Raw genomic sequence first — 57,671 nt, forward strand, 5'->3', positions numbered from 1 at the left:
GTTAGTTGTAAGCTATACACTATTTAATATTTCATATTCAAACTCAGTATTAAGCAAGAATCAAACAGAAAAAATCCATAAAATGTCTTCTATGCAAGAAGCATTTACCAACAGTATAGCAAATAGTTCTTTTGATTATTCAGAAAATCTAATACTTCCTGAAATTGCAGAATATAGAGATATAGAAAGTGGTAAATATTTTTATGAAACTACAAATAGTGACTTAAATGAAGCCAGCTTACAAGTAAAACCTTTTATTTTAGCAGGTGATGGATATACGACAAGAGCGTTAGACTACTATATAAAACTAACTATAAATAATTACGAGAAAAACGTAAATATTAGAGTAATTAGTAACAAATATATAAGCCAAGATAATGTTATAGACCGATCTTCAATTTCACTAAATATTCCAGCTGTAGATTATCATGCTCTATCACAAATACAGCTTAATTCAAATGATACTCTTACTAATGCAGATGTTGGGTACATAGGAGATTTATCTATTAACAATGATAATGAACTTACTTTTACAAATACTGATGGATCAAAACATTACCTTAATTTACCATCAAATTTCACTGGCATATTTAATTTATCACAAGGATGGTTGTTAAATAACGGAGTTTGGGAAGTATCAATTGGAGTATATAATATAAACTCTTCCCAAGGTTGTATTATAAAATCTTCTTTAGACGATTTTATTGCTGATATATCTGCTTTAGAATGTGTACCTATTGAGGAAGATACTGACATAGATTATGAAGGAGCTAGATATCCAAACCCAGCAGGGTTACCTATTTGTGTTGAAAATGATAGGTACCGTCAAGGAGATATATGCCAAGAAGATGGAATTTTGTTTATAGCTAATAAAAATAATGCGCGAGCGCTACCTTTTCAAAGAAGTAATGATTGGAGAGTGTATTATCCTGACTCTGATTGGATAGCACCATATACGCAAGGTGCTAGATATAGTGATGGTGATTTAGTAGCATACGATAGTATTGTTTTTAGGAGTACACAAAACAATCAGAATAGAAATCCTTTTAGAGATAATGACTGGCGTGTTAATGGTATTTACGCATGGAATGAGCAAGTTAGATACTTATCAGGTGATATTGTGACCTTTAATGGAGATTTCTATCAAGCAAAACGTACTAATAAAGGTAATTCAGATTCTCCAACAGATACTAGAGATTGGACAAATATTGGTAGTACACTAGAACAAAGTAATATAAATCAGTTACCTCAACAGGCTCAGGCTAATGTCTCGGCAGGAACAACAGTCAATGACTATCAGCCAATTAATATAGTGTTCCCATATAGAGATGAAAGTCCTAGTCAGGCACAGCTAAATTGTGAAGGTGAATATCCGCCAATAAATACTAATACATTTAGCCAATGTATTGATGGTCAAGTATATAATACAGGTGATACTTGCTATGAAAATAATATGTTATTCACAGCACAGTATTATACGACTGATTCACCGTTTAATAGACCTAATGCATGGAGATTAGATATTCCAACACAAGCTGATACGGGTCTAGATTGGGTTGTACCATATGGTAATAATGTAATGTATGCAGATAATGTTACCAAAGTTATTTATGATGGTAGGAGATTTACTAATAGTTATTGGATTAATGAAGGTACAACACCATATGAAAATGATTCTTGGATAGTCGATGGTATTTATGGGTGGCACGAAGATATTCAATATAGAGTAAATGAGGTTGTAATTAGAGATGGCAACTTCTATAGAGCTAATGGTTGGAGTAAGAATAGTGATCCTTTAACTAACAGTACAAATTTTTGGGATGATTGGGAAAATCTTGGATCAACTTATAATAACCAGACTGCTGAAGAAGCTTTAAATTCTTGTGGTGCTTCTAACATCAATAATGTGGTTGTACAGTTTAATTTGGGGGATAATCTTTTTAGAGATAGAAATGGTAATGGTGATTATTTAACAACAGATATGCAAAATTTACCGAATGGTTTTGGACTCTATGGCGATAGTAATCCTACGACTGTTAGTTATACGTTATCAGGTAGTCTTTTTGATGCTGCTAGCTTAATATATGTTACAGATGAGAATGGTTGGGTTGCTTTATATAATCCAGATGCTCAAGGAGAGACATTAGTTCGTGACTGGGGTGATAAGAATGCAACTATTTTTATAAATACTGATTATGGCAACATTCCTTCAGGAGATTATGATTTAACTATAGATTTAGAATATTCTCTTAACGGACAAACTTACCAAGGATCTAGCTCATATAGTATAACAATATAGTAATAGATGATTACTGGAATTATAATTTGAATATTGTGTTATAATAAAGTGTATCTATTGTTAAATTAGAAAGGAAAATTAAAAATGAAAATTAAATATTTAACACTAGTTTCTATAGTGGTGGTATCTTGCTTGAGTTTTAGTAGTTTGTATGCAGCAACAAATAGCTACTATAGTAATACTGATAGAAATCAGAGTAAGAAAGTCGTTTTAGATGAGAATTATTTAAAGAATAAAGGAAAAACATCATCGATTAATAATGTTGATAATTCAACAGCCCCTCCACATATGTAAATTAGAAATATTTAATAGATTAAATATCATACACCTTTCTAACTACGCATATACAACTTCGTGAGCTACCAACTTTTTATACTACATCGAGCATAAACTTATCTGAATGCAAAGCAGCTGGTGGAATACTATATCAAGAGTATGGTAGTTTAAAATGTGGTACTCAAAGTGATTTAGATCAAGCAACTATCAATAATCAAAAATATATTGATGCTGTAGAATTAGTCAATAGTCCTAGTGGCTCTTGGGGAGGAGTATGAGGATCATCCCCAAGAAGATGTGATTGGGCATATATAAGCCTAACAGGTAATCCTGGAGATCGTTACGGTGGATTTGTAAGTGCAAGATGTCCTCATCCTAATGGTGTTCATGATACAACCTATATGTACTTAGAAAGATGTGATCCAACAAAAGGATTACATAATAATCATGCGCACTTGGTCTGTTCATGTAAATCAGGATATACTAGAAAATGGGTAGGATCTTATACGCATGCATGTATCAAATAAATATAATTTTCCAAAAACATCTAAATTACTATTTATTTTCTATCTATAAGAATTTGTTATAGAGCTTATAACCATATACTATTTGACTAGACTTTTTCATTTACATACAATCACTTATAGACCTTAATTTTATTTTAAACATAGGATTTGGTTTAATTTAGAGAATATAAGAAAAATCTTGTATTAATAGTTAACTTTATAGTAAGGAAATCACCATGCTAAAAAAAATTGTAACGGCATTAGGAATGTCAGGTATGCTATTAGCAACCAGTAGTGCTATTGCTGATGACAAAAGTACAGAAGTGGCTACGCCTCAAAGTGTAGATTTATCTCCACTACGCAATTTGAATAAACTCGATAGTCCAATGGGAAAAAATTACAACTATCATCAGTCTTTTAAAAAGCTAGATACAGAACAGCTTAAGAAAGATATGCAAAATCTATTAACCCAATCTCAAGACTGGTGGCCAGCTGATTTTGGTAATTATGGGCCATTTTTTATTAGACTATCTTGGCATGATGCGGGTACTTACAGAGTAGTAGATGGTCGTGGTGGTGCTAATCGTGGTCAGCAAAGATTTTCTCCTCTAAATAGCTGGCCTGATAATGTTAACCTTGATAAAGCAAGACAGCTTTTATGGCCAATCAAGCAGAAATATGGTGATGCTGTATCATGGTCAGATCTAATTGTTCTAGCTGGTACAGTTTCTCTAGAATCTATGGGTATGCAGCCGATTGGTTTTGCCTTTGGTAGAGAAGATGATTGGCAAGGTGATGATACAAACTGGGGGGTATCTCCTGAAGAGCTAATGTCTAGCAATGTCAAAAATGGCAAACTTGCTCCAGCTTATGCTGCTACGCAAATGGGTCTGATATATGTAAACCCAGAGGGGCCAGATGGTAAACCGGATATCAAAGGTGCTGCTAGCGATATTCGTCAAGCATTTGGTGGTATGGGCATGACAGATAAAGAAACTGTAGCTCTTATTGCTGGTGGACATTCATTCGGTAAAACTCATGGTGCAGTTCCTGAAAAAGATATCAAAAAGGATATTGGTCCTGCTCCAGATAAATCTCCTATTGAACAGCAAGGTCTTGGCTGGCATAACAGTTATGGTACAGGTAATGGTGATGACACCATGGGTAGTGGTCTTGAAGGTTCTTGGACTTCTACACCGACTTTCTGGAACCATGACTTCCTACATAACTTGTATAATCTAAATTGGGAAAAAACTCATAGTCCTGCTGGAGCTCACCAATGGACTCCTACAGATGCTAAGCCAGAAAATATGGTTCCTGATGCTCATAAGCCAGGAGTAAAACATAAGCCTATTATGTTTACAACAGACTTAGCACTAAAAGAAGATCCAATATTTAATAAATATGCTGAAGAATTCTATAAGAATCCTGAAGAATTCAAAGAGGAGTTTGCTAAGGCGTGGTTTAAACTGACTCATAGAGATATGGGTCCAAAATCTAGATATATAGGTCCTTGGATTCCTGAACAAAACTTTATATGGCAAGATCCTGTACCAGTTGCTGACTACAAGCAAGTATCAGCTCAAGATATCGCTCAACTTAAGCAAGATATCATAAACTCTGGATTAACTAATCAACAACTTATAAGAACTGCTTGGGATTCAGCTTCTACTTATCGTAAAACCGACTATAGAGGTGGATCAAATGGTGCAAGAATTGCTTTAGCTCCTGAAAAAGATTGGCAAATGAATGAACCTGCTAAACTTGAAGTTGTTCTTGCTAAGCTTAAAGAGATTCAAACCAACTTTAACAATAGCAAAACTGATGGCACTAAAGTATCATTAGCTGACTTAATAGTACTAGGTGGTAATGTAGGTGTTGAACAAGCAGCTAAAAAGGCTGGCTATAGTATAGAGATACCATTTGTACCAGGTAGAACAGATGCTACCCAAGCTCAAACTGACATTGCTTCTTTCAACTATCTAAAAACAAAAGCTGATGGCTTTGTAAACTATAGTGACGGTAGTCTAGCATCTAATAAACTACCTCAGGCATTAGTTGAAAAAGCAAGTATGCTTAATTTAAATATCCCTGAAATGACGGTATTAGTTGGTGGTATGCGTGCACTAAATGTAAACTACGATGACTCTCAAGAAGGTGTATTTACCAAAACTCCAGGTCAGTTAAATAATAACTTCTTTGTAAACTTACTTGATATGTCTACAAAATGGGAAAAATCTGACACAAACAATGGTGAGTATATCGGTATAGATAGAAAAACTGGTGCACAAAAGTGGACTGCTTCTTCTGTAGATCTAATCTTTGGTTCAAATTCTGAACTTAAAGCTGTGGCTCAAGTTTATGCTGAAAATGGTAATGAGCAAAAGTTTGTAAACGACTTTGCGAAAGCTTGGCATAAAGTTATGATGCTTGGCAGGTTTGATGTTCAAGAATAATTATTCTTAATCTCTTTATCTTTCTTACTACTAAAATATTGCATATCTAATCATTTACTCTAATATTTAATATATAATCACAAATTATATTCGAGTATATATGGCATTAAATCTTTATCATGAAAATGATTATCTAAGACAAAATAACGATATTGCTAAGAAAGAAAACTTTTCACCTTTTCGTAGAGATTATGCACGGGTTGTTCATTCTTCATCATTTAGAAGACTTCAAGCAAAAACACAAATTTTCCCTAGTTTTGAAAATGACTTTTTTAGAAATAGGCTTACTCACTCTCTAGAGGTAGCGCAAATAGCCAAATCTATAGCCGTTAAACTTAACGCAGAACATGGACTAAATTTAGATTATGATCTAATTGAAACAGCAGCACTCTGTCATGATATTGGCCACCCTCCTTTTGGTCATAACGGTGAGGTTGCTTTAAATAAAAAAATGCGTAATTTTGGCGGCTTTGAAAGTAATGCTCAAACGCTACGACTAATATCACATACAGCCAAAAAAGATATTGATCAAAAGCAAACTTTTGGTTTAAATCTAACATATAGAACTCTTGCAGCAACTATAAAATATGATCAGCTTATTCCACCAATTAGTGATCTAGGTAAGCTTACAAAAGGCTACTATAATGAAGAATCAAGACTAGTTGAAGATATTAAACAAAAACTCCTTGAGCCTTATGGTATAACAACTGTAGAAAACTTCAAAACTATAGAATGTTATATTATGGATGTAGCAGATGATATTGCTTATTCAACTTATGATATCGAAGATGCTCTTAAAGGCGGATTTATAGATCCACTATCTATGGCAAGTATTGATAATAAGCTTCTAGATAAAATCTATAATGCAATGCCTAACGATTTAGAGATAACCAAGGATGAAATCCAAACTATCCTCAAAGATATATTTTCAGATTATATTGATTTCAATGCAGATAGCACGGAGATATACAAGATATCAAAAAATATTGCTAATAATAGCTTGTTACGTACAAAACTAACCTCAAAACTAGTCAATAGTTGCATTCAAAATATTGAACTAGACTTAAACCTAGAAGTTCCTATTATTTCAAAGGTATATTTAAATAATAAAATTAGAAAACAAGTCGAAGTACTTAAAAAATATATTTTATTTAAAATAATAAAATCACCTAAACTTAATGTCTTAAGATATCGTGGTCGAGAGATAATTTCAGAGATTTTTGATATTTTGATTAGCTCAACTCCGGATGAAAGCCTACTACCAGATGATATTGGTGCTATATTCTATAACACCCATAGCTCTCATGGTAAAGCTAGAATAATAAGCGATTACATATCATCTATGACCGATAGATATATAATAGAACTATATAATCAATTCAAATCAGACCCTTCAGCAATGATTTTTAAGCCTTTCTCATAAACCAACTAGCCGTAGCAATCCCAAAAAATGATACAGCTCCAGCAAATACAACTAAATACACCGGTACTAAAAGGCTATTAGTTGTAGCTATAAGTGATATTGTCAAAGCAGGTATACCTGCAGAAAATATCAGATATCCCAAATTATAGGCAATACCATAACCACGACATCTATACTCTAATCTAAAAAAATTTGTAATAATCACATTGTATGTTGAAGCAAAAAATCCCATTATAATTGACAAAATAATAAAACATGCAAAAACATCAGTTCCGGCAATCATATTTTTATAGAAGATTGGGGTTACTGCTATACTTATCAAAATCAATAGCGCCATCATCTTAGACTTAGATACATAATCACTAATAAAACCACCTAACAAACAACTAACCGCCATAATTATAGAACCAGTTAGAAGTAAACTAGAAATATCATAATTTGACTCTACATACATTTGTTTATACGCAGGTAAAAACATATATAGCTGAGTAGTTAACATAGCAATACAAGCAACTAAGGCTATACCAACAATTACTTTCACAATAAACATAGAGTTTTCAGAGCGAGGTTTATCTAACATTTCAGTAACTTTAGGAATATCTACAATATTTTTTCTCAAGAAAAATAATATAAATGTAAAACAAGCACCTATAAAAAATCCAATCCGCCAACCGTAATTTTCTATAAAGCTTTGGCTAGTAAAATGATTTAATATAAACAGTACAAGTGATGTCATCATAATCCCAATACTCAAACAACAAAACACTATACTTGTCATAAAGCCTTGTCTTTGAGGGTAGTTCTCGACAATATATACTACTGATACTGGTATCTCAGCACCTACTGCTAATGATTGTACACAGCGTAATCCAACAAACGAAATAGTAGCTAAAACACCAATACTTTCTATCGTGGGTAAAAAAGCCAATGCTAGAGTCGCAAAAAATAGTAAGAACATATTAAGCCTCAAGACAAATGCTCTACCCTTCTTATCAGCGATATATCCAAATCCCCAAGCACCAATAGGACGCACAAGATATCCAACGATATAAACTAAAAAAACCAATAAAGTATTACTTATAGAACTACTTTTATCAAAAAACTTACTACCAATAGCTACAGCAAATACAGAATATATTGCAAAATCATAGAACTCAAAAGCAGCACCTAATGATGAAAATAGTAATCTATTATAGTTTTTCATTAATTTTCTAATATCTAAGTTTGAAGATTTTAGTATATATTAGTGAAATAATAACGATAATCAAATATTAATTAGCATAAGCAGTAGATAGCTCCATCAACTCTAAAGTTACACTATAACTGTCTAGATTAACTTCAGAATTTAATAATTGGCGAATTTTAGCTTTCAATTGTTGTGAGATTTCTTCTAAATGCTCAGGCTTTCTTCCTTTTAGAACTTTAATATGCACATGGATTACATCTAAGCTATCATCTCCTGCTACACTACTAAAACTGTACCTATAAACTCTACTTTTAAAGGTTTCTAATCTAGTTGGTAACTTCTCTACCAAAAATTGCTGCGCTAAATTTATTACCTTCTTTGCTAATTCTGTATCAAATTGTTGAGGTACTTCTAAGATTATATGCGGCATTTAAACTCCTTTTTTAATATACTGACCTAGTGGTGGCATCAAAAATACTGTTCTAGCTATATAGAATAATATTAGCGCAATCCATAAACCATAATTTTCATAGGGTTGTAATAAAAAAACAAAAGCAATATACACTCCTGCTGATAAAATCATCGCATTTCTCATTGCTACAGCCTTTAGGAGACCTACAAACACACCATCTATCCAAAAACTAAAACTTGCAAATAACGGCATAAGAAACGAAAAAATAATATATTTATTTATCTGGATCTTAACATCTACAATATCGGTAAAGATTGATATTATATAACCACTAAAAGAAAAATAAACCAAAGATAAAACCAGAGTTAGTATCATACTTTGCACAAATGTTTTGTAAATAGTTTCTCTCAATAGGCTAGTATTTTTATCAACGTACGCTTGAGCAACTAACGACTCAGTTGTATTAGCAAAAGCATCTAGAAACATCGCAAAAAACATACCTATTTCTACAAGTATAGTATTTGCTGCTAGAATAGTTTTTCCGTAATTCGAAGAAAATATATAAAAAGAATTAAATGCTAATAATAAACATAAAGAACGCACAAAAATATTTATATTAAGTTGAAGAAAAGGCATATAACTACGCAAATTTAAGAGCTTATAATCCACCAACTTTTTGATACTAAAACTACCTAATTTATAGAAATATCTAAATATTTTTGTACTCAGATAAATACTACAACTAGCAGAGGCTATAACTAAAGAAATCGCTACACCAACAACATTGTAATTTAAAATAACCACCAAGAGCGTGCTCAACCCTATTGCTACACTCATGTAGATAATAGAACTATAAAGTACTACTCTAGGATTTCCAACACCAATAAAGAAACCAATAAAAATATAATTTAGTAATGAAAAAAGCAAAATATAAATAGCAACATTATAAAAGTTTGCTAGTAACATTTTTATATCAAATGAAGTATTTACTATTTTTAATACAGCAATCAGAATCACACTTTTAAGACTAAAAACAATTATTGATATTAGTAATGCTATTAACACGGCCTTTATGACTATTTCTAGCATCTTTTCAAGATTATTTAATGACTGAGCTATCAACCCTGTCAAACTCATTCTAAAAAATGAAAACATGAAACAAATAACATTTATTATTGAAACTCCTAAGCCTATTGCAGCAAGATAATTGCTGTCACTGAGATGACCAATTAATGCAGTATTGACAATACCAACCATTGGTAAAACCAAATTAGATAATATAAGAGGTAAAGATAATAAAAATATTTTTTTGTGCATCTAAAGAATCAAAAATCTAATTATGAACAAAATTATAACATTTAAAAATATATAACAATTCCATTAGTTATACATATTTTAGCTATTAGTTTTTACAGCCAGCTATTAGTTTTTGATAATTAACAATTTATGACAATATGTTATATTGTGTCGCAATCAATAATACATAACCAGCTTTAAAGAAAAATTAATATTTATTTATGCAAATCATAATAAACATCAGGAAAAATATTTTTTCCTTGATTAGCTTTACTTGGTAAGCATAAAATTGAGGTGTAGGCAATACGCTTACAGTTATTAATACTTGTATAAGGAGAATTCCATTATGAAAAACAAACTTAAACTAACACCTACAATGATTTGTGCTTTGATGGGCATAGGCTCATTCTCAGTAGCAAATGCTACTGACGCTTGGTCAACATCTAAACTTTCGTCTTATGTGGCTGGATCTCAAGTAACTGATAGTGGCAAAACATATCAGTGTAAAGAATGGCCAGCTTCTGGTTGGTGTCAAATTGCTGCTTATCAGCCTAGTGGCACATATGGTTCTGACGCTTGGAATGTTATTAGTGACAACACTGACAACACTGACAACACTGACAACACTGACAACACTGACAACACTGACAACACTGACAACACTGATAACACTGACAACACTGACAACACTGACAACACTGATAACACTGATAACACTGATAACACTGATAACACTGACAACACTGACAACACTGATAATACTTCTAGTTCTTCTGATTGGAGCTCTACGCAAATATATACTAAAGGTGATTCTGTTACTTATAATGGTGAATCATATACAGCTAAATGGTGGACTCAAGGTGAAACTCCTAACAAAGATTCTAAATGGGGAGTTTGGGAATATAATGGTGAAGCAGCTCAAGGACAAGGAACTGTTTCTATAGTATTACCAGCTAAGCCTGACTTTGTAAGCACTAGTACTCTCGCAGATGTTCAAATTCTAAAAAATGGTACTAAAATAGCCGAATTAAATAATGCTCAGTGGGGGTCAACTACTAAACTTGATGTCACTGTCGGTGATAGCGCTAATCTTACTATTAGTGTAACTGCTCTTGATGGAGCTATCGGCTCAGCTTCTCCTGCATCATTTACTTTAGCTAAAGGTGCATCTCAAACAGTTTCTGTAGAATATACAAAATCTAGTACTACTGGTGAAGGATCTATTAGCATTAATCCTCAAGCTGATGTTAGTGGAAACCCTACTACTTCTTATACTCTTACAGATGCTAATGGTAATGTTGTTTCTTCTGGAAGTCTTGAAATTAATAAAGCTATTACATTAGATAATATACCTTCTTCTGAAGACGGTATCGTTTATACTCTTACTGTAGATAGCTTTATTAGTAATGGATATAGTTATACTCCTTCTGAAACATATTCAATAGGAGTATATAATTATAATACTTCAAATGCTGATGTTACATTCACTAAACAAGCTATACCTACAGAAAATGTTGCTATTACTGTTAGTGGATTACCTGATGGTAAATCAACTACTTTAACTCTATCTAATAGTAGTGGTGATACTAAAGAAGTTACTATAAATAGCAACTCTACAGTATCTGCTGAAATCCCTAAAGATAATACTCTATGGACTGTAGCTGTAGCATCTCTTACTGGATACAAAATATCTACATCTCCTTCTTCTTTTACTACAAATCAAGATAGTCAGAGTATTAGTGTAACTATAGCAGAGAACTCTTCTAATACAAATTGGCCAGATAGAGCCGTCGTAGGCTATGTTAGAGGTTATGATGCAGAATGGTATAGTCAACCTGAAACTACTAATGAAATGATTCAGGCGGCTATGACTCATGGATATAATGTAATTGTATATGCTTTTGCCGGTCAAGATTCTGATGGTACGGTAACTCTACCAAAATGGACTGATGAAATGAAATCAAGAATACCTGCTCAACTGAATATCATTCATAATAATGGAGGTATTGCCTTATTATCAATAGGTGGTGCAGAAAATTATTTTGATCCTGATATGAGTGGAGATAATGCTACCACAACTGGTCAAGCAATGGGTAAATTCTTAGCAGATAATGGTTATGATGGTCTTGATGTCGACGTAGAACATCCAAACGCTTCTACTTCAGAAGCAACAAACTTTATCAAATATCTTGATGCTGCTAGGACAGAATTCAAATCTATCACAGATAAAGATATGTATTTAGCTGCAGCACCTCAAGTCAATGGATGGTATGGAACAGGTCAATGGGCGAGTGGAAGTGCTAAATTTGCTGAAGCAATGTATACTCAAGACTTTATGAATGAAGCTAAGTTTAATGCTGTATTTATCCAAACATATAATCAGTATGGTGGAGCTAATTTTGGTGGATTAAAAGGTTTTGATGTTGGCTTCTTAAGTATGACTTTTGACCTATTAAGTCCTGAAACTCGTGCTGATATGACTGGTTTAACTGCTGATTCATTCTATGTTCCAGAAGGTACCAAGATAATTCTTGGCGTACCTGACTTTAGAGATCCTTCAGTATCAGATTCAGAGTATCAACAAGGATCTTGTTTAGCAGATGCTAAATGTTCTGGTGCGGGCTTATATGATCCTGTAGATATATCTAAAGATATAACAAATGGTGGTCTTGGCAATTATAGTCAATATGGTGGTCTAATGACATGGATCCTTAACTCAGATTCTTATCAAGGTTGGACTTGGGTTGATGGTGTAAAAGGCGTAGCCTACAATTAATCACTAATCAAATTCTTAAAAAGAAACTTTATCATTAGTTTCTTCATATCTAATTAATCATTTTGAATCTAATACTTTGATTTATATCTAAAATAATCTATATCTCATAGAAGTTAAATAGGTCTAAAGAATTATCGTTTTATTATTGTAAATAAAGATTCTATCATTAAGAACTAAACTCAAAGCTGTTGATAAAACATTTTTTTCAACATCATGTCCAGCATCTCGCATATCTTGCCATGAGTAATTATGATCAACTCTAATTATATCCTGAGCTATAATTGGCCCTTCATCTAAATCATCTGTGACAAAATGACTAGTTGCACCAATTATTTTCACCCCTCTTTCATAAGCCTGCTTGTAAGGATTAGCTCCAATAAATGCTGGTAAAAATGAATGATGAATATTAAGTAGCTTACCTTGAAACTGTTCAACAAAACTCGGAGATAATATTCTCATATACTTCGCAAGTACAATCACATCATAATCATAAGTTTTTACGATATCTTGGACTTTTTTCTCATGCTCTTCTCGAGAAATCCCCTCATGAGAAACATACTCAAATGGTATATCAAACTTCTCAACCAAATTCTTAAGATTATCATAGTTTGATATCACTGCGATAATATTCGCATCTAGTTTTCCTTCTGCGTGCTTTATTAGCAAATCTCCTAAGCAATGCATTTCTTTTGTGGCCAAGATAACTATATTTTTTTTAGAAGAATCTACTAATTTAATCTCTGAATTATTAGGTAAAGTACTCTCTAAATCAACCAACATTTGCTCAATGTTTACTTCTCCAGAAAACTCCGTACGCATAAAAAACTTATTATGCTGTTTATCAACGAACTCTGAGTTCCTCTCAACATTAAGATTATTCTCATAGATAATTTTTGAGACTTTATAAACCAAGCCTTTTTGATCATCCGTCTCAATCAATAATCGATACTTTTGCATTATATATTTTTAAAAGAAATTAATAATAACCATAAACTATAATACATAATTATTATTTTAGTTAGATTTTTAAATATTTTTTTGATTTATTTAGTTCCAAATATCTTATCCCCAGCATCCCCAAGACCTGGAATTATATATTTTTTCTCATTTAGATGACTATCTATAGATGCTGTGTATAACTCAACATCTGGATGAGCATTCGCTAATGCTTCTATACCTTCTGGCGCAGATACCAGAGTAATAATTTTGATATCTTTTGATCCCGCTTTTTTTAATAATGTAACAGTCTCAATCATAGACCCACCTGTCGCCAACATTGGATCTACTATTAGTGCCACTCTCTCATCAAGCTTATCACAAAGTTTAGCAAAATAAGCCACTGGTTTAGCAGTTTCTTCATCTCGATACATACCAACCATACTAACTTTTGCAGCGGGTACATGCTCAAACACTCCATCCATCATACCAAGTCCAGCACGAAGTATAGGTACAACAGTCAACTTTTTACCTTTAATTTGATCAACTTCAATATTTTCACCTTGCCAACCTAGAATTTGTGTTTTTTCAATTTCAAACCCTGCTGTGACTTCATAAGTTAATAAGCTAGTTATTTCCTTAGTTAATCTTCTAAACTCTTGTGTGCTAATCACCGATGCGCGCATAAGACCTAATTTATGTTTAACCATAGGATGTTTGACTTCGACGACTTTCATAACTTTCTCAAAGTAAAATAATTTGCTTAATTATATAGGTTATCAATATATAATACTCTACTTTTTAGAGATTTATATTCTCATTAACTTTATAATGTTAAGATATTATTTATTTTATTCCACTTATACTAATAAAAACTAATATCTAAATAGAATCATAGCATTTTAAAACTATCTATAGTCAACCCCATTATGTATATCCCAGCTATTAGTTTTTACTGTCAGCTGTTAGTTTTTGATAATTAATTATTTATGACAATATGTTATATTTTGTCTCAGTAAAAATTTAGCAGGATTTTTAAAGAAAAATTAATATTTATTTATGCAAATCATAATAAACATCAGGAAAAATATTTTTTCCTTGATTAGCTTTACTTGGTAAGCATAAAATTGAGGTGTAGGCAATACGCTTACAGTTATTAATACTTGTATAAGGAGAATTCCATTATGAAAAACAAACTTAAACTAACACCTACAATGATTTGTGCTTTGATGGGCATAGGCTCATTCTCAGTAGCAAATGCTACTGACGCTTGGTCAACATCTAAACTTTCGTCTTATGTGGCTGGATCTCAAGTAACTGATAGTGGCAAAACATATCAGTGTAAAGAATGGCCAGCTTCTGGTTGGTGTCAAATTGCTGCTTATCAGCCTAGTGGCACATATGGTTCTGACGCTTGGAATGTTATTAGTGACAACACTGACAACACTGACAACACTGACAACACTGACAACACTGACAACACTGACAACACTGATAACACTGACAACACTGACAACACTGACAACACTGACAACACTGATAACACTGATAACACTGATAACACTGACAACACTGACAACACTGATAATACTTCTAGTTCTTCTGATTGGAGCTCTACGCAAATATATACTAAAGGTGATTCTGTTACTTATAATGGTGAATCATATACAGCTAAATGGTGGACTCAAGGTGAAACTCCTAACAAAGATTCTAAATGGGGAGTTTGGGAATATAATGGTGAAGCAGCTCAAGGACAAGGAACTGTTTCTATAGTATTACCAGCTAAGCCTGACTTTGTAAGCACTAGTACTCTCGCAGATGTTCAAATTCTAAAAAATGGTACTAAAATAGCCGAATTAAATAATGCTCAGTGGGGGTCAACTACTAAACTTGATGTCACTGTCGGTGATAGCGCTAATCTTACTATTAGTGTAACTGCTCTTGATGGAGCTATCGGCTCAGCTTCTCCTGCATCATTTACTTTAGCTAAAGGTGCATCTCAAACAGTTTCTGTAGAATATACAAAATCTAGTACTACTGGTGAAGGATCTATTAGCATTAATCCTCAAGCTGATGTTAGTGGAAACCCTACTACTTCTTATACTCTTACAGATGCTAATGGTAATGTTGTTTCTTCTGGAAGTCTTGAAATTAATAAAGCTATTACATTAGATAATATACCTTCTTCTGAAGACGGTATCGTTTATACTCTTACTGTAGATAGCTTTATTAGTAATGGATATAGTTATACTCCTTCTGAAACATATTCAATAGGAGTATATAATTATAATACTTCAAATGCTGATGTTACATTCACTAAACAAGCTATACCTACAGAAAATGTTGCTATTACTGTTAGTGGATTACCTGATGGTAAATCAACTACTTTAACTCTATCTAATAGTAGTGGTGATACTAAAGAAGTTACTATAAATAGCAACTCTACAGTATCTGCTGAAATCCCTAAAGATAATACTCTATGGACTGTAGCTGTAGCATCTCTTACTGGATACAAAATATCTACATCTCCTTCTTCTTTTACTACAAATCAAGATAGTCAGAGTATTAGTGTAACTTTCGAACAGCAGGCTCCTATTGAAGATGGTAAAAAAGTTATTGGTTACTGGGAAAACTGGAAACCAGGTTTAATTAGTGGATCTTACTCTGGTAGTGCTGAAGATGTAGCTCCTTACACTCATGTATTATACTCTTTCTTAACATTGGACTCTTCTCCAAACCCTGATAATCCAGCAAACAAACAATGGAGTACTGGACATTTAAATGAAAGCATGGCTGGTGCCGACGTCCTAAGTGTAATGGGAGTCTATGAAAATTCATGGGATAATAGCTCTAATTGGCAAAGAGTTCGTATAGACTCTCTTATAGACCTGACACATGCGAATGGTGGTAAATTCATATGGGCAATTGGTGGTTGGTCTGATTTACAGCAAACTATTAGTGATAGCCAAATAGATGCTTTCGTTAATCAAATTGTTGAATTATTAAAACTTGGTGGTGATGGTGTAGATTTTGACTGGGAACATTTAAGTCAATTAGCTGATGGCTCTGTAAATCCAAATAAAGATCAACAGTTAGCAACATTAGCCAAAACTCTTAAAACATTAAGAGAAAAGTTAGATGCAGAAGGAATGAGTGACAAGCAAATTGGTTATACAACTAGATTTAATGCATTCTTTGAAAGCAGTAAAGCTCATGGTTTTTCAAATGATTTTAATTCTGATGGAGAAGGTATTGCTATTGAAAAATGGTTAGAGGAAAATGGTTCATCATTAGATAAGGTTGTTAATTGGGTAAATATTATGGCTTATGATGTTGGGCCTACTGATATGCCTAATGGTCAAACTTGGACAGCTAATGTATATGAAGATGTTTTATCTAGCTTTGCTAAATATGTAAATCCTAGCTTAATCGTTCTTGGATTTGAACCTGGTGGGCAAGCTGCTGGAGGAGAATGGGAAGGTCTTACTTTAGATAAAGAGATGATTGATTATGTGTCTGATAATGGTTTTGGTGGATCTATGTTCTGGGCTATAAACCAAGTAGCAATGGGTACAGCTTCTACTTACTATCAGAATACTGTTACTGGAACAAATGTTCATGATTTAGCGAACTACTCTCAAGAAGCTTTTGCTGAAGAAGAATAATTCTATAATTTCTTATCTTTATCTTTATCTTTATCTTTATCTTTATCTTTATCTTTATCTTTATCTTTATCTTTATCTTTATCTTTATCTTTATCTTTATCTTTATCTTTATCTTTATCTTTATCTTTATCTTTATCTTTATCTTTATCTTTATCTGAGAAAATCATTCTATGTATTTTTTTTGTTATAATACAAACTGAATATATAAAGGAGAGTTTTCATGAATAATAATTTCTATACTAATGTAAATAATAAAATACTAGAAATAAAAGAAGCAGGCACATATAAAAGCGAAAGAATAATAGCTACTCCACAAGAACCTGTAATTAATCTAGAAAATGGTGAAACACTAATTAACTTCTGTGCAAACAACTATCTTGGCTTTGCAAATAATCCAGAAATAGTTTCTTATGCAAAAAACCATATTGAAGAATGTGGTTATGGTATGGCATCAGTTAGGTTTATCTGTGGTACAAACTCTGTGCATAAGCAACTAGAAAAAGAACTAAGTGAGTTCTTTGAGTTTGAAGATACAATCCTATATCCATCATGTTTTGATGCCAATGCAGGACTTTTTGAGACACTTCTTACTAAAGAAGATGCTATTATAAGTGATTCACTTAATCATGCTAGTATTATTGATGGTGTTAGATTGTGCAAAGCGATGCGTTTTAGATATAACAATAATGATATGCAAGACCTTGAAGCAAAACTTATAGAAGCTGATCAAGCTGGAGCAAGGTTTAAAATGATTGCTACAGATGGCGTCTTCTCAATGGATGGTATTATTGCTGATCTAAAATCTATTTGTGACTTAGCCGATAAATATAATGCCATTGTTATGGTTGATGATTCTCACGCTTCAGGGTTTGTAGGTAAAAATGGTAAAGGTTCAATTGAACATTGTGATGTTATGGGTAGAGTTGATATCCTAACTGGTACTCTAGGCAAAGGATTAGGTGGCGCTTCTGGTGGCTACATTTGTGCTAAAAAAGAAGTAGTAGATTTACTTAAAAATCTTTCTAGACCATATCTTTTCTCAAATGCTTTAGCACCTATAATAGCTAAAACATCTATTAAAGCTTTAGAGATAACTAAAAATTCAAATGAATTAAGAGAGCAATTACAGGCAAATCAACAGAGATTTAGATCAAAAATGACTGCTGCAGGCTTTGATTTAATACCAGGAGAACACCCTATTATTCCTGTCATGATATACGATGAGAAAAAAGCAGCTGAATTTGCAGATAAGCTACTAGATTATGGCATATATGTAATTGCTTTTTCATATCCAGTGGTACCTAAGGGTAAAGCCAGAATTAGAACACAAATGTCTGCTGCTCATACTTTTGAGCAAATTGACAAAGCTGTTGATGGCTTTACAAAAGCTGCTAAAGAATTAGGTATTATATAGTTAATAGGAATCAAACTATGAAAGCACTTGCTAAATTAAAAAAAGAACCTGGTATTTGGATGATTGATGATGCTCCTATGCCAGAATATGGCTACAATGATGTTTTAATTAAAATTAAAAAAACAGCAATTTGTGGCACTGATTTACATATTTATAATTGGGATAAATGGTCTCAAGCTATCATACCTGTACCAATGATTACTGGACATGAGTTTGCTGGCGAAGTTGTAGCCAAAGGAAATGGTGTTACAAGTGTAGATGTTGGCGATAGAGTATCTGGTGAAGGTCATCTTGTATGTGGACAATGTCGTAATTGTAGGGCAGGTAAGCGCCACCTTTGTAGAAAAACCATTGGAATAGGTGTAAATGTACAGGGAACTTTTGCTGAATATTTAGTAATGCCATCTGTAAATGTTTTTAAGATTCCTGATTCTATCAGTGATGATATAGCTAGTACATTCGATCCTATGGGTAATGCTATTCATACAGCACTTTCATTTAACCTAACTGGTGAGGATGTGCTTATAGCTGGAGCTGGTCCTATTGGACTTATGGCAGTCAAGATAGCAAGATTCTGTGGTGCTCGTAGAATAGTTATCACGGATATTAATGAATACCGTCTTCAGATGGCTAGAGACCTCGGAGCTACTGTTGCAGTAAATGTATCAGAGTTTCAAAATCAACAACAATTGACAGCACAAATGCGTAAAGTCATGTCAGAAATTGGCATGACAGAAGGGTTTGATGTAGGTTTAGAAATGTCTGGGATTAACTCAGCAATATCTATGATGCTTGATGTTATGAATCATGGTGGCAAGCTGTCACTTTTAGGCATATCAGCTGGAGATATCTCTGTTGACTGGGGAACTATTTTGTTCAAAGGTCTTACTCTTAAAGGTATTTATGGCAGAGAGATGTTTGAAACATGGTATCTAATGACTAGTATGCTTCAAGCAGGTATGGATATGGAACCAATCATCACACACAGACTTCATATCAATGATTTTCAAAAAGGATTTGAAATAATGAAAAGTGGTCAATGTGGCAAAGTAATACTGGATTGGAGTAGCTAAATGGAAAATTCAAATCACACAAATACAACTAAAGTTGATATACAGTGGATTTTTACACTATTTGGTACTGCTATCGGAGCTGGATTACTATATCTTCCTGTTCAAGCTGGGCATAGTGGGTTATGGGCACTTGTAACAGTTCTTATTTTTGCGTTACCATTGACTTATTATTCACATAAGAATATGGCGAATATAGTTTTATATACAGATAATGGTGGCATCACAGATGTTTTCACACATAATCTTGGTAAGCTATTTGGGCTAATTTGTGTAGTCCTATATTTTTTTGCTATATTTTTAAATATGCCGATGTACTCAATTGGTTTAAATAATGAACTAAGTAACTTCTTATTAAACTATCATATTGTTAACACCAATCTTTCGACTAATACATGGTTTAGCTTTAGTATTCTTGCTGGACTATTAATTATTGTTTCTTTAGGGATCAATTTAATCCTTAAATTTATGCAACTAATAGTAATATTTCTAATAATATTAGTAATTACACTGTCACTATATATAATTCCATATTGGAACTTTGAGTTTATAACTGATAGTCATTTTGACACTATTAGTTATATCACAGGTGTATTAATGGTCTTGCCAATTTTGATATTATCAATGAATCATTCACCGGTTATTTCTAGTCTAGTAATATTCTATCGTGATTATGTAAAAGTAGAACGTTTGCAAGAGAAGTACAAAGTATATAAAATCCTTCAGATTAATGCATTGATTCTTTTTATATTTGTACTATTATTCGTAACATCTTGCTTACTCAGCACCACAATACATGACCTTGATAGAGCGAATATGAATAACCTCTCAATAGTAACTCTAATACAAGAACAACATCCAGGGACATTACTAAACATTCTAGCTCCTATGATAGTTTTTACAGCTATTATAAGCTCATTTATCGGTTGCTATATTGGCTCTAAAGAAGCATTAAAATATTTATTCAAATACTTTTTTAGAAATATCTATAAGATCAATATCACAGAAGCAGTCATAAATAGAATTTGTGTCGGTTTAATATTTATGATTTTATGGATATGTACAATCTGTAATTTCAAGATACTTAACATTATAGGAATATTAGTCGCTCCTACCGTAGCTTTCTTATTGTACGTATTGCCCGTGATAATAATCTACAAAAACATACAATACAAAAACTACAGACGTGTAGTACTTGATTCTATTTTATTTATAATGGGATTAGTGATAATATTTGGATATGTAATAGGTTTACTACTAAAATAGATAACTAGCTAATCTGCCAGTTAGCAAACTCCAAATCATCTTGGGTTGTGATTTTAATATTCTTTCTAGAGCCTTCAACGACTATTGGGTTTATACCATACAGCTCCAAAGCCGATGCTTCGTCTGTTATTTTATCTATGAGATTATTTGTATAACAAAAATCAAATGCTTTTTCTAACTGACCAAGTCTTGATAGTTGTGGAGTCTGTGCAAGCCAAATATCTTGTCGATCAATAGTCTTAGCTATAATCATCTTTATAGCTACCTTTTTAACCGTCTCAAATGCTCTAATAGCCAAGATACCAGCTTGAGTATGAGAGTCTTGAGTTTGATTATAAAGCGCTATGACATCTTCTATATTCACACAAGGTCTAGCCGCATCATGTACAAATATCCAATCATCACTTTTACGATCACCGATAAATTTAAGCGCATTATAAACACTATGAAACCTTGTAGCACCACCTACACAGTATTGAACTTTTGGATGATCAAAATACTCAGAAGTATTCCAAAGATTATCGCTATCACTAATCGCCACAATAACTTTGTCAAAGAAAGAATCTTCCACAAATTTTTCTAAAGTATTATCAAGTATAGTTTTACCATTAATGAGTTTGTAATATTGCTTAGGAATATCCAACTCCATCCTTGAGCCTATACCAGCAGCTGGAATTATTACATACTTATTTGACACTATAAAAAATCTCTCCCTGCTTTATCAACCCCATATTTTCACGAGCCAAACTCTCAAGCACTTCACTATTTTTACGCAGCGAAACTACTTCTGAATACAGTTGAGCATTGGTCTGAGATTTATGCTTGATTTCTTTTGTCTGTGTAGCAATTGATTTTTTTAAAATCTCATACTTTAATAAGCCTGTATTACTAAACCAAAGTTGATATTGTAATAAGGCAATTAATAATAAAACTATTGAAATAAAAATATAAAAAAAAGAATTAGATTTTATACTCATGAAACTATTATTCTTCTACTTGAACCACAACTTTTTCAGTTTCACTTTCTTCTACAACAATTTCTTGAACTTCATGATCAGCTTCTTCTGAACTAAAGACAAATGCCTTAACACCTGGATAGATAGCATTTTCACCTAGCTCTTCTTCAATTCTAATTAGTTGATTGTATTTAGCTATACGATCAGATCTAGATAAAGAACCTGTTTTAATTTGTCCTGAACATGTTGCTACTGCCAAGTCCGCAATGATAGTATCAGATGTCTCACCAGAGCGATGAGATACTACACATGTATAACCCGCTTGACCAGCCATTGCCATCGCTTCGAAAGTCTCAGTTAAAGTACCTATTTGATTTAGCTTAATCAAAATTGAATTAGCGACACCTTGTTCGATACCTTTAGCTAGGATACTTGGATTAGTAACAAATAAATCATCTCCAACTAACTGTACTTTATTACCAAGCTTCTCAGTCATTAGTTTCCAACCAGCCCAATCTTCTTCTGCCATACCATCTTCGATAGATACGATAGGATATTTTTCTACCCATTTAGCATAGTATTCAACCATTTCTTCAGAGTTTAGAGACTTCCCTTCAGATGCTAGCTCATATTTACCATCTTTGTAATACTCACTACTTGCTGGATCTAAAGCTATAAATACATGTTTGCCTGGCTCATATCCAGCTTCCTTAACAGCTTTCAAAATCGCTTCGATAGCTGCTTCATTAGATGGCAAATCTGGAGCATAACCACCTTCATCACCAACACCAGCGACACTGTAACCGTCTGCTATTAGCACCTTCTTAAGTGTATGAAAAACCTCTGTACCACATCTTAACGCTTCAGAGAATGTCTCAAAACCAGCAGGAACAATCATAAATTCTTGCATATCAACATTATTATCTGCATGTGACCCGCCATTAATAACATTCATCATCGGAACTGGCATTAAATACTCTTTAACATCCATTAAGTAACGGTAGAAAGGTTTTCTCAACTGAGATGCTGCAGCTCTAGCAGTTGCCAATGAAACACCTAGAATAGCATTAGCTCCAAGATTACCCTTATTCTCTGAACCATCAAGCTCTATCATAGTCTTGTCTATTAATCTTTGATCTAACGCATCCAAACCTTTAACAGCTTGAGCAATTTTTGTATTAACATTCTCAACTGCCTTGTAGACACTTTTACCCAAGAAAAGAGATTTATTACCATCTCTTAATTCCAATGCTTCTCTAATACCTGTAGAAGCTCCTGAAGGAACAGCAGCACGACCAAAAGCACCACTTTCTAAAATCACATCCACCTCAACAGTAGGATTACCACGCGAATCTAATATTTGTCTAGCAAAAACTTGCTTGATTTGTGATGACATAACTATAATCTCCTTTAGATAAATTAAGTCTTATTATGAATTTAAAAAAATCCTATCAATTATAAGCTAGCAATGTATGCTTTGCAATTTAATATACTTAGATTATTTTTCTGAAACTATCTCCTGAGCCTCACTAAAGTTAAGACTCTCTGGCGTAACTATGGTGAATGAAGAAGTATCTACCGCTGACTTTCTTACAAAAATTCTATATATTGAATACACACATAGAATAGCACTAAGTATTGCTGTTATGATAAAAAATCCAAATGGCCCAAATACAGACATAACACTAGATATTATAATAGGACTAGCAACGGATCCTATACCATAAGCAATTGTTAAAACCCCTATTGCTCCTAGCACCTCATTTTCCTCCAAAAAGTCACTAGCATGTGATATTGACAATGGATATATCACAAAAGCGCAACCACCAAACACAAATATCACTATTGCAAATATTAAATAAGATGTGTGGAATAGAGCTATAAGTGAAGATGCTATAAATATACCGGCACCTGCTAATAATATTACTTTTCGTCTATCGATAAGATCTGAGATTTTACCCATAGGAACTTGTAGTAACATTCCTCCAAGAATAGTTGTCATCATTAACACGGAAACCATATCATGATCAATATTTACTCTAACCATAAATATTGGTAACAAAGTATAGATAGAACCTAAAAGGGATCCACCTATAACACTAGCAGCCATAGCAAGAGGTACTTTCTTGATAATTTTTATTGGTGAACAAACCTCCTCAGAATGTGGTACCGGAGCGACTGTTTTTGTGAATGCCATCAAAACAATTGCAATACTACAAAGCGACGATATAAAGCAATAAGCCAATAGTCCACTGCTAAAATGAACATTTATCATTAACTGTGATAATGCTTGAGTCCCATAATATACAAATAGATATATCGAAAATACTAAACCTCGATTTTTTTTCTCTGCAGATAAAATACACCAACTCTCTATAACGATAAATAATGCTGCAAGAGAATACCCACATACAAATCTAAAAAACACCCAAACAGGTACGCTTTTATTAACACCTACAATCAATGTACTAATTGCCATAAGAGACGCAAATAAAACAAAAGCACGAATATATCCGACTCTAACTATCGTAAATTGAGAGAAATATGATCCTGCTGTCATTCCAAAAAAATAGGCTGCTGATATTATACCTATCATTAAGTTAGAACGACCGAGGCTATTTAGCTCTATTGATGAGTAAGTTGTGAAGAAACCATTGCCAAATGATAGTACACACATTGCAACTATAGGAGTAAGAATAAGAAATAGAGTTTGTCTAACAGTCATTGCTCTACCCTCCGTAAGATATATAATCAATACAGCAGATTATATAGAAATGGACTAAGTAAGTTAAGCTAATTATAGGAAAGTTTTTATAAGAAATTCTATATGTCTTTTTTAAGCTTTAGCCAGTTTATATAACCATATATTGCATTAAATAAATATATCAACCACATTGCCAAAAATGCAACGCCATCCCCTGAACCAGAAAAGTACTGTTGCACCCATATAACTGTTGAGAGAGTATTAATAACTATCCATAATACCCACTGCTCAATATATGCTTTAACCATCAAAATAATTGCTACAACTGATACCACACCAGTTAGAGAGTCAGCAACTAGGCCTATCTGTTGGTCAAAATATCCTTTTAGAATGAAAAAACCATACAAAAATGCAGCAATCACAATTCCACTAATAAGATAAATCCTATATTTGTTAGATAGCGTTTTTGTGATGATATCACTATTTTCTGTTATATTCTGCGGCTTAGTCCAAGTATATAAACCATAAAATTGCATTGGAAAAAAGAAAAATGCAAAAAGTAAAAACTGTCCATAAATACCCTGAGTATAACAAATGTAAGCATAAGTAAGATTATTTACAAACGCAAAAAAATAATTAAGTATCTTACCTTTAGCAACTAACAATAAATTTAACATACCAGTGACTGTAGCTATAACAGTAAGCACTAAATAATCATCTGTAGTCAAAATACTTATGACAGCTAGAATACTTACAGAAGCTATAAGCCAAACTATCTCAAAAATATTCCAATCATTAAAAATTTGCGTCAAACTTATATTTCTAAAGCCTTTAAAATAAGCAGACAATTGCGAAAAAAACTCACTTAGAACACGAGTCATATTAATATAATCCTAATTAGATTAACCAGCAACTAACTCCATAGCACCATAAATTCCTGCTTGATCCCCGAGCTTTGCAAGTTTAAATTCACATTCTGCATAAATGTCAGCAAATGAGTTTCTCATAGCAGCTCGTTTAATTTGTGGCAAATATTGCTCACCAATAGCTTCCATAACTCCTCCACCTAATACTACCATCGAAGGATTTATCATATTAATAGCACTACCCAAACCAGCACCCAAATATTCCATTGCTTCGCTAAGAATATCATTTGCAATTTCATCATTCGCTTCGATTGCCTTTTTGATATGACTACTCTTAAGCTTTCCACCATTTTCAGTTACTAATTCAATAAGAGTACTTTTGATCTTCTTTTTTGCTAAGTTTTCAATCTTTTTCTCTATACCTACTTTACCAGCATATGCCTCTAAGCAACCTTGAGATCCACATCCTGGACAGTATGCTCCACCTTGTTTTATGATTGTGTGACCTAACTCAGCAGCTAAACCGCTATTACCACCATAGAGTTTACCATTTAGAACTAGTCCACCACCGATACCAGTACCAACAAAAGCTCCAACTATGTCATCACAACCAACACCTGCTCCATATTTTGCTTCCCCTAAAATACCAACATTAACATCGTTATCTACTTCAGACTTAATCTTGTACCTATCTTCAACAACTTCTTTCAGATTAACACCATTAAGGTTTATGTTAACACTTCTACGAACAACAGATGTTCTTTTATCTATAAGCCCTGCTACACCAATACCTATACCATCAAGCTTCTTGTCTGAAGGAATTTCTGCGATTAACTTATCGATAACTTTAAATAATTGACCTATGACAATACTTGTTTCTTCTTTTGCTTTTGATTTAACTTTTGCCGTAGCTACTACTTTTTTACTTTCATCAAACAGTCCAGCAGCCATATTTGAACCGCCAATATCTACACCTATTAACATTACCAATTTCCTTCCAATCTATTAACTGCTATATCCATAGCTCCATAAACACCTGAGTTATCACCCAAAGTTGCGATTTTTAATTCACAAGCATCCAACATTGTCTTAAAAGCATATTTTGAGCATGAGTAATAGATAGCATCTAAATACTCACTCCCAATTGCTTCCATAACGCCACCACCAAACAATACAAGTGATGGATTCAAAAGATTTATATAATTAGCTACTGCAATACCTAAATTCGTCATTGCTAAGTTAACTATGTCTTCTGCTACAGGATCTTTGGCAGCTAATGCTTTTTTTAGGTGAGATCCTTTCAGTTTACCATTATTTTCCAGAACCAAGTCTATAAGCAAGCTTTTAATACCCTTTTTATGTAGGTTTAGAATCCTATTTTCCATACCTACCTTACCTGCATATGTCTCTACGCAACCCTGTGAACCACAACTTTGACAATAAGTGCCTTCAGTATTAATAGTAACATGGCCAACAGCTCCAGCACCGCCGGTAACACCATATAGGAACTGATTATTTATAACTAGGCCACCACCAATCCCTGTGCCTGCAAATATACCAACGATATTTTCATGTCCCTTACCAACTCCATATTTCCACTCGCCGATGACACCTACATTTACATCATTTTCGACAAAAACAGGTACATTATCAAATTTTTGACTAACTCTTTTAGCTATATTTATACCGTTGAGATTAATATTTGCACTAAAGTTTAAAATACCATTTTTCGAATCAACAAAACCTGCTATACCAATACCTATAGCTTTTATTTTATCTCTTGTTGAATCATCAATTAATTTGTTAATAACTTTAAAAATTTGACCCAAAATCGTATCAGAATCACTTTTACCTTTTGATTTTACCTTGGCTGTCTTAAGTAGATTTTTATGTTCATCAAAAATTCCTGCAGAAATATTACTACCACCGATATCTAAACCTATGTACATAATTATACCTTCTCAAAAACAGCTATTGACTCAACATGCATAGTATGAGGAAACATATCCATGACTCCGGCACTAACTAGCTTATAGCCTTTGTCATTTACTAAAATTCCAGCATCTCTGGCTAAAGTAGCCGTATCACATGACACATAAACAATACGCTCAACATCAAATTTTTCAATATTGCTACAAACTTCTTGAGCCCCAGCTCTCGGTGGATCTAAAAGCATTTTGTTATATTCAAAATTATTAAACCACTCTTTATCTTCGAAACTTTCAAAAAGATTAGTCGCATAAAATTTAACATTATTAATACTATTACTAATAGCTGTTTCTTTAGCTCTACTAACCATTGTCTGCTCACCTTCTACGCCAATTACTGTTTTTGCATACTGAGAAATTGGCAACGTAAAGTTTCCTAAACCACAAAACAAATCAATAATAGAATCATTTTCTGATATTTCTAAAAGATCAATAGCTCTTTTAATCATCTTTCTATTAATATCATTATTAACTTGAGTAAAATCATTAGGCTCAAAACCGATATTTATCCCAGTAACTGGTTGATAGCTTAACTTCTTGGGCTCAACATCTTCTTGTGGATATAGCCTAAAGATAGTATCAGGACCTTTTGATTGCAGATATATCCAGTAGCCATTTTCCAAACCAAAAGCTTTTAGCTTTTCGAGATCTTCATTCACGAATGGTTCAAGGTGACGCACGATAAGCGCTGGTCTAGCATCATCAATTGCAATCTCTAATTGAGCTATATGCTGATATATAGAAAGTGTCTCTATGAAAGAGGCAATTTTCGTTAATTTCTCTCCCACAAGAGGATTTAAGACTATACATTTATCTATATCAGCCAAAAATCTGCCATTACGTTCTCTAAAGCCTACTAAAATTTTGCCCTTTTTATTGACATATCTAACACCTAAACGTGCTTTATTACGATACCCTTCGGTTTTAGCTGTACATAATGGTCCTAAAACATTCTGAGGCTCTACACCCTGACCAATATATTTTAGCTGATTTAGCAAAGTTTGCTGCTTGTGCTCAATCTGAGCATCTGTAGACATATGTTGCAAACTACACCCACCGCACATTTCAAAATGTTCACATGGAGGGTTAACTCTATTAGATGATTTTTTAATATACTCAACTACCTTTGCTTCATCGAATTTTGCTTTTGTGAATGTATACTCAAACTTAACTACTTCACCAGGCAGTGTAAATGGAATAAAAGTTGTTTTACCATTAATCTTTGCTATTCCTCTACCATCATGGCTGAGAGCTATAATTTCACCTTCAAAAATACCCTCTTGAGGTTTCTTATATCTTCTAGATCTTCCCATAAAAAATTTTATCAAATCATATTACGACAATTGTATTTAATTAAACTCACAAATACAACTCAAGGAATTACTTCAAATCCATAGCTTTTCCATCATATGCAGCGACATGACCTGGAGCAAACTTATATACACCTGCTGCCGAGTGAGAAAAAATCATATCAACCTTACCACTATTTGATAATCCAGATATTTTCTGAGGATAAATAGCAAAGTTAACCTTTCCTAATGATGATGATAATAATTTAATCTGGCCGGCCTCTGGTTTTGTATCCAACGGTTTAGTTGGACCATATACTCCACCAATATTTGCATAGACATCATATTTAACACCCTGTTGCAGTTTTTCTGGTACGAATATAAACATATTAGAACCCTTCATGGTCTCTGCACCAAACCCAGCAGCAAACCATCCACTACCGCCTTCTTGCCAGTCACTATTTTTACTCATATCAACACTCAAAACAGCACATATATGATCTTCATATTGTGAATATTCAAAGGTCATGTCTCTCATATTAATAGTTTGATATTTCAAATCAGCTGGGCACACTGTAGTACCCGAATCATCTGCATAAAACAATGAACAAATACTCAAAGATAAAAACAACGAACTCAATAATATTCTTTTCACATTAACTCCTAACTACATTATCTATGTAAATTCTAGCACACAAAAACATAATAATCTTAAAGATAATGTATATGAAAAAATATTAGACATAAAAAAAGCGACTAATGTCGCTTTTTGGAGTCGTGGTGGGTGCTGAGGGGTTCGAACCCCCGACCCTCGCCTTGTAAGGGCGATGCTCTCCCAGCTGAGCTAAGCACCCGATAACTGAGAATTATACAGCCTTATAAAAACAAGTCAAGCTTTTTATATAGATTTTATTAGCCTTCTATTTCATTTCTTAAGATTTGTTCTGGAGATATTTCAGATTCTGCTATTTCTCTCAATGCTACCACAGTAGCCTTTTCTCTTTTTTCATTATCTACAGACTCTGAATAACCTTTTTTAAGTATATTATTCGCTCTCATCGAAGCTAAAACTACTAAATCAAACCTTGTTTCTACCTTATCTAAGCAATCTTCAACCGTTACTCTAGCCATTTTTTACTCCATTTTTCTTCAATAATTGTTTTACTTTGTTATATATTATATCAATCACAGTTTTATTTTGAGCTCCATCAGGAACTATAATATCAGCTTTTCTCTTTGATGGCTCAATAAATTTTATATGCATAGGTCTAACTGTTTCTAAATACTGACTTATAACACTTTCAACACTTCGGCCTCTTTCATTTTGGTCACGCATAAGCCTTCTAATGAAACACAGATCAGATGGTGTATCCATATATACTTTGAAATCCATCATTTTTAGTAGCTTACGATCATTAAATAACATAATGCCTTCAAGTATAATGACACTTACACCACCAGCGATCTCTTCTGATTTTTCTTTGACTCTTGAGTGAGTTGTATAGTCATAGTAAGGAATATGGATATCTTTACCCTCAACCAAATCAGCTAAATCTTTCCTTAAGAGTTTGTGATCAAAAGCATCTGGATGATCATAATTAATTTTATTAGCTTCTTCAAAGCCAACCATCTCTCCCCAATTTTTATAATATCTGTCTTCAGAAATTACTGCTATTTGGTTTAGATGTTTTGATTTTAATTTTTTTATAATTTCATTTGAAAATAAAGTTTTACCGGAGCCAGATCCACCAACAATACCGATTATAAAAACATCGCCTTTACCAGCCATTATTTTTTACCTTATAATTCTATTTTTGGTTGACTTTTAACTAAATGATCCAGTTCTTTTAATAAGCTTAAAAACTCTTTTATTTTATACATCGGGAATGAATTTGGACCATCACTTAATGCTTCTTCTGGCTTTGGATGAGTCTCCATAAAAAGACCATCAATACCGACTGCCATAGCAGCCTTTGATAGAACAGGTACAAATTCTCGTTGACCACCTGATGAGCTACCTTGTCCACCTGGTAATTGCACTGAATGAGTAGCATCAAACACTACGGGGCAACCTGTATCTTTCATTATCTCAAGAGAGCGCATGTCTGAAACCAAATTATTGTAGCCAAAGCTTACACCTCTTTCACAAACCATGATCTGCTCATTACCGGTAGATTTTGCCTTAGTAACAACATGTTGCATGTCCCAAGGAGCTAGAAATTGACCTTTTTTGATATTCACAGGTTTGCCTTGCTTACATACATCTAGTATAAAATTTGTCTGACGACACAAAAAAGCTGGCGTCTGCATCACATCAACAACTTCTGCTACTTCAGCAAAAGGAGTATCTTCGTGGACATCTGTAACAACTGGTACATTATAGGTTTTTTTAACTTTAGATAAAATCTCAAGACCCTTATCAACACCAAGCCCCCTAAAACTGTTAATAGAAGAACGATTCGCCTTATCAAAAGATGACTTATATACAAAATTAATGCCTAAATCATTAGTGATCTCAGCTAGATACCCAGCAGTATCCATAGCCATTTGTTCTGATTCAATCACACACGGCCCAGACATCAAGAAAAATGGCTTACCATTTCCTACTTCAAAATTAGCAATTTTCATAAAACATTTCTACTTTAAATAAGTTTGATTACGATTAAATATTATACAGAAAAAGATGAACCACAACCACATGTTGTTTTCGCATTTGGATTTCTTATCACAAAATAAGCTCCTTCAACATCATCTTTATAGTCAACATCAGCCCCAACTAAATACTGAAAGCTCATAGAATCAACAAGAAGGCGAACACCATTTTTCGTAACAACCATATCATCTTCTTTTATCTCATTATCAAATGCGAAAGCATATTGAAATCCTGAACATCCACCACCAGTTATATAAACTCTAAGACTAAGAGAGTTATCTCCTTCTTCTTCAATTAGCTCTTTAACCTTTAAAGATGCCGATTCTGTAAAGTTGATTGGATCAACACTTTGAACTACTTCACTCATAAAATTACCTCGCTACAAGAGAAAGTTTAACTCTACCACCTCTGTCTATATTTTGAACCAAGACTTCTAAGCCCTGACCCTCAACTAATGAATTAGTTTTCATACCAGCTTGTTCAATTTCTGAGAATGGTAAATATCCATCTTGACTACCAAGAAGATTAACAAATGCGCCAGAGTCTAAAAGCTTAACAATCTTACCCTTGTAAATTTGCCCTTCTTCAACTTCAGCAACAATTTCTTCAACTATAGATTTAGCTAGATCTAATGATTTTTTATCTTTAGCAAATATTTTAACCTCACCAGAGTCACTAGTATCAATTTGAGCTCCAGTTTTTTCTACGATACCTTTTACAACAGATCCACCTCGGCCAACAACATCTTTTATCTTAGCTGGGTTTATATTCATGACATGAATTTGTGGAGCAACATCAGAAACAGATTCTTTGTGCTCTCTTATTACTTCATTCATAATCCCTAAGATATGCAACCTACCTGTTCTAGCTTGCTCAAGTGCTTGCTCAAGAATCTCTCTAGAGATGCCTTTGATTTTGATATCCATCTGAAGTGCTGTAACACCATATCTAGTACCAGCAACTTTGAAATCCATATCTCCCAAATGATCTTCATCACCTAATATGTCTGATAAAACTGCATACTTTGCTCCGTCTTTGATAAGACCCATAGCAATACCTGCAACTGGCTCAGCTATTGGTACACCTGCGTCCATCATAGATAAAGATGAGCCACAAACAGTTGCCATGGAACTAGAGCCATTTGACTCCAATATTTCCGATACTATCCTTACGACGTATGGATAAGCAGTTTCATTTGGAAAAACCGCTTGTGTTGCACGTTTAGCTAGATTTGCATGACCAACTTCACGACGCTTCGGAGCCATACCCACCATACCACACTCCCCTACAGAGTATGGAGGAAAGTTATAATGAAGCATGTATCGTGATTTTTCCATACCATCTAAAGATTCTACAAGCTGGGCATCTCTATCGCTACCGAGAGTTGTAACCACTAAAGCCTGTGTCTCACCTCTAGTAAATAGAGCTGAACCATGCACGCCTGGCAATACACCAACTTTAACATTGATAGGTCGTATTGTTTCCGTACATCTTCCATCAATCCTTGGCTTACCATCTAAAATATTTGATCTAACAAGATCCTTTTCAATATCATGGAAAGCTTCTAAAATTTCTTTTTCAGTATATTCATTACCATCAACATCACTCGAGAATATATGCTCTAAAACATTTTTTCTTACTTCATTAAGCTTAATATTTCTCTCTTGCTTAGATGCTATTGTATATGCGTTTTTGATTTCACCAAAGAAATGTGACTTAATCTGAGATTTTAACAACTTATTTATCTCATAAATCGTATATTCTATACGTGGCTTTGAAGCTACTTTAGCAAGTTTATTAATAGAGCTAATAATAGTTCTAAGATGCTTGTGTGCATATAGGATACCACCGAGCATCACAGATTCTGGCAAACTATTAGCTTCTGACTCCACCATTAGTATTGCATCATCAGTACCAGAAACTACTAAATCAAGATCAGACTCTTTTAAATCTGCTTTATTAGGATTAAGAATATACTTACCATTAGTATAACCAACTCTTACACCAGCAATAATATCATCATAAGGCGCTCCTGATATTGCTAAAGAAGCAGATGCTCCTATTAGTGCCAACATATCTGGTGAAAATGTCCCATCATAAGATAAAACTGTAGCTACAATTTGAATCTCATTAAAAAATCCATCAGGAAATGATGGTCTTATAGATCTGTCTATTAATCTAGAAATAAGAATCTGTTCTTCAGAAGGTCTTCCCTCTCTTCTTAAGAAGCCTCCAGGTATCTTACCTGCTGCGTATGTTTTCTCTAAATAGTGTACCGACAATGGAAAGAAATCAGCACCTGCTGATACTGATTTTTTAACTACTGTAGTTACCAATACAACATTATTACCACAACTTACAGTCACAGACCCATCTGCTTGACGAGCCATACCACCTGTTTCTAGAACTATTTCTTTGTTACCTAGTTCAAAGACTTCTCTAAATATTTTCACAGTTTAACCTTATATAATTATTTGATTTAATGACGTAAGAACGATTAGAATGAAATTATTATCTACGTAAGTTTAATTTCTTGATTAGAGCACGGTATCTTTCTACATCTTTACCATGTAAATAGTCTAATAATTTACGACGTTGACTTACTAACCTTAAAAGACCTCTTCTTGAGTGATTATCTTTTTTGTGAGTTGCAAAGTGTCCTTGCAAGTCGTTAATTCTAGCAGTTAAAAGAGCAACTTGTACTTCAGGTGAACCAGTATCGCCTTCAGACTGCTGATTTTCTTTAATAATATTTTGCTTATCTTGAGTTGTTAACATAACATTTCTCCATTTGTTTTCTATTAGTTAATGTGTACGACAAACCGCACAAAGGAACAGTTTACCGGTTAAAGATTATATACCATTAAAACAAAAAAGACAAAAGATTTAGTTACCAATCTTATCAGGCCTAATGCCCAATATTTGCAAGCTATTAAGTGCCACATCAGCAAAAACTGGAGCGGCTACAGAACCTCCTCCGTACTTATCACCTTTAGGATCTTTTATTGTAACAACAATAGCCAACTGTGGATCACTAGCTGGCACGACACCAACGAAGCTTGCCAAATATTTCGCACCATACGTCCCTCCTGACAGCATCCTAGCCGTACCTGTTTTACCTGCAACATGGTATAAAGGAATTTGCGCTTTTGCTCCTGTCCCACCAACCCCTTCAACAACAGATTGCATCATACTAACCATTTCTTCAGAAACTTTTTTAGATGCTACCGGCCTAGAGTCAATTTCTTCTCCAGCTCTTCTTTTAAGAATTGTTGGCTTAACATACTTACCATCATTGGCAATTGCTGAGACTCCAGCAACTAGCTGAAGATCTGTTGCATTCATACCATACCCAAAAGATAAGGTTGCTAGCTGAAAATCTCCCCACTTATCTTTAGCTGGGACAAATCCATCACGCTCACCAGGTAGTTGTATACCTGTTTTATCACCAAATCCGAAGTTTCTAAGTGATGGTTCAAGTATTGTAGGATCAGTTAGGTTCAATATCATCTTTGATATACCAACGTTACTAGATTTCATAAGAATATATCTTAGATCTTCTTCACCATAATCCCTTTCATCTCTCACAGTATTTTTACCAATACGATAATAGCCTGGGTGCGAATTGATAATAGGTTGCTCTGGTGTCACATTATCACCATAAATAAGCGCAGTAGCCGCTGCAAAGACTTTCATTACCGAACCCAACTCATACACATCAGTAGTAGCTCGATTTCTGCGTCTATCAGGATAAGCATCTGCCATACTATTAGGATTATACGAAGGATAATTAGCCATAGCTAATATCTCACCTGTATGAATATTTTCAATAATAACTGAACCTGCTTCAGAATTCGTCTTGATCACGCCTTTTTTCAGATACTTATATGCAATGTACTGTAGTCTAGAGTCAATACTTATTTGAAGATTATGACCATTTTTAGGCATTATAAAGTTATCTTCAACTTTTGCAACACCACCATGTAAATCTTTCTTATACTCGAAATATCCATCTTGCCCTGTCAAAAACTTATTAAATTCCAGCTCTAGACCTTCTTGACCTTTACCATCAACATTAGTAAAACCAACAATATGGGACGCAACCTCAGCCATTGGATAATATCTCTTAAATTCACGTATCACATGAATACCTGTAATATCCAAATCTTTAACTTTTTGTGATAAATATGGCTGAACTTTTCTCTCAATATAGACGAAGCCACTCCTTCCTTCTCTGACTTTAACTTGTCTTTCTATCTTTTCTCTTTTTTCTTTAGATAGTTTTAAAATACTCATAACCTCTTTCAATTCAGAGCTATCTGCACTGACATAGTAAGGGTCAACCCAAATGGTATCAACCGGAGTACTTATAGCCAAAGGATTACCATTTCTATCAAGAATTATGCCTCTATATGATTTTATATCTATACTTCTATCACTTCGATTATCACCTTCTTGCTTAAGTTTAGGATACTGAATTGTTTCCATATAAATCAATTTGGCAAATAGGACTATAAAACTTAACAATAGCAATAGAATGACCACTAAGTGCCTTAATTTTGGTCTATAGCTATTCATTTGCAGAGCTCTCCTCTTGATTACTCAATGTACCTATACTCTTTCTAGTTGGTAAAGACATCTTTTCTTTTTCAGCAAATTTTTCTACAGCCGTAGGTGTTGCTAACGAACTGTACTCCAATACAATTTGACTCCACTGCTCATCTAATTGGGTCTGCTCAACAATTAGATCTTTACGCTCATTTAACAGAAGTTTAAACTCAAAACGTGTCACAATCAAAGCAAATGCTGTAAGCAATAACACAAATAAAAGTACAAATGCAATAGCCACCGTTTTCTTAAAAAAACTATTTTTTAACGACTCAAATAATCTTATCCGTATTTGACGGTTTGTTAGCATCATATCTTTTCAACAATCCTTAAGATAGCACTTCTAGAGCGAACATTTTGACTAAGCTCATCTTGATTTGCTTTAGCTTTTTTTGTAATCCATTTCATTTTTACTCCACTGGTATCTTGTGGAAGCAACTTTGAAATCCTATTTAACTCTTGTTTTGGATTAATAAGAGAAGTGAAATTTTGTTTAACTATACGATCCTCTAATGAGTGGAAAGAAATAGTAGCAATTCTTCCACCTTTTTTAACAACATCTAGAATATTTCCTAAAAGGAACTCTAAATCCTTAAGCTCATTATTAACATATATACGTAATGCTTGAAAACACCTTGTCGCAGGATTTTTTTTCTCTCTTTTACCAATGGTTGCTCGAATAAGGTCAGCTAACTGGTGTGTTCTAGTTATGCTTCCATTCTCAGCTATATAGTCTTTAACTCTTAGAGCAATTTTTTTTGCAAAACGTTCCTCACCATAAACCTTAAAGATGTAAGTTAACTCATCTACTGATAACTCTTCTAAAGCTTGGCTAGCAGTAAGGCCTTTTGATGTGTCCATTCGCATATCTAGTGGACCATCATGCGTAAAGCTAAACCCTCTATTAGCATTATCTAATTGAGGAGAAGAAACTCCTAAATCCATAATGACACCATCAATCTCACCTAGAAGATTATTCTGAGAACAATAATCATAAATACTAGCAAAACTTGCATGAACTATCTGGAAACTTTCAAACTGGAAATTTTCTTTTGCATAATTTATAGCATCCAAATCCTTATCAAAAGCAATAAGCTTTCCAGATGTTAGTCGATCCAATATAGCTTTTGAATGCCCGCCCCTGCCAAATGTTGCATCGATATAAATACCATTTGGCTTTATATCCAAACCATCTACAGACTCTCGAAGTAAAACTGAGAAATGCATCCAACCTATGCCTTAACTAGTTCATTAGTGAGCTTTTTAGCCTTAGAAAAGTCTGTCTTCCCAGAGCCTAATTTAGGTATTGATATAACCTTGAAATAGTTGGTTGGCTTATAAAGATTTTCAATACCAGAGTGTCTTACGATCTCTTTCAACTCAGTTGGCTCTAAGTCCTCTAGATTATATAGTAAGTTAATAATCTCGCCTCTTTTAGTATCTGATGTAGCCACAGCTAAAACCTCAAAATCAATTTTATGAGAATCATACCCCTTTTCTCGCAAAGTATCATAGACTTTTTGCTCCAAAAGTCCCAAACTCACCATTTCACCAGCAACTTTTGCAAACCTGGAGTACCTATCAACTACCGTTAAATAACCTTCGCCATCAATCTTACCCTTATCTCCTGTTATGTACCACTTATATCCATATTTCTCGATCATAACCTCATTAGTTTTTTTAGGATCATTAAGATAGTAATCCATCTTATTAACACCTCGGTATATAATCATGCCCTCTACACCAATAGGTAGCTCTTCATGAGACTCAGGATGTATAATTTTGAATTGACCACCAGGAACTGTCAAACCTACAGTACCTATTTTATTTGGTGACTTAGTTGGTCTATTAACAGCAGCTACTGGTGAAAGTTCGGTAGTCCCATATCCTTCATTAATAACCTTATCAAACTTGTCTTCGAACATAGTGCGTACTTCTTTAGAGAGTTTTTCAGCACCTGTAATAATAAGCCTAAGTGTTGCAAGATCTTCTTTTTTGACTGCTTTATTTTTGGTATAAATTCTTAAAAATGTTGGTGTCGCACACAACACTGTAGTTTTATTTTTTTTGATTAAATTAGCAACTCCTTTAGCATCTGTTGGATCTGGATGGCATGCTATATACCCCCCTTGAAACAGAGAAACTAGTGAGATTGTAAGACCAAAAGCATGAAATATAGGCAAAATCCCTGCCACAGAATCATTCTCTTGGCACTCGATAACATTTGTGCTTTGATAAACATTTGCAAGAAGGTTTTTATGCTTGATTGCAATACCTTTAGGCACCCCTTCACTACCACTACTAAATATTATAAAGGCCAAGTCATCTAGCTTAGTTGGCTTAAGGTATTTTTTAACTAACCATGACGCAGGTAGCATTTTGATTTGCAAGAATGTCTTTATTGACTCAGCTTTGGTTATTTTTGCTTTGATATCCTCCAAATATACAATCTTGCACATCGAAAAAATCTCTTCAACAAAGAAACCTTTGTGAGTTAATTTCTCAACAAATGCTCTAGAAGTAATTATTGTTTTAATTCCTGCATTATTAATAGCATGTCTTAATGCTTCCTCTGAAGCTGTATAATTTAGATTAACTATTGCCTTTGCACTCATCATTAATGCTAATATCGCCAAATAACCGCCTGCGCTTGTAGGTAAACAAACACCAACATTATCTTCTTGCTTAGTAATTTCTTGAAGTTTTTTGGACATCAATGCTGCCCCTGTCGCAAACTTGTAGCCATCTAAAGTGACACCTGTCGTATCAGTTAATACCAAGTTACTTTTAGCGTTTAACATTTGCCTAAACCAAATCTCAGCAGGAGCCTTCAAAAGAGCTAAATATTCCTCCCAAGCTTTCACAGAAAGATCATCCATCTCCTCATTTAGACTTCTCAAACTTTTAAGTTTAGCAATATCAAAAAATACCTGTCTATCTAAATTTTTACGGTCTGAAAAATATGGCATCTCAGGCCCACATACAAACAACAAGAATCTATTATCATTTTGCTCAACCTGAGAAATAAAACTCTTGTCCACAATAAGTACACCTTGATGATCCCAAAAACTAATATCATCAATATATTTTATTTCAGCATTTGCTATAGCTTTTTCAAAACATCTAACTCTAGTATCAAAGTGGCCCAAAACCGTTATCGTTTTTTCTTTCAGAAAACTCTTTAAAGCTAGTATCGTGATTATTGAAGTATCATTCGCAATAATTATAGAACCATTTATGATTTTGCTAAAGTCTATCTGTTTATTGCAGTCATATATGTAAGATTGATTTAATTTTTTATGTATAGAAGATTTAAGCTGTTTTAGGCGCATTTTTATACCAGTATTAGTTGTAATAATAAGCTCATAGATAACCTATTATGTTATCATATAGTAATCTTAATTTTTATAGTAATATTAAATTTATGCCTGAACTTCCTGAAGTAGAGACTGTCAAAAGAGGTTTAACCAAAAATATTATTAACAAAAAGATTAAAAGCATACAGATAAATACAGATAAGCTTCGCTACCCCATAGATAAAGCTCAACTTCTATCACTAAAAAGTAAAGTAGTGAAAGATGTCCAAAGAAGAGGCAAACACCTAATTATTTTTATGGAAGATAACTTGCAGTTAATTATTCATCTTGGTATGTCAGGTGTTGTCAAAATTATAAATACCTCTGAATATGATAAGATCAAGCATGACCACATTATCTTAGAATTATCTGATAACCTAAGTCTAGTCTATAATGATCCGCGTAAATTTGGATATTGGTTAGTTAATACCAATATGATGCCACTAGAACACAGAGTTTTAGCCACTCATGGAGTTGAACCTTTAACAGATGATTTCAATGCTGAATATTTGATATCTAAATTAAAGAAAACCTCTAGAAAGATCAAACAAACTATCATGGATAATAGCATAGTTGTTGGTGTAGGAAACATATATGCCAGTGAAGCATTATTTGATAGTAATATCTTACCCACAAGAGCTTCTACCACCATCACAAAAAAAGAAGCGGAGAGGCTTGTAACTTCAATTAAGAAAATACTTGATAAAGCAATTGCCGAAGGTGGTACAACACTCAAGGATTATAAAAATACAGAAGGTAAACCTGGCTACTTCACGCAACAACTCAATGTTTATGGCAGAGCCAATCAAAACTGTTACATCTGTAGTACTAAAATCGAAAGTTTAGTGATAGCCCAAAGAAACACATTCTTTTGTAAAAAATGTCAAAGATAAAACTACATATTTAGAAAGTACTTATGCACAGAAGAGTCCTCAGTCAATTCAGGATGAAAACTACTCACTAAAATATTACCTTGCCTAACTAGTACAGGTAAATCATCAAATTTAGCCAACACCTCAATATTATCGCCCACTCTAGTAAATTTTGGAGCTCTAATAAATACGGCTTTGATAGAATTACTCATAAAACCTAAGTCTGTGACAAAACTATCAACCTGACGACCATAGCCATTTCTCTCTACCTCCAAATCTATAAGACTTAAATACTCAGAGCCTTTTGATAGAATTATACTACCTGCACAAGTTCCAAAAACTGGTTTTCGTGAGCAAAAATCTTGTAATTCATCAAAAATTTGATGCTTATTCAAAAGATTTAGTAATGCTGTACTTTCTCCTCCGGGAATAATAAGCCTATCAATTTTATCAAAATCATTTGCAAATTTGACTAACTTAACCTCTGCCCCCAAAGATTCAAGCATCTCAGCATGCTTTTGGAACCCACCTTGAATAGCTAGTACGCCCACATTCACAGACATTTTTTACCATCCTCTTTGTGAAAACTTCTCAAAATCACAATTAATACCCGTCATAGGCTCACCAAGATCTTCTGAAACTTCAGCTAATATTTTTGGATCATTAAAATATGTAACAGCACTAACTATAGCCTTAGCTCTCTTTAAAGGATCTGCTGATTTAAATATCCCAGAGCCTACAAATACTGACTCTGCTCCTAATTGCATCATAAGAGCCGCATCAGCTGGAGTTGCCACACCTCCTGCAGAAAAGTTTGGCACTGGTAACTTACCATTTTTATGTACATACTTAACCAAATCATACGGAGCCTGCATGTTTTTTGCTATAGCCATAAGTTCTGATTGATCAGCACCTTTAATGTAACTGATATCTTTATTAACTTGTCTTAACTGCCTAACAGCTTCAACAATATTACCAGTCCCAGCTTCACCTTTTGTTCTAATTAAGGCAGCCCCCTCACCAATCCTTCTTAGAGCTTCACCTAAATTTGTACAGCCACATACAAAAGGAACTTTAAAGCTATCCTTGTCTATATGATTAAGATCATCTGCAGGACTTAAAACCTCACTTTCATCAATAAAATCAACACCCAAAGATTCAAGAATCTGCGCCTCAACAAAATGTCCTATACGAGCTTTTGCCATCACAGGTATAGAAGTTACTGACATAATTTCTTTAATCAACTTTGGATCTGACATTCTAGCGATACCACCATCTTTACGGATATCTGCCGGCACTCTTTCTAAAGCCATTACAGCCACTGCACCTGCCTGTTGAGCTATCTCTGCCTGCTCGGCATTGACAACATCCATGATAACACCGCCTTTTAACATTTCAGCTAAACCAATCTTCAAATTAATATCTGACATTTATAGACTCCATTAAGTTTGTCATTCTTCAAAATTCATGAAAGATTATAATTTTTTAAATTGCTGTAGATAAATTAATTTTTGTTAAGATTTGAAAAAAAAATAGAGATAAAGAAAAAATTAGATTAAACATCCAAATTAACAACGTTAAGCGCATTAGACTCAATAAAATTCCTACGAGGTTCAACTTCATCACCCATAAGAGTAGTAAATAAAGCATCTGCCTCAACAGCGTCTTTGATTGATACTTGAAGCAAGACTCTATTATCAGGATCCATAGTTGTCTCCCAAAGCTGGCCCGGGTTCATCTCACCTAGACCTTTGTAACGCTGTACATCATTACCGCGTCTTGCTTCTTTAAGTAACCAGTCAATTGCTGACTCAAAGTCATCAACATATTCTTTTTTAGCACCCCTTTCTACATAAGCACCTTTAAAAGAAATATCTGATAATACATCACCATAAGTAACAAGATCTTCATAATCTTTAGTAGTAAAGAAACTATTTCTAACAATATAATCGGTGTCATAACCATTTATATAGTGATTCACACCGTAAGAGATAGTTTCCTGACCATCTTCATCAACATCTTTAGTTTCTATAAGCTTAAATCTTTCATAAGATAATGCTTTTTGATTACATGCTTCAGCAATAGTCTCCCACCATTTCTTGATATCTGCATTCTCATCTACATACTTAGCGCTATAAGCCATTACTCTGAGCAGTTTTTCAGGATATGTCTTTGCGTACTTTTTAATTACCTTCTCAGATTTTTGATAAAGTTCATAATAGTTATTTAAAATTTGACCAGAAATAGCATTACCATCCTCAAGTAAGATATTAGCCCCTTCAAGACCAATATTACCCAGATATACTGCTAGAGCATCTTCATCTTTCAGGTATGTTTCCTGCTTACCTTTCTTGACCTTATATAAAGGTGGTTGCGCAATATATAAATACCCTCGTTCAACAAGCTCCGGCATTTGTCTATAAAAGAATGTTAGAAGAAGAGTTCTAATATGAGATCCATCAACATCAGCATCCGTCATCAAAATAATCTTATGATACCTAGTTTTATCAGGATTATAATCTTCTGCGCCTATACCACACCCTAGTGCTTTTATGAGAGTAGCAACCTCTTGAGAGCCAAGCATTTTATCAAAGCGAGCTTTTTCTACATTTAGAATCTTACCTTTTAGGGGTAGAATCGCTTGCGTTTTACGATCACGAGCCTGTTTAGCTGAACCTCCTGCAGAATCTCCCTCCACAAGGTATATTTCAGATAATGAAGGATCCTTTTCTTGGCAATCTGCAAGCTTACCTGGAAGACCGGCTATATCTAAAGCTCCCTTACGACGAGTCATATCACGAGCTTTACGAGCTGCTTCACGAGCCTTTGCTGAGTCTAGAATTTTTTCACAAACGATTTTAGCCTCTTTAGGGTTTTCTAATAAGAATTCTTGAAGCTTTTCATTTACTAGTGACTCAACAGCTGATTTAACATCTGATGATACTAATTTATCTTTTGTTTGAGATGAAAATTTCGGATCTGGAACTTTTACAGATAATACTGCAGCTAGACCTTCTCGAGTATCCTCACCTGTTAGAGACACTTTTAGCTTCTTATTTAAACCTTCTGACTCAATATATGTATTCATTGTACGAGTAACAGCCGCCTTTAAACCTGATAAGTGAGTACCACCATCGCGTTGAGGAATATTGTTTGTAAAACAAAAAATTGATTCTTTGTAAGAGTCATTCCACTGTAATGCAAGCTCAACCTGAATATCATCTTTGATACCACTTACAGCAATAACATTTTCATGAATAGGCTTTTTACTATTGTTTAAATATCTAACGAACGCTGCGATACCGCCATCATACTTAAATACTTCAGACCTATTATTAATTTTATCGATAAGCTCAATTTTGACACCTGAATTTAAGAAAGATAATTCACGAATTCTTTTCATCAAAATGTCATAATCAAAATCAACAAAAGAGAATGTATCTTTACTTGGCTTGAATGTAATTATTGAACCTGATTTATCTGTTGGCTCTAACTGTTTTAGCGGATAATCTGGCACACCATGCGTGTACTCTTGGTAATACCTATAACCATTACGAGATATATCCAAAGTGAGCTTTTCTGACAGTGCGTTTACAACTGACACACCCACACCATGTAGACCGCCAGATACTTTGTATGAATTATCATCAAACTTACCACCAGCATGAAGAACTGTCATAATAACTTCAGCAGCTGAGCGACCTTCTTCCTTATGAATATCTGTAGGTATACCACGCCCGTTATCAGATACGGATACTGAACCATCCTTATTGATGATAACTTTAATATCATCACAATGGCCAGCTAAAGCCTCATCGATAGCATTATCAACAACCTCAAACACCATATGATGCAAGCCACTACCATCATCTGTATCACCGATATACATCCCTGGTCTTTTTCTAACTGCATCTAAACCCTTGAGTACTTTAATACTCGATGAGTCATAAGCTTTATTTTCAGACATTAACAAGCTCCAATATATATTTATATTTAAAATCCACAATCACACCACATTATAACACAAATAAAGATTTATATTAATTTAGATCAGTAACCTTGTAATAATCCTTCAGGGGTTTTCATTTGATATAGAAATGCTAATATAATCTTATACTTTAGATATAAGGCAAGTTTGAAAACCTTGAAAAAGAAAAATTTTTTAGTAGTAATATTGTTAGTTGCTGTAATTACCTCTAGTTTTCTAATTGGGAAAAAATCAGGTATTAAAAAAGCAGAATCAATACACCAAAGTGAACTTAAAATACTTGAACAGAGTAAGTTATCACAAACACCAGAGAATAGCATAAATTGTCGCCCAAAAGTGAGCTCAAAAAGAAACAACTACGTTATTGGTTATGGAAGCTTGATGAACAAGGATTCTAGACAAATAACTGTTCCTGAAGCGACTTATGCTGCGCCAGTACTGGTTAGTGGCTTTGAAAGACTATGGGCATCAAGAGGAGAAAAATCTCACGCTACATTTTTACTAGCAGTCCCTAACAAAGGCTATGCTATGAATGCAATATACTACAAAGCTAGTGCTTCTGATATTTCTGCGACTGATTTGAGAGAAGCATCATACTGTCGTGTAAAAATACCTCGTAAAGATATAGTACCACTAGGTGTCAAAAGCTTACCTAAGGGTGATTACTGGATGTACGTGAAGGACTTTAAAGATGCCGACTTCCCAAATAAGAGCTATCCAATTCTACAAACTTATGCTGATGTTTTCATGACAGGGTGTTTACAAACTCAAGCAGAGTTTAATCTAACAGAATTTGGTAAACTCTGTTTCCAGACTACTTACGGATGGGACTTGGCTAACTGGTTATATGATAGATCAAACCCACAGTATAGTAGATACTCAAAAGATACAGTAAAATACCGTACACAAATAGATAGCATCATTCATCGCTTAACTTTTGACGATGATCCATTATAATTATCAGTAATTAATCTTTTGATCAGAATAATAAAAAATGAAAGCTTCCAATAGAAAAATATGTATTGCTCCAATGCTAGATTGGACTGATAAACACTATCGCTACATGATGCGTCTAATAACAAAGCACACTATGCTGTATACAGAGATGATTACCTTGAATGCCATAATACATGGTAATAAAGATTTCTTATTAAAATATAATCCTGAAGAAAACCCTATTACATTGCAGCTTGGAGGGTGTGTACCAGAGGATTTCATAACATGTGGTAAACTTGCACAAAATCTTGGCTACAATGAAATAAATATAAATGTAGGCTGTCCTAGTGAAAGAGTGAAAAAAGGTAATTTTGGCTTATCTCTAATGGCAGAACCTGAGCTTGTAGCAGATTGTGTCAAGGCTATGAAAGATAATCTAGATATACCTATCTCTGTAAAATGTCGTATTGGCTACGATCATAATGACAGTTATGAAGAGCTATATAATTTCGTTGATAAACAAGTACAAGCTGGGGCAGATTATCTCTGTATTCATGCTCGCAAAGGATGGCTTAGTGGCTTATCTCCAAAAGAAAATAGAACTATTCCTGAACTAAAATATAGTACTGTTTATAATATCAAAAAAGATTTCCCAAATCTTGAGTTAGGCATCAACGGTGGTATCACAACCATAGAAGATACCCAAGAACACTTAAAACATGTAGATAGCGTAATGATTGGACGCGAAGCCTATCATAACCCAATGTTATTTAAAAATTTTGACAATCTGTTCTACAACCAGCACATTAATGATATTTCCCCACTTGAGGTAGCCTACAAGATGGCTGAGTACATAAAAATCAAGCTAGACAATGATCCTAATATGAGGCTTAATAATATAACAAAGCATACATTAAACTTATTCAATGGTTTACCTAATGCCAAAGTCTTCCGTCGCTATTTAAGTGAAAATGCAACCAAAAAAGATGCCAATGTTGATACTTTCCTGAAAGCTCTAGAAGTATTTGAGTAAACAAATCTAAGAATATACCCCTATAGCTATATTAACTTGATCAAATGTTGACTCGTCATAATGCCTAGGATCAGGGGCTTGATAATATGGATACATTAAAGGCTCAATAAATTCGACATCCATTTTTAATACTCCACCGATATTAGTATAATATATTGCCGTTGAAAAAATATTTGAATTATACTGCGAGCCCGATATTTTTAAATGGCTTTCAGGTCTTAGATGAAAATCCTTATCTACTAAACTAACAAAATCAGGAACCTCTCCTAATATACTATCAGTGATACCTTCAGATATTTTTGTACCGATTTTAAACCAGTTATTATGACCAATAAATTGTCTATCCGCACTCCATCTTAAATCAGAATTTGTTTGATGTATATCATTATTTAAATCATAAGGATTAAAGTAAAAGACTATGTTTATGCCATTTTTATTATAGACAATATTATTATCAAATTCTAAGCTACCTATACCAAACTTTAGCTGACCCACATAAGAACGACCCGCACCATCTACTGGCGCAGTATTTATAAAAGTATTGTTTACGAAACGATAACGCCCAAAACTTGTACCATTTCTAGTTGGACCACCAGAACCACCATCTCCACCAATAGTCAAAGACTTTACCTTATTCTCATTAACTACAACATTGCCAACAAAATCCGTATCCTCTCGAACATAGTTCTCACCATAAGATTTATCAATCTTTCTTAATTCATCTTGTGTAGTATGGTTATCATCGGTGTAGCCAATAACTTCACCTTTATCATTATAAATAGGGTGTGTGCCAGGTCCCAAGTCTGCTCCAAAAAAGTCTGCTTCTGAACTATAATTATTTTCAAACCAGTTGTAATATACTTCATTTCTTGATGTACGACTCTTTAAGCCAGCTCCTTGATAAGAGTCATGAATGTAATTAAACCTGACTTTTGTAACTACATCTGGGTGTCTAACTCTGTCAGAAGCAATATAGATATTATGATCTCCTACAAATGCACCGTTGTAATATATATCACAATATTCTATAGTTAAGCTTCCACTGAAAAGATCGCTACCCATAATACCATTTGCAGAATCATGGACGCTACAGTGCCTAATTGTAATACCATCAGCAACCTGATATAAGCCTCTTCTTGTAATAAGTTTAGGATCCGATGCTTCTTGCATATTACCTACTATTTCAAAGTTATCAAAAATATAGTTATCTCCAAAAAATGTAACAACTACATCTTTTGTTTCAGACTTTATAACAGGTTTTTGACCAGCTACTTTTACACCTATTATTCTTATCGGTTTTACTTTAGTTCCATGGTTTTCAAATTTCACACTCCCTGGATATTCGGCATTTCCTTCAACATACACAATATCTCCAGGTTGTAAAAGTTTGGCAACATCTTGTAATATTTTGTATTCTTTTGTTGGACCTACATTATATGTTGCAGCAATTACAGTTGATATACTTAAATAAAAAAAGAAGAAAATTATTACCTTTCTCACCGGTTAAATTAAAATTAATTATAATTAAAGGCATGATACATTTAATTAAAGCAGATGTAAATATTTGTATTAGTTATTACTAATGTGCAACTTATAATTAAAAGTTATTCTTTATACATCCTATACTAAACATGATTGTTTTTGCATGTGCATAATAATGTATTTCTATTTTACCAACATAAATCAAATAAATATGAATTTGTCATCATTAAGATAGTTGATATAGACATAAATCTTTTTCAACACCTTCACTCTTATGATCCATATCATCGTATTAATTACTCTAGCTTTTATGATATTATTCAACAAATGTAGAGGTTAACAATCAATAGCCATGAATTACATTTTTAAGACTTTATTTATAATCCTAGTATGTTTTTCATCTAGTTACCCAAACCTTAAAACACAAGCCAATAACTCTTATGAAATATCCTTTAACTCTCCAAAACAGATAAATCTAAGCAAAAGTAAAATAGAGCTCATTCTAACAAACCCAAATGTAAAAATTAAAGATACCATAAGTAGTACCAATCTACCGTATTTTTGGAATGCTAAAGTCACTCAACGTTACGATAATGTAACAATATCCTTTCCTCGCAGAAGTATTGACAGAGGGTTATCTGTATTAGGTAAGTCATATCAAACATCAAATAAAGATATAATTATCCCACCAGGCAGCTACTCTTTTGATATTAAGTCGGATAGTTACATTAGTGTAAAAACGACGAATAAAGATATATTTGAAGTTTCTAATTCTGATAAATTAGCTGATTTTAAGCTATCTTATTATAATGCTCCAAAGGGCTCAACATGTGTTGGCTATCTCAATATAGATGCATATGCTATCGATATGCAAATCAACAATCACCCATCATCAGTCAATATAATATCGAAAAATAGTCACACTCCTCTTATAGAAAAAAACATAAATGTTACTAATTCAAATTCTATAACAAACACTCAAACCATAAAACTGCCTGCAAGTATTGAAGGAACTCCATACACACTTATAAGCTCACACTTTGAACATGGAAAGTATATCTATTATGCAGATAAGTTAAGAAAGTCTGTATATTTAAAATGCAATAAAATCACTAAAGTAAAAATTTTGTACCATAAAGAAAAGCCTAAGAGCAATATTTTAAGTGCCAAAGGACTTTGATAAAAAATACTACAGCTATAGCTAACGTCTCAATCAATTCTCCCAAAAATCTAGCGAACAATTATTTGTAAGTTGAACACTTCTTTTAAACATATAGGCTACTTAGTGGATTTTTTTGATTTAATTAATTTTGATCCCAAACTGAGAAGCTATATTTTGAACATCTTTTTTATTGATCTTTTTGATGTCATTTGCATTTAAGTCTTGGATAGACTTACCATTAATCTTGGTGTTGTTAATAATTTGTTGCGCTTTCTTATCTAACCCTGCCTGCTTAGCTACTTGATTTGCAACATTTTTGACAGTATCAGCACTCAATAAGTTCTTCAAAGAAGATGCATCAACACTAAAGTTGAGTTTATTCAAATCACCAGTGATAACACCGTTTAATGTTAAGCTAGGTATTTTCTGAGTAAACTGGTTAAAGCTAACACTTACAATATCAAATTTTAGCTGCAAAGGAATATTGAACATTATATTTCTTACTCCACTAAACTGCCAAGTTCCTTGACCAGATATTGTTAAGCTATTAGCATCTATATTAACCCCTTGAATATTTAAGCCCTTAATTGCTTTTCCAGCTACATTTTGCAAATTAAACTTGATAGTATTATCAACATTTAGCTTATTTGAAACAACTACGCTAACATCAACGTCACTATTATTTACAGATTTAACATTAATTGCTGTTGGCTGACCTAATAGCACAGGGTTTGTTGATATATTAGTTATATTAGCATCGTATGTAGTACCGGCATTTTGATAACCTTTTATATCAATATTTTGAATTACAAAACTAGGATACTTATCACGAAGCATTTCATTTTTTACATTCGCGTAACCATATACTTTAGCTTGTTGCTTCGGTGTAACTGATCCTGCCTGTTTAGCACCAGTTGTATCATCCTCACTACTAGAGCTAAAGTTTGATAAGAACTCTGCTGCTTGCTTAATACCATTAGCAACTTCTTTAGCTTGCTTTGTATTAGCTTCTAACTTTTGCAGATCTACTTGTTGTAAGTTTTGACTTGCCTTACCTATACTTTCTATAGCTTTCTTCTTAAACTCTTCTGAATTCATGCTAGCATCATCTTTAGATGTTGCTTTAGTATTGATATATAAACTAGCTTTCTTAGCTCTTTGTTTATCTAAAGATACACCAGTAACCAAAACATTTCTTAATGTTAATTGTCTAGTAAGTAAATTTGAAATATTTAGACTTGCACTCACATTTTCAGCATAGAATCTATCCTTATCAAGATTTTTTGGATCTGCCACACCTAAACCTTTAATATCAAGACTTGCATTTGTAAAATCTAAGCTTAAAGATTGATAGTCTACTGTTGCTCCATTTGCTTTAGTCAACTGTTGCTTAATGATATTTGATACCATTGATGTTTCTAAAAGCTTAGGAGAATATATCAAAACAGCAATAATTAAAGCTACAAGAACAATTCCTGTTAATCTAAATGGCTGTCTAAACTTACGATTTTGCATTTCAACCCAGTCAACTTTTGCAATATTCTTACCCAAGAAGATCCAACTAGCTATCTTAACAAAAAAATTCTTAGTGATTTTGTTATATAGTTCTGTACCTGACTGAATAGATGACATTTTTGCAATTATCTTTTTGTATATCTTTGCGATAATAAGGCCAAATATAACACCTAAGATTATTGCTAGAACAAACCCTCCTGCGACGAGATAATAATCAAATCCAGCATAAGCTAAGACTGGCGTATTAACCATAGCCTTGAAAATAGGTTGTGTAAAACCATCTAGCAAAAATTGTCCGAATGAGAAGCTAACAATCTCAAGCAAAAATGAAAGTGCTTTTGCGATAATCGCAATAAATACAAACACACCAATATTTATTCTAAGAATTATCACCAATATTATTACTGCTACAAAGAGTAATGGTGAGTATGAGACTCCTGGAATAAAACCAAACACAAACGCTAATACTGATGTAATTAACAATTGTGCAGGCGTGAGTTTAGAAAAAATAGTCGATTTAATTTTATTAAATATGTAATCAAACATTCCCAATCACCTTATTTTATTTTTAAATTTACCAAATAATATTACTATAATTGCATTTTATTAACGACTTTTTTAGGACTAATCTTTCAGCATTCGAGAGTTTTAGTAAATTATATTTACTCTAGGTAAAATGTAACACCACCATAAACAAAATACTTATAGACAATAAAATCAATGATATTGAGTACTCCATTACATGCTTTAGCTAAAGAGTTTTCATATATCCTATTCTTTAAGTTTAAATTCTGTTTTTTATTAGAAAAAATAGCGTAAATGAGTTATTATTTGAGATGTTATTTAACAAAAATTTTCGTCAAACGATCAAATAAGGAAGAAAATCAATGAACTTACATGAATATCAAGCTAAAGATCTTTTAGAAAGCTATGGTCTAAAAGTTCAAAAAGGTATCGTAGCTCATAACCCAAATGAAGCTGCTCAAGCATTTGACCAACTTGGTGGTAAATTTGCTGTGGTTAAAGCTCAGGTACATGCTGGTGGTCGTGGTAAAGCTGGTGGTGTAAAAGTTGTTAAATCATCTCAAGAAGCTCGTGAAGTAGCAGAGAGCCTAATCGGTACAAATCTTGTTACTTTCCAAACTGATGCTGAAGGTCAGCCAGTTAATTCTGTAGGTGTATTTGAAGATGTATACCCTGTTACTCGTGAGTTATATCTTGGTGCGGTAGTTGATAGATCTAGCCGTAAAGTAACATTCATGGCTTCAACTGAAGGTGGTGTAGATATTGAAGAAGTAGCTCACAACACTCCAGAGAAAATCCTTAAAGTAGAAGTAGATCCATTAGTTGGTCTTCAACCATTCCAAGCTCGTGAAGTAGCTTTCAAACTTGGTCTTGAAGGTAAGCAAATTAATGATTTCGTTAAAACTATGCTAGGTGCTTACAAAGCATTTGTTGAGTGTGATTTTGCATTATTTGAAATCAACCCTCTTGCAGTTAGAGAAAACGGCGAAATCGTTTGTGTTGATGGTAAAATCAACCTTGATTCAAACGCTCTTTACAGACACCCTAAACTATTAGCTCTTAGAGACAAATCTCAAGAAAATGCTAAAGAACTTAAAGCTTCTGAGCATGAGCTAAACTATGTAGCTCTTGAAGGTAACATCGGCTGTATGGTAAACGGTGCTGGTCTAGCAATGGCTACTATGGATATCATCCAATTATACGGTGGTAAGCCTGCTAACTTCCTAGATGTTGGTGGTGGAGCTACTAAAGAAAGAGTAATCGAAGCTTTCAAACTAATCCTAGATGATGAAAATGTAAAAGCTGTTTTAATTAACATCTTCGGTGGTATCGTACGTTGTGATATGATCGCTGAGGCAATTATCGAAGCTGTTAAAGAAGTAAATGTAACTGTACCAGTAGTTGTTCGTCTAGAAGGTAACAATGCAGAAAAAGGTGCTAAGATCCTATCTGATTCAGGTTTAAAACTAATACCTGCTGATGGTTTAGCTGATGCTGCTGATAAAGTTGTAAAATCACTAGGTTAATAAATTAAAACAGTTAAAAGGATATTAAATAATGAGCGTATTAGTTGATAAAAATACAAAAGTTTTAGTACAAGGTTTTACTGGTAAAAACGGTACTTTTCACTCAGAGCAAGCTATTGCTTATGGTACAAACATCGTGGGCGGTGTGACTCCTGGTAAAGGTGGTCAAACTCACCTAGACAGACCAGTTTTCAATACTATGGAAGAAGCTGTAAAAGCTACTGGTGCTGATGCATCTGTAATCTATGTACCAGCTCCATTTGTAAAAGATTCTGCAATAGAAGCTATTGATTCTGGTGTTAAACTAGTTGTAATCATTACTGAAGGTGTTCCAACTCTAGATATGCTAGTAGTTAAAGAATATTTAAAAGGTAAAGATGTACAAGTTGTTGGCCCTAACTGTCCTGGTGTGATCACTCCAGGTGAATGTAAAATTGGTATTATGCCTGGTCATATCCACCAACCTGGTAAAGTTGGTATCATTTCTCGTTCTGGTACTCTAACTTATGAAGCAGTTGCTCAAACTACTAAGTTAGGCTTTGGTCAATCTACTTGTATTGGTATAGGTGGAGATCCAATCCCAGGTATGAACCAAATCGAAGCTCTTAAACTTTTAGAGAATGATCCTCAAACAGAAGCTATAATCCTAATCGGTGAAATTGGTGGTACAGCTGAAGAAGAAGCTGCTGAATACATTAAACACAATGTTACTAAGCCAGTTATTGGATATATTGCTGGTGTTACAGCTCCTCCAGGTAAGCGTATGGGTCATGCTGGTGCTATCATCTCTGGTGGTAAAGGTACTGCTGATGAAAAATTCGCTGCATTTGAAGCTGCTGGTATTGCTTATACTAGATCACCTGCAGAGTTAGGTTCTAAACTTAAAGAAGTTACTGGTTGGTAATTTTTATTTTCTAAATATTTTTTCTTTATTTATATTTCAATTTCATAATTTTCAAAAAACTAATTTAAAGTGATAATATAAGTTAATATAATCTATTAACTAACTAGTTAAATCATGTTTAAGAAGATAATCTTACTTTTCTGCATTACAACACTACTTCTAGCTACAAATGTAGGGTATTGCTTATCAGAGAGCAAAAATATGAGTCCTGTGACATTAGAAACACTAGGAAACGAAAATAATAAACAAAACAAAGAATGTAGCACACTATCTACCATCCTTATTACGCCTATCTCAGTAGTAGGTATAGGAGTAGGAACTATTCTAATGGTACCTGTAGGTTTATTAGGAGGAATGGTTGGCGGAGCCATGATGTCTCCAATGATGTTTGATAGTGGTGGCTTAAGTAAAAACTCATTCGTACAACCATTCCAAATAGGTGGGGCTGTTATTTTAGGAGCTATTTTAGGCGCAGGAGTAGGAGCTGTTGAACTACCTAAAAGTACCGCAAAGAGTTTAATTAGTGATGCCAAAACTAATTGTCATATAATATAAAACCAAATATATAAGTACTAAAATAATGCAAAAAAATATTTTAATTACGGGCGCGAATAGAGGAATTGGGCTAGGTTTCGTTGAACACTATTTAACAAAAAACTGTAATGTAATCGCAACTTGCCGTGATCCAGCTAAAGCAAATGACCTAAAAGAACTTTCTAAGAAATATCAAAAACTTACTATAGAAAAACTTGATGTTAGTAGTCCTACAGACCAAGAGCAATTATTTCAAAAGTATAAAAGTATTGTTATTGATATATTAATAAACAATGCCGGTATTTACCCTGAGAACCATCAAAAATTTAGTATTTCTGAAACTAATCCAAACTGGATAAATAATGCTTTTCAAACGAACTGTTTAGGAGCTTTTTATCTTATTCATAATTTCAAAGAGAATCTGCTAAAATCTGCTAATCCAATAGTTATCAATATGGCTAGTCAAGCTGGCTCTATAGAGCAAACAAAAGCTGGTTTTGGTTATTCATACCGCATATCAAAAGCAGCTCTAAATATGTTAACAAAAACATTTGCTGCTGAGTGCCTAGAGATAATTACTATAAGTCTTCGACCTGGTTGGGTTAAGACTAAGATGGGTGGAGATAATGCTACTATGGAAATTAGTGATAGCATCCAAGCGATGACTAATCTTATTGAAAATCTCCATCATAAAGACTCTGGAAAATTTTTAGATGCTCAAGGAAATATTGAGCAATGGTAAAATCTCTCGAAATACTTCTAAACATTGATAAATCAAGCTTGTTACACTTTAGAATCAACTTAAATAGTTGTAAGTTTTATGAATTAAGCTTATAGAGCAGTTTATAAAACTTAAACATATTGCTATTCTTTATTCTAATTATTACTACAACTATAAATAAAATGTCACTACAAACTATTAAAAAACTATCTATTATTTGCATTATTGGTGCTTTAGTAATGTGGGTTTTATACCCTTTTATTTACTCTATACTTTTTGCAGGACTTTTGGCAATAATACTTGCTCCACTTCAAGAGTATTTAGAGCAACATATTGGTAAACATAGAAGTAGTTTCCTATTAGTTATGGGGATTCTTCTGTGTGTTTTTATTCCTATATTAATTGTTCTGTATTATGCTATCTCAGAGATTGTTTCATACTTACAACATCCAGAAACACTTTCACAAACTTTTGCTACGCTTGGTAGTTCTATAGGCAAAATTCCTTACATAGGAAGTATCCTTCAAGAACATTTTGACAAACTAATAAAGGCAATTAACGATGATAGTGACACCATAATCTCCAATTTAGGTCAAATATTACCTAAAGTTAGATACGTAGGCTCAACATCTATAAGCTTTATAACAGATTTTTTAATTACACTTTTACTGGTATATCAATTCCTAGTTAGTAGCTCTACTTTAGAAAAATTTGCAAAAAAAGTAGTACTTAAGGACTTTGATGATAGCGATAGTTTCATATCTACAGCAATTATTACAACTCGTAGAGTAAGTTTAGCAATTTTTCTAACTGCATCACTTGTTGGTACTGTTATGGCTACAACATTCTTACTAACAGGGATGCCAACACCTATTTTACTTGCATTTACCGTAGCTATTGCATCTATGATCCCATTTATGGTTGGCATTGTTTATATACTCATCGGAGCCAGTGTATTTGTAGTATATGGTGCTACCAAAGCTATTACCATACTAGTAGTTGGTTTTGCTCTAAATATTTTCACAGACAATATTATGCAACCCAAAATTATCAATAAACAAGTACAACTTAGTTTCGCTGCCTCATTGATAGGTATACTAGGAGGAATCCAAGCTTTTGGTTTTATCGGAATATTTCTTGGACCTGTAATATTTAATGTTACATTCGTTGGTATAGAAAAACTTATGAAAAATAGTAAGTAATATTATTCTTTAAGGCATTGGAAAAGCATCAAAACTATGAGCTGAAGCTAAATTTTCGTCCCAATTAGCTTTACTAGCCATAAATATATTAGCTGTCGGCTTAATATCTACTTTATCATCTAGACTACCAGCAGGCACTACTACTAAATTAAATTCTGATTGCTCAAAAGGTAATGCTGAACCACATTCACTACAAAAACTTCTTGTATGATGTGATGCAGGTAGTTTATATTTTTTGACTAATTCTTGACCAGATTGCCAATTTAATTTTGCATTTGATGAAAACAAATTAGCTGCATGAGCTGAACCTGTATCTTTACGACAATGCTCACAATGACACAGAAAGAAATTTTCAAAACTACCATCAATTTCAAATTTAACAGAATTACAAAGACATGAACCTTTGAATGACATACTTATTTACCTTGGGTTATTAATTTATATAAGAGCGGAAATTATATTCAATATACATTAGATATCAATAGCTACTAAGACTTTTTAGCTATTAAAAGTACATTTAGCAATAGCTTATTAATGATTTATATTTAGTGTTTAGTTAAAATGAATTTACCCTATATTTTAATAAAATCAAAAATGGAACATCTTAGGCATCCTCAAGGACTCAAATTCTTATTCTTTGCTGAAATGTGGGAACGCTTCAGCTTTTACGGATTATCAGCTATTTTAATTCTATACATGACTCAGCGATTAGATTTCACAGATGCTAATGCTGCTCTAATTTTTGGTAGTTATGTAACATATCTATATATCACTACCGCTGTTGGTGGAATTTTAGCAGATAGAATTATTGGCTACAGGCGTTGTGTGCTGATTGGTGGTGTCTCAATTATGACTGGTCATATAATTATGGCACTATCTGGATCTAGTGATACTGCATTATTTTTAGGGTTAGGTTGTATTTCTGCTGGCACAGGTTTTTTCAAGTCAAATGTCTCTACAATGGTTGGTAGGCTCTATGATGATAGAGAGTCTCTACGAAATAGTGGTTTTGCTTATTTTTATACAGGTATTAATTTCGGATCTGTTTTAGCTACTTTTATAGTTGGCTTTGTCGGTGAAAAAATTGGTTGGCATTATGGTTTTAGTTTAGCCGCTTTTGGAATGGCTCTCGGGTTAATATTTTTTGAATCAGGTAAAAAGCATTTCCCTAAAAGCTGTGATGCGCCGAACTATGAAGTTATGCAAAGAAAACTTTTCTTGGGATTAAATGTTTGGCAAGCAATTATATTATTTGTGATTTTTTCAGCATGTATTTTTGCTTATTTAATAGCTCACCCTACTCAATCTATGATAATTAATTCATTATCTGGAATTGTTCTGTTGATTTATCTAATATCTCTTTGGAAATCTCTTGGAAGTAATCAAAAGACTAATATTGCTATTCTTTTAATATTATCAATATTTATGCTTTTTTACTGGTCACTGAGTAATCAAACTTCTATTAGTATTCCTATATTTATCAAGCATAATATTGAACTTAATATCTTAGGTTTTAATATGCCTGTTACTACTGTTATGGCAACACAACTAACTTTATTAGTTATAATCACCCCTTTCTTTGGTGTTTTATGGCAGAAACTAAGTCAACGTAACAAAGAACCTTCTGATGAATTAAAATTTGTATTTAGCTTAGTATTTCTTGCGTTATGTTTCTTATTCTTAAGCATAGCAGGATCAATAGCAGCTCAGTCAGGTCATGCTAATGTAATATGGTTATTACTATGCTATCTAATGCTTGTATTTGGTGAGCTGTGCATTTCACCTGTTGGATTAGCCTTAGTCACTCGCCTTGCTCCTGAGCATCTAAAATCAACAATGATGGGTGTATGGTGGACAATTAATGCTTATG

The 57,671-nt window shown here is 33.5% G+C and carries 50 protein-coding genes and 1 tRNA gene (2 of these 51 cut by a window edge); 19 read left to right on the top strand and 32 right to left on the bottom strand.

Annotated features, from left to right (window positions below):
* From F7308_RS08495 to dgt, 4 genes are all read left to right on the top strand, one after another.
* Positions 1-2,299 carry the 3' portion of a hypothetical protein gene (locus tag F7308_RS08495; RefSeq protein ID WP_013923457.1) on the top strand. It extends 77 nt beyond the left edge of the window, so only the last 2,299 of its 2,376 coding nucleotides appear in the window; its start codon lies beyond the left edge, outside the window; the stop codon is at positions 2,297-2,299.
* A gap of 84 nt (positions 2,300-2,383) precedes the next feature.
* On the top strand, positions 2,384-2,593 hold the full coding sequence (locus tag F7308_RS08500; RefSeq protein WP_013923458.1) for a hypothetical protein: 210 nt from the start codon (positions 2,384-2,386) through the stop codon (positions 2,591-2,593).
* A 724-nt stretch (positions 2,594-3,317) separates the two neighbouring features.
* Positions 3,318-5,537 carry a catalase/peroxidase HPI gene (gene katG, locus F7308_RS08505; RefSeq protein ID WP_013923459.1) on the top strand — a complete coding sequence of 740 codons (2,220 nt, stop codon included), beginning with the start codon at positions 3,318-3,320 and terminating at the stop codon, positions 5,535-5,537.
* A 100-nt stretch (positions 5,538-5,637) separates the two neighbouring features.
* A complete protein-coding gene (dgt, locus tag F7308_RS08510) occupies positions 5,638-6,960 on the top strand; it encodes a dGTP triphosphohydrolase (RefSeq protein WP_013923460.1) in 1,323 nt (440 codons plus the stop codon).
* Here the strand turns inward: dgt and F7308_RS08515 are convergent.
* From F7308_RS08515 to F7308_RS08525, 3 genes are all read right to left on the bottom strand, one after another.
* Positions 6,944-8,164 (bottom strand): MFS transporter, encoded by a 1,221-nt coding sequence (locus F7308_RS08515; protein ID WP_013923461.1) that lies wholly within the window; start codon positions 8,162-8,164, stop codon positions 6,944-6,946. The two genes, dgt and F7308_RS08515, sit on opposite strands and share 17 nt — an antisense overlap.
* A 67-nt stretch (positions 8,165-8,231) precedes the next feature.
* Complete coding sequence (locus F7308_RS08520) at positions 8,232-8,576, bottom strand: tautomerase family protein (RefSeq protein WP_013923462.1); 345 nt, start codon at positions 8,574-8,576, stop codon at positions 8,232-8,234.
* On the bottom strand, positions 8,577-9,875 hold the full coding sequence (locus F7308_RS08525; protein WP_013923463.1) for an MATE family efflux transporter: 1,299 nt from the start codon (positions 9,873-9,875) through the stop codon (positions 8,577-8,579).
* Positions 9,876-10,200: 325 nt separating this feature from the next.
* Here F7308_RS08525 and F7308_RS10430 point away from each other — a divergent pair, with 325 nt between their 5' ends.
* Positions 10,201-12,630 carry a glycosyl hydrolase family 18 protein gene (locus F7308_RS10430; RefSeq protein WP_013923464.1) on the top strand — a complete coding sequence of 810 codons (2,430 nt, stop codon included), beginning with the start codon at positions 10,201-10,203 and terminating at the stop codon, positions 12,628-12,630.
* 123 nt (positions 12,631-12,753) lie between these two features.
* On the opposite strand, the gene purU is transcribed toward F7308_RS10430, so the two are convergent.
* Positions 12,754-13,587 carry a formyltetrahydrofolate deformylase gene (gene purU, locus F7308_RS08535; protein WP_041263814.1) on the bottom strand — a complete coding sequence of 278 codons (834 nt, stop codon included), beginning with the start codon at positions 13,585-13,587 and terminating at the stop codon, positions 12,754-12,756.
* 86 nt (positions 13,588-13,673) lie between these two features.
* Positions 13,674-14,303 carry a uracil phosphoribosyltransferase gene (gene upp / locus F7308_RS08540; RefSeq protein WP_013923466.1) on the bottom strand — a complete coding sequence of 210 codons (630 nt, stop codon included), beginning with the start codon at positions 14,301-14,303 and terminating at the stop codon, positions 13,674-13,676.
* 447 nt (positions 14,304-14,750) lie between these two features.
* On the opposite strand from upp, the gene F7308_RS08545 reads away from it, so the two are divergent.
* Positions 14,751-17,231 (top strand): carbohydrate-binding protein, encoded by a 2,481-nt coding sequence (locus tag F7308_RS08545; RefSeq protein ID WP_013923467.1) that lies wholly within the window; start codon positions 14,751-14,753, stop codon positions 17,229-17,231.
* A gap of 2 nt (positions 17,232-17,233) precedes the next feature.
* Here F7308_RS08545 and F7308_RS10120 read toward each other — a convergent pair whose 3' ends face one another.
* Positions 17,234-17,398, bottom strand: coding sequence for a hypothetical protein (locus tag F7308_RS10120; protein ID WP_013923468.1), 165 nt, complete (start codon positions 17,396-17,398; stop codon positions 17,234-17,236).
* 53 nt (positions 17,399-17,451) lie between these two features.
* Between F7308_RS10120 and F7308_RS08550 the strand changes: the two genes are divergently transcribed.
* From F7308_RS08550 to F7308_RS08560, 3 genes are read left to right on the top strand one after another with little or no spacing between them, the layout of a single operon-like run.
* Entirely contained in the window at positions 17,452-18,645 is a 1,194-nt protein-coding gene (locus F7308_RS08550; protein ID WP_013923469.1) for a glycine C-acetyltransferase, read from the top strand.
* A 17-nt stretch (positions 18,646-18,662) separates the two neighbouring features.
* Positions 18,663-19,718, top strand: a complete 1,056-nt coding sequence (gene tdh, locus F7308_RS08555; protein ID WP_013923470.1) for an L-threonine 3-dehydrogenase — start codon at positions 18,663-18,665, stop codon at positions 19,716-19,718.
* The gene (locus F7308_RS08560) at positions 19,719-20,981 is read left to right on the top strand and encodes an amino acid permease (RefSeq protein ID WP_013923471.1); all 1,263 of its coding nucleotides are present in this window, start codon (positions 19,719-19,721) and stop codon (positions 20,979-20,981) included.
* Positions 20,982-20,985: 4 nt separating this feature from the next.
* Here the strand turns inward: F7308_RS08560 and ispD are convergent, their stop codons facing one another.
* The 20 genes from ispD to migR form a co-directional block, all read right to left on the bottom strand.
* The gene (gene ispD, locus F7308_RS08565) at positions 20,986-21,678 is read right to left on the bottom strand and encodes a 2-C-methyl-D-erythritol 4-phosphate cytidylyltransferase (protein ID WP_013923472.1); all 693 of its coding nucleotides are present in this window, start codon (positions 21,676-21,678) and stop codon (positions 20,986-20,988) included.
* Positions 21,668-21,958 carry an FtsB family cell division protein gene (locus tag F7308_RS08570; RefSeq protein ID WP_013923473.1) on the bottom strand — a complete coding sequence of 97 codons (291 nt, stop codon included), beginning with the start codon at positions 21,956-21,958 and terminating at the stop codon, positions 21,668-21,670. The genes ispD and F7308_RS08570 overlap by 11 nt, the downstream gene beginning before the upstream one ends.
* 7 nt (positions 21,959-21,965) lie before the next feature.
* Positions 21,966-23,333: a phosphopyruvate hydratase gene (gene eno, locus F7308_RS08575; protein ID WP_013923474.1), complete on the bottom strand. Its 1,368-nt coding sequence runs from the start codon at positions 23,331-23,333 to the stop codon at positions 21,966-21,968.
* A 102-nt stretch (positions 23,334-23,435) separates the two neighbouring features.
* On the bottom strand, positions 23,436-24,662 hold the full coding sequence (locus tag F7308_RS08580; RefSeq protein WP_013923475.1) for an MFS transporter: 1,227 nt from the start codon (positions 24,660-24,662) through the stop codon (positions 23,436-23,438).
* Between the two features lie 98 nt (positions 24,663-24,760).
* The gene (pnuC, locus tag F7308_RS08585; RefSeq protein ID WP_013923476.1) at positions 24,761-25,522 is read right to left on the bottom strand and encodes a nicotinamide riboside transporter PnuC; all 762 of its coding nucleotides are present in this window, start codon (positions 25,520-25,522) and stop codon (positions 24,761-24,763) included.
* 21 nt (positions 25,523-25,543) lie between these two features.
* Positions 25,544-26,491 (bottom strand): ROK family protein, encoded by a 948-nt coding sequence (locus tag F7308_RS08590; protein WP_013923477.1) that lies wholly within the window; start codon positions 26,489-26,491, stop codon positions 25,544-25,546.
* The gene (locus F7308_RS08595; RefSeq protein ID WP_013923478.1) at positions 26,491-27,456 is read right to left on the bottom strand and encodes an ROK family protein; all 966 of its coding nucleotides are present in this window, start codon (positions 27,454-27,456) and stop codon (positions 26,491-26,493) included. Before F7308_RS08595 ends, F7308_RS08590 begins: the two co-directional genes overlap by 1 nt.
* A 2-nt stretch (positions 27,457-27,458) precedes the next feature.
* A complete protein-coding gene (rlmD, locus tag F7308_RS08600) occupies positions 27,459-28,808 on the bottom strand; it encodes a 23S rRNA (uracil(1939)-C(5))-methyltransferase RlmD (protein WP_013923479.1) in 1,350 nt (449 codons plus the stop codon).
* A gap of 67 nt (positions 28,809-28,875) precedes the next feature.
* Complete coding sequence (locus F7308_RS08605; RefSeq protein WP_013923480.1) at positions 28,876-29,439, bottom strand: hypothetical protein; 564 nt, start codon at positions 29,437-29,439, stop codon at positions 28,876-28,878.
* Positions 29,440-29,562: 123 nt separating this feature from the next.
* Positions 29,563-29,638, bottom strand: a tRNA-Val gene (locus F7308_RS08610).
* A gap of 58 nt (positions 29,639-29,696) precedes the next feature.
* The gene (gene rpoZ, locus F7308_RS08615; protein ID WP_013923481.1) at positions 29,697-29,915 is read right to left on the bottom strand and encodes a DNA-directed RNA polymerase subunit omega; all 219 of its coding nucleotides are present in this window, start codon (positions 29,913-29,915) and stop codon (positions 29,697-29,699) included.
* Positions 29,908-30,573: a uridine kinase gene (udk, locus tag F7308_RS08620; RefSeq protein ID WP_013923482.1), complete on the bottom strand. Its 666-nt coding sequence runs from the start codon at positions 30,571-30,573 to the stop codon at positions 29,908-29,910. The genes rpoZ and udk overlap by 8 nt, the downstream gene beginning before the upstream one ends.
* An 11-nt stretch (positions 30,574-30,584) precedes the next feature.
* The gene (kdsA, locus tag F7308_RS08625; protein ID WP_013923483.1) at positions 30,585-31,412 is read right to left on the bottom strand and encodes a 3-deoxy-8-phosphooctulonate synthase; all 828 of its coding nucleotides are present in this window, start codon (positions 31,410-31,412) and stop codon (positions 30,585-30,587) included.
* A gap of 41 nt (positions 31,413-31,453) precedes the next feature.
* Positions 31,454-31,804: an iron-sulfur cluster insertion protein ErpA gene (gene erpA, locus F7308_RS08630; RefSeq protein WP_013923484.1), complete on the bottom strand. Its 351-nt coding sequence runs from the start codon at positions 31,802-31,804 to the stop codon at positions 31,454-31,456.
* Positions 31,805-31,808: 4 nt separating this feature from the next.
* On the bottom strand, positions 31,809-33,890 hold the full coding sequence (pnp, locus tag F7308_RS08635; protein WP_013923485.1) for a polyribonucleotide nucleotidyltransferase: 2,082 nt from the start codon (positions 33,888-33,890) through the stop codon (positions 31,809-31,811).
* Between the two features lie 58 nt (positions 33,891-33,948).
* Positions 33,949-34,215, bottom strand: a complete 267-nt coding sequence (gene rpsO / locus F7308_RS08640; protein WP_004288130.1) for a 30S ribosomal protein S15 — start codon at positions 34,213-34,215, stop codon at positions 33,949-33,951.
* A 108-nt stretch (positions 34,216-34,323) separates the two neighbouring features.
* Entirely contained in the window at positions 34,324-36,015 is a 1,692-nt protein-coding gene (locus F7308_RS08645; RefSeq protein ID WP_013923486.1) for a peptidoglycan D,D-transpeptidase FtsI family protein, read from the bottom strand.
* The gene (gene ftsL / locus F7308_RS08650) at positions 36,008-36,358 is read right to left on the bottom strand and encodes a cell division protein FtsL (protein WP_041263817.1); all 351 of its coding nucleotides are present in this window, start codon (positions 36,356-36,358) and stop codon (positions 36,008-36,010) included. Before ftsL ends, F7308_RS08645 begins: the two co-directional genes overlap by 8 nt.
* Positions 36,355-37,272: a 16S rRNA (cytosine(1402)-N(4))-methyltransferase RsmH gene (rsmH, locus tag F7308_RS08655; protein WP_013923488.1), complete on the bottom strand. Its 918-nt coding sequence runs from the start codon at positions 37,270-37,272 to the stop codon at positions 36,355-36,357. The genes ftsL and rsmH overlap by 4 nt, the downstream gene beginning before the upstream one ends.
* 5 nt (positions 37,273-37,277) lie before the next feature.
* Entirely contained in the window at positions 37,278-39,377 is a 2,100-nt protein-coding gene (gene migR / locus F7308_RS08660) for an iglABCD operon regulator MigR (RefSeq protein ID WP_013923489.1), read from the bottom strand.
* Between the two features lie 92 nt (positions 39,378-39,469).
* Here migR and mutM point away from each other — a divergent pair, with 92 nt between their 5' ends.
* Entirely contained in the window at positions 39,470-40,294 is an 825-nt protein-coding gene (gene mutM / locus F7308_RS08665) for a bifunctional DNA-formamidopyrimidine glycosylase/DNA-(apurinic or apyrimidinic site) lyase (protein WP_198006067.1), read from the top strand.
* Between the two features lie 2 nt (positions 40,295-40,296).
* Here mutM and pdxT read toward each other — a convergent pair whose 3' ends face one another.
* From pdxT to gyrB, 3 genes are all read right to left on the bottom strand, one after another.
* The gene (gene pdxT / locus F7308_RS08670) at positions 40,297-40,836 is read right to left on the bottom strand and encodes a pyridoxal 5'-phosphate synthase glutaminase subunit PdxT (protein ID WP_013923491.1); all 540 of its coding nucleotides are present in this window, start codon (positions 40,834-40,836) and stop codon (positions 40,297-40,299) included.
* 3 nt (positions 40,837-40,839) lie between these two features.
* Positions 40,840-41,703: a pyridoxal 5'-phosphate synthase lyase subunit PdxS gene (pdxS, locus tag F7308_RS08675; RefSeq protein WP_013923492.1), complete on the bottom strand. Its 864-nt coding sequence runs from the start codon at positions 41,701-41,703 to the stop codon at positions 40,840-40,842.
* A gap of 125 nt (positions 41,704-41,828) precedes the next feature.
* The gene (gyrB, locus tag F7308_RS08680) at positions 41,829-44,240 is read right to left on the bottom strand and encodes a DNA topoisomerase (ATP-hydrolyzing) subunit B (protein WP_013923493.1); all 2,412 of its coding nucleotides are present in this window, start codon (positions 44,238-44,240) and stop codon (positions 41,829-41,831) included.
* A 177-nt stretch (positions 44,241-44,417) separates the two neighbouring features.
* Between gyrB and chaC the strand changes: the two genes are divergently transcribed.
* A complete protein-coding gene (chaC, locus tag F7308_RS08685; protein WP_013923494.1) occupies positions 44,418-45,218 on the top strand; it encodes a gamma-glutamylcyclotransferase ChaC in 801 nt (266 codons plus the stop codon).
* 37 nt (positions 45,219-45,255) lie between these two features.
* Positions 45,256-46,230, top strand: coding sequence for a tRNA dihydrouridine(20/20a) synthase DusA (gene dusA, locus F7308_RS08690; protein WP_013923495.1), 975 nt, complete (start codon positions 45,256-45,258; stop codon positions 46,228-46,230).
* A 6-nt stretch (positions 46,231-46,236) separates the two neighbouring features.
* On the opposite strand, the gene F7308_RS08695 is transcribed toward dusA, so the two are convergent.
* Positions 46,237-47,730: a right-handed parallel beta-helix repeat-containing protein gene (locus F7308_RS08695; RefSeq protein ID WP_013923496.1), complete on the bottom strand. Its 1,494-nt coding sequence runs from the start codon at positions 47,728-47,730 to the stop codon at positions 46,237-46,239.
* Positions 47,731-48,064: 334 nt separating this feature from the next.
* Here F7308_RS08695 and F7308_RS10355 point away from each other — a divergent pair, with 334 nt between their 5' ends.
* The gene (locus F7308_RS10355; RefSeq protein ID WP_013923497.1) at positions 48,065-48,892 is read left to right on the top strand and encodes a hypothetical protein; all 828 of its coding nucleotides are present in this window, start codon (positions 48,065-48,067) and stop codon (positions 48,890-48,892) included.
* Between the two features lie 120 nt (positions 48,893-49,012).
* On the opposite strand, the gene F7308_RS08705 is transcribed toward F7308_RS10355, so the two are convergent.
* Positions 49,013-50,935, bottom strand: a complete 1,923-nt coding sequence (locus F7308_RS08705; protein WP_013923498.1) for a TIGR03546 family protein — start codon at positions 50,933-50,935, stop codon at positions 49,013-49,015.
* 341 nt (positions 50,936-51,276) lie between these two features.
* Between F7308_RS08705 and sucC the strand changes: the two genes are divergently transcribed.
* The 5 genes from sucC to F7308_RS08730 all read left to right on the top strand — a co-directional run bounded on the left by sucC (position 51,277) and on the right by F7308_RS08730 (position 55,801).
* Entirely contained in the window at positions 51,277-52,440 is a 1,164-nt protein-coding gene (gene sucC / locus F7308_RS08710) for an ADP-forming succinate--CoA ligase subunit beta (protein ID WP_013923499.1), read from the top strand.
* Between the two features lie 31 nt (positions 52,441-52,471).
* Positions 52,472-53,344, top strand: coding sequence for a succinate--CoA ligase subunit alpha (sucD, locus tag F7308_RS08715; RefSeq protein ID WP_013923500.1), 873 nt, complete (start codon positions 52,472-52,474; stop codon positions 53,342-53,344).
* Between the two features lie 114 nt (positions 53,345-53,458).
* Positions 53,459-53,899: a hypothetical protein gene (locus F7308_RS08720; RefSeq protein WP_041263818.1), complete on the top strand. Its 441-nt coding sequence runs from the start codon at positions 53,459-53,461 to the stop codon at positions 53,897-53,899.
* A gap of 25 nt (positions 53,900-53,924) precedes the next feature.
* Positions 53,925-54,620: an SDR family oxidoreductase gene (locus F7308_RS08725; RefSeq protein ID WP_013923502.1), complete on the top strand. Its 696-nt coding sequence runs from the start codon at positions 53,925-53,927 to the stop codon at positions 54,618-54,620.
* Between the two features lie 161 nt (positions 54,621-54,781).
* Positions 54,782-55,801 (top strand): AI-2E family transporter, encoded by a 1,020-nt coding sequence (locus F7308_RS08730; protein ID WP_041263820.1) that lies wholly within the window; start codon positions 54,782-54,784, stop codon positions 55,799-55,801.
* Positions 55,802-55,810: 9 nt separating this feature from the next.
* Here F7308_RS08730 and F7308_RS08735 read toward each other — a convergent pair whose 3' ends face one another.
* Positions 55,811-56,215, bottom strand: a complete 405-nt coding sequence (locus F7308_RS08735; RefSeq protein ID WP_013923504.1) for a GFA family protein — start codon at positions 56,213-56,215, stop codon at positions 55,811-55,813.
* Positions 56,216-56,395: 180 nt separating this feature from the next.
* Here F7308_RS08735 and F7308_RS08740 point away from each other — a divergent pair, with 180 nt between their 5' ends.
* Positions 56,396-57,671, top strand: the 5' portion of a protein-coding gene (locus F7308_RS08740; RefSeq protein ID WP_041263976.1) for a peptide MFS transporter. The gene runs 170 nt beyond the window's last position; only the first 1,276 of its 1,446 coding nucleotides appear in the window; the start codon lies at positions 56,396-56,398; its stop codon lies beyond the right edge, outside the window.

Origin of the sequence: Francisella salina, from assembly GCF_000219045.1 — a bacterium.
Classification (GTDB): Bacteria; Pseudomonadota; Gammaproteobacteria; order Francisellales; family Francisellaceae; genus Francisella; species Francisella salimarina.

Bases quoted from the DNA above. Each gene is read 5' to 3' on its own strand.
- F7308_RS10355 (WP_013923497.1), top strand. From the start codon at position 48,065: ATGAATTACATTTTTAAGACTTTATTTATAATCCTAGTATGTTTTTCA.
- katG (WP_013923459.1), top strand. From the start codon at position 3,318: ATGCTAAAAAAAATTGTAACGGCATTAGGAATGTCAGGTATGCTATTA.
- F7308_RS08550 (WP_013923469.1), top strand. From the start codon at position 17,452: ATGAATAATAATTTCTATACTAATGTAAATAATAAAATACTAGAAATA.
- migR (WP_013923489.1), bottom strand. From the start codon at position 39,377: ATGCGCCTAAAACAGCTTAAATCTTCTATACATAAAAAATTAAATCAA.
- F7308_RS08515 (WP_013923461.1), bottom strand. From the start codon at position 8,164: ATGAAAAACTATAATAGATTACTATTTTCATCATTAGGTGCTGCTTTT.
- rpoZ (WP_013923481.1), bottom strand. From the start codon at position 29,915: ATGGCTAGAGTAACGGTTGAAGATTGCTTAGATAAGGTAGAAACAAGG.
- F7308_RS08725 (WP_013923502.1), top strand. From the start codon at position 53,925: ATGCAAAAAAATATTTTAATTACGGGCGCGAATAGAGGAATTGGGCTA.
- pdxT (WP_013923491.1), bottom strand. From the start codon at position 40,836: ATGTCTGTGAATGTGGGCGTACTAGCTATTCAAGGTGGGTTCCAAAAG.
- rlmD (WP_013923479.1), bottom strand. From the start codon at position 28,808: ATGGGAAGATCTAGAAGATATAAGAAACCTCAAGAGGGTATTTTTGAA.
- F7308_RS08560 (WP_013923471.1), top strand. From the start codon at position 19,719: ATGGAAAATTCAAATCACACAAATACAACTAAAGTTGATATACAGTGG.
- F7308_RS08595 (WP_013923478.1), bottom strand. From the start codon at position 27,456: ATGTACATAGGTTTAGATATCGGTGGTAGTAATATTTCTGCAGGAATT.
- tdh (WP_013923470.1), top strand. From the start codon at position 18,663: ATGAAAGCACTTGCTAAATTAAAAAAAGAACCTGGTATTTGGATGATT.
- F7308_RS08645 (WP_013923486.1), bottom strand. From the start codon at position 36,015: ATGAATAGCTATAGACCAAAATTAAGGCACTTAGTGGTCATTCTATTG.
- F7308_RS10430 (WP_013923464.1), top strand. From the start codon at position 10,201: ATGAAAAACAAACTTAAACTAACACCTACAATGATTTGTGCTTTGATG.
- rpsO (WP_004288130.1), bottom strand. From the start codon at position 34,215: ATGTTAACAACTCAAGATAAGCAAAATATTATTAAAGAAAATCAGCAG.
- mutM (WP_198006067.1), top strand. From the start codon at position 39,470: ATGCCTGAACTTCCTGAAGTAGAGACTGTCAAAAGAGGTTTAACCAAA.
- ftsL (WP_041263817.1), bottom strand. From the start codon at position 36,358: ATGATGCTAACAAACCGTCAAATACGGATAAGATTATTTGAGTCGTTA.
- sucC (WP_013923499.1), top strand. From the start codon at position 51,277: ATGAACTTACATGAATATCAAGCTAAAGATCTTTTAGAAAGCTATGGT.
- gyrB (WP_013923493.1), bottom strand. From the start codon at position 44,240: ATGTCTGAAAATAAAGCTTATGACTCATCGAGTATTAAAGTACTCAAG.
- dusA (WP_013923495.1), top strand. From the start codon at position 45,256: ATGAAAGCTTCCAATAGAAAAATATGTATTGCTCCAATGCTAGATTGG.
- F7308_RS08570 (WP_013923473.1), bottom strand. From the start codon at position 21,958: ATGAGTATAAAATCTAATTCTTTTTTTTATATTTTTATTTCAATAGTT.
- pdxS (WP_013923492.1), bottom strand. From the start codon at position 41,703: ATGTCAGATATTAATTTGAAGATTGGTTTAGCTGAAATGTTAAAAGGC.
- rsmH (WP_013923488.1), bottom strand. From the start codon at position 37,272: ATGCATTTCTCAGTTTTACTTCGAGAGTCTGTAGATGGTTTGGATATA.
- erpA (WP_013923484.1), bottom strand. From the start codon at position 31,804: ATGAGTGAAGTAGTTCAAAGTGTTGATCCAATCAACTTTACAGAATCG.
- F7308_RS08500 (WP_013923458.1), top strand. From the start codon at position 2,384: ATGAAAATTAAATATTTAACACTAGTTTCTATAGTGGTGGTATCTTGC.
- F7308_RS08730 (WP_041263820.1), top strand. From the start codon at position 54,782: ATGTCACTACAAACTATTAAAAAACTATCTATTATTTGCATTATTGGT.
- kdsA (WP_013923483.1), bottom strand. From the start codon at position 31,412: ATGAAAATTGCTAATTTTGAAGTAGGAAATGGTAAGCCATTTTTCTTG.
- eno (WP_013923474.1), bottom strand. From the start codon at position 23,333: ATGTCATCACAAATCAAGCAAGTTTTTGCTAGACAAATATTAGATTCG.
- udk (WP_013923482.1), bottom strand. From the start codon at position 30,573: ATGGCTGGTAAAGGCGATGTTTTTATAATCGGTATTGTTGGTGGATCT.
- F7308_RS10120 (WP_013923468.1), bottom strand. From the start codon at position 17,398: ATGATTTTCTCAGATAAAGATAAAGATAAAGATAAAGATAAAGATAAA.
- sucD (WP_013923500.1), top strand. From the start codon at position 52,472: ATGAGCGTATTAGTTGATAAAAATACAAAAGTTTTAGTACAAGGTTTT.
- F7308_RS08735 (WP_013923504.1), bottom strand. From the start codon at position 56,215: ATGTCATTCAAAGGTTCATGTCTTTGTAATTCTGTTAAATTTGAAATT.
- upp (WP_013923466.1), bottom strand. From the start codon at position 14,303: ATGAAAGTCGTCGAAGTCAAACATCCTATGGTTAAACATAAATTAGGT.
- dgt (WP_013923460.1), top strand. From the start codon at position 5,638: ATGGCATTAAATCTTTATCATGAAAATGATTATCTAAGACAAAATAAC.
- F7308_RS08545 (WP_013923467.1), top strand. From the start codon at position 14,751: ATGAAAAACAAACTTAAACTAACACCTACAATGATTTGTGCTTTGATG.
- purU (WP_041263814.1), bottom strand. From the start codon at position 13,587: ATGCAAAAGTATCGATTATTGATTGAGACGGATGATCAAAAAGGCTTG.
- F7308_RS08580 (WP_013923475.1), bottom strand. From the start codon at position 24,662: ATGACTGTTAGACAAACTCTATTTCTTATTCTTACTCCTATAGTTGCA.
- F7308_RS08520 (WP_013923462.1), bottom strand. From the start codon at position 8,576: ATGCCGCATATAATCTTAGAAGTACCTCAACAATTTGATACAGAATTA.
- F7308_RS08525 (WP_013923463.1), bottom strand. From the start codon at position 9,875: ATGCACAAAAAAATATTTTTATTATCTTTACCTCTTATATTATCTAAT.
- F7308_RS08590 (WP_013923477.1), bottom strand. From the start codon at position 26,491: ATGTTAATAGGTGTAGATATTGGCGGTTCAAATATGGCTGCTGGACTG.
- pnuC (WP_013923476.1), bottom strand. From the start codon at position 25,522: ATGACTCGTGTTCTAAGTGAGTTTTTTTCGCAATTGTCTGCTTATTTT.
- F7308_RS08720 (WP_041263818.1), top strand. From the start codon at position 53,459: ATGTTTAAGAAGATAATCTTACTTTTCTGCATTACAACACTACTTCTA.
- F7308_RS08705 (WP_013923498.1), bottom strand. From the start codon at position 50,935: ATGTTTGATTACATATTTAATAAAATTAAATCGACTATTTTTTCTAAA.